The following is a 57671-nucleotide window of genomic DNA, read 5'->3' as shown; positions in this document are numbered from 1 at the left end:
GTAGTAAAGGGCGGTGCTTTTGCTGCCACGTGTACCATCTTCATCAGTATGTCGTTTTAAGCTATGGGTAAAACTGGCATAAAATAAGTCATTCGCTGAAAAAGGATTATCTAAAGATAAGGTTGCAGAACCTTGCCATTTACCTGTTGTTTTAGAACCTGAATCATCTAAGGAAAGATTTAAGCGAAAAGGAAATTGTTGTTGATAATGAATATTTAAATCGCTTTCTCCTAAAATGGCATCATCGCCGGTACTCGGTAAGATTTCAATATTGGCATCTGCAGTGGGGACGCGCTTTAAATTTTCTAAGGATTGTTCAATATCCCTCACATTCAATATTTTTCCTTTGGAAAAAGCTAATCCTGTCCAGCTATGTAAACGTGTAAAGCGAGGAACTGGGCTGCTGTCTGCAACGATAGTTCGGCCAACTATACCAGGAACGACTGTGAGAGAAAATACGCCTTGAGTAAGATCTTGCTCTTGTGCTAATACTCGGGTGGTGACATAGCCTTTTTCAATAATCTGATTTTGTACTTCTTTCATTAATACTCCCAATCCTTCGCCACCAAAGCAATGAGGTAACGTTAGATTGAGTTGTTTTATTGCGCGGGATAATGCCCATTGAAATTTGCTTTGTGTTGTGGTCTGTTGATCAGAATAATCAATTAATTGAATTTGGTGAATAGGGTAGCAAGGGGTTTCGTTTACAGGTAATAAGGAATGGCTAGCTGTGGGTTGCTCAAATCGTACATCAGCTTGGGGAATCAGTTGTTCTGCACGCTGTTCAATTTGTTGTTGGCTACGCTGTTGAGCTTGTGCATCTAATCGGTTGAGTTCAGGTTCTGCGGCAACGGCAATAGATATAGAGATAGCAAAAAATAAAATGCCTTTTACTGTTTTCATTATGTTAAATCCAAAAGAAAAAGAGAATTAAGAGAAATCATTTAATTAAAGAAGTGTAATGTAATTAAAGAAAAAAATAAAGAAAACAAAGGCGTTATTAGGGAAGAAATAATAAAAATGGGATTTCAGATCGTATAAATATGATTCCCCTGCTGAAAAGCAGGGGAGGGAGAATTAAGACGGATAAGAATAACGGGTTTTGGCATCTGCAATAGCCTCTGCCACTCTTAACGGAGACACGCCGCCTTTTGCACAACGTTTGGTGAGACAAGACTCAAGAGATAAAATCTCATAGACATCATCGCCAACCACCTCACTGAATTTACGGAATTCAGGGATAGTGAGATCTTCTAATGCTTTGCCATTTTGAATAGCATATACCACTGTTTCACCAACGATGTGGTGTGAGTCACGGAATGGCACACCTTTCGCCACTAAATAATCCGCTAATTCGGTCGCATTAGAATAGCCTTTTAATGCGGAATTACGTGTGCGTTCCACATTGACTTTGATGTCCTCTAATACTAGGGTTGCCATATCTAGGCAATCGTGCCAAGTGTCTAGCGCGTCAAAAATCCCTTCTTTATCTTCTTGCATATCTTTATTATAAGCCAACGGCAAGCCTTTCACTGTGACTAACATACCGTGTAATGCGCCCATTACCCGTCCGGCTTTACCTCGAATAAGTTCACAAGCATCGGGGTTTTTCTTTTGAGGCATCAGTGAAGAACCGGAGGTAACACGATCGGATAATTCAACAAAATTCGCTTCGCCACTGTTAAAAATAATCATATCTTCAGCAAAACGTGATAAATGCGCCATACTCAGTGAGGCGGCTGCAAGAAGTTCAATAATATGATCACGATCGGATACGCTATCTAAGCTGTTGCGTGTAGCAAAGGCAAAACCAAGATCTTTCGCAAGTTGTTCGCGATCAATGGCATAAGCGGTGCCTGCTAGCGCGCCACTGCCGAGAGGACAGGAGTTCATGCGTTGATAAGCGTCAGTTAATCGGCTGTAATCACGATCCAACATTTCCACATAAGCCATACACCAATGGGCAAAGCTAATCGGTTGAGCACGTTGTAAATGTGTATAACCTGGCATGACTGAGTTCTGATTGTTTTCAGCGGTTTCTACCAGTTTTAATTGTAGCTGACGAATAGACTTTTGTAATAAGGTAACCTGTTGTTTGCACCATAATTTAATGTCAACAGCCACTTGATCGTTGCGGCTACGTCCGGTGTGTAATTTTTTCCCTAAATTACCCACTTTATCAATTAATTTACTTTCTACCCAGCTATGAATATCTTCCGCATCGTCTTGTAAGATAACCTCTAGATGGTTAACCACCTCAGCTTTTAGTTCGTTTAAAGCTTGTTCTAGTTGTTGTTGTTCATCGTGGGTTAACACTCCCACGCTGACAAGTGCTTTTGACCAGCCAATAGAGCCGTCAATATCTTGTTCTGCTAGACGGTAGTCAAAGCGTAGGGAATCATTGAAATTTTTAAAACGCTGGTCTGCAGCTTGTGTGAAACGTCCACCCCAAAGTGCCATATTATTCTCTCTTCTATACTGATATATGATTAAGGATTAATTCTTGTTCCGATTATCTCACCTGAGAAAAGTGCGGTCAATTTTTCAGGATATTTCCAGTTGGTAATATCCACTCCGCGATGAAGGATTTTTGCCGCATCCAATGCCGCATTCACTTTAACAATCATGCCATCAGTTATGACATGTTCTTCAATTAATTGCTTGATTTGAGCAGCATTTAATTCTTCGAGACGTTGTTTATTGGCGTCTAAAACACCGTCCACATCAGATAACATGACTAAATCGGCTTCCAGTAACGTGGCGATAGCTGTTGCTGCTTGATCGGCATTAACATTCATTAATCGACCTTGGTTATCCACCGCAATAGAACTGATAATAGGTAGAAAACCGTTACTTAACAAGGTGTGTAATAATACTGGATTTTTGGCAACGACAGTGGCGACATGCCCCAAATCGGGATCGAATTGTGTGGCTTCAACGGTATTGCCATCAGCTAAACTTAATCCAACAGGATTGAGTTCAAATTTAGCGCCTTGTGCAACAAGTGTTTTATTGGCGATACCAGCGAGGGCGCCGACGATAATATCAATTTGATCTTTTGGCGTAACACGTAAACCATTTTTCTTTTTAACAGGGAGATTTAGGCGTTGCATTAAATCGTCTACCACACACCCTCCGCCATGTACAATTAAAAAAGGGCGGTCATTATTTTGTTGGAAATGGGCGAGAGCGGCAAATAAATTTTCCATCGCTTCCGGCGTATCTAACAATACGCCACCAAGTTTTATCACTAAAGGTCTCATTAAATTAATCCTACTGTTTCATCAAAGCCATAGCGAATATTCGCGCATTGTACTGCTTGTGCAGCAGCACCTTTAAGTAAATTATCTTCAGCGCCAATGATAATAATATGGCCATTTTTGGTGGCAAAGCCAATATCACAATAAGGCGTAAACTCTACCGCTTGAATACTTGGTAAGCCTTGTTCATATATGCGAATTAAAGGCTTGTTTGCATAGTATTGCTGATAGGCCGAGTGAATTTGTGTGTCGGTTACACCAGGTTTTAATTTTGCCGTAATTGTTGCGAGAATACCACGTTTAAAATTGCCTAAATGTGGGGTAAAAATGACTTCTGTGCCTAAGTGGGTCGCGATTTCGGGTTGATGACGGTGGTTAAATACACCATAGGCATTGAGACTTACTTCACAAAAACTGGATGTTAATGAGGCTTTACGACCCGCTCCACTTACCCCGCTTACTGCGTTGATAACCGGTAATTGACTAAGATCTAACAGGTGATTTTCAATTAAAGGTTTGAGGCTAAGTTGTGAAACGGTAGGATAGCACCCCGCCACAGCGACCAAGTTTGTATGTTTAATCTTCTCAGCATTCCATTCAGCAAGGCCATATACTGCATTTTTTAATAATTCAGGATATTGGTGTTTAAAGCCATAAAACTCAGTATAAAATGCCGCATTATTGACGCGATATGCGCCCGATAAGTCGAATACTTTACAACCGGCTGCTAGAAAAATAGGGGCTAAGTCATGACTAACTTCATGGGCAGTAGCTAAAAAGACGGTATCAATCGACTGGGCAAGTGCGGTCAGTTTTTCCGTATTTTCTGGCAAAGGCAATAAAGGCAAATCTACAATTTGTTTTAATTTAGGATAAAGTGTAGAAATCGGTTTATTGGCATCTGCGCTATTAGTTGAAACATAAAGTGCCATCAAGTTAAAATGAGGATGACGGGTGAGAATTTGAGCAAGTTCAGCACCAGTGTAGCCGCTTGCTCCAACGATAATGGTGTTTTGCATAAAGTATAACCTATATTTTGATTATTTATGCTTGTATTTTGCATATATATTCAGTTAAATGCAATGATTATTTTTATAGATTAGCCAAGAAAACACATAAAGGAGATTTAATGAAGAAATTCCCGACTTTTTTAGACATGTATCGTGATTTAATCGCGCAGCCAACGATCAGTGATTTAAATGAAAAATTTGACCAATCTAACCGCACTTTGATTGAGATGATGGCAACGTGGTTACAGGATTTAGGCTTTAAAACAGATGTTTTACCAATCGAAGGCAGTCGAAATAAATATAATTTATTAGCAACATATGGCGAAGGAAATGGCGGCTTGTTACTAGCCGGACATACTGATACGGTTCCGTTTGATGAAGGCCGTTGGCAATTTGATCCGTTTAAGCTAACGGAAAAAGACGGTAAATTTTATGGCTTAGGTACGGCAGATATGAAAGGTTTTTTTGCCTTTGTGATTGATGCGTTACAACATATTGATCTCACTGGTTTACAGAAGCCGTTACGGATTTTGGCAACTGCTGATGAGGAAACGACAATGCTTGGGGCCAGAACCTTTGTGCAACATGCCCATATTCGTCCGGATTGTGCCATTATTGGAGAACCCACAAGCTTAAAACCAATTCGAGCCCACAAAGGCTATATTGGGCAGGCTGTTCGTGTAATCGGAAAAAGTGGGCATTCTAGTGATCCTGATAAAGGCATTAACGCGATTGAGCTTATGCATGAAGCGACTGGGTATTTAATGAAACTGCGTGATCAATTAAAAGAAAAATATTACCACGGAGATTTTGCCGTGCCTTATCCCACAATGAATTTAGGGGCGATTCAAGGAGGGGACGCACTCAACCGAATTTGTGCTTGTTGCGAATTGCATTTTGATATTCGTCCATTACCACACATGACATTAACTGATTTAGATGGGTTATTACAAGAGGCATTATCTCCAATGATTGAACGTTGGGGAGATCGTATTGAAATTCGTTCCTTGTATGAACCTATACCAGGCTATGAATGTTCACATTCAGCACAAGTTGTCTCTTTAGTTGAAAAGCTAGTTGGTGAAAAATGCGAAGTGGTTAATTACTGCACAGAAGCACCGTTTATCCAACAGCTGTGCCCGACTTTAGTGTTAGGTCCTGGCTCTATTGAACAGGCACATCAGCCAGATGAATATTTGTCAGCGGCGTTTGTTCAACCGACAAGAGAATTGTTTAAAACATTGATTCAACGTTTATGCAAATAAAAATAAAACAAGTATAAAAGCTATTAATTTTGAATTTTATCTAATTTATTTTTTGTTTTTATTGAATTAATTTTAACTAACTGCGCTTTTTTAAAAAAAATACAAAAAGTTTATTGCAACAAATATATGTTTATTGCATAGTGAAAACCAACGCGAAAGCGGTTCATTTTATAATAATTTTTTTATTGCAAACACATGAGGTAATTTTATGAGCAACTATACATCTTTAGACGATTTTTTAGCGAAAGTAGAGCAGCGTGATGGACATCAGCCAGAATTTCTACAAGCAGTACGTGAAGTATTTACTTCTATTTGGCCATTTATCCAAGCTAACCCAAAATATCAATCTCAAGCATTATTAGAACGTCTTGTTGAGCCTGAGCGTGCTTTTCAATTCCGTGTAGCATGGACAGACGACAAAGGCCAAGTCCAAGTTAACCGCGCATTCCGAGTACAGTATAATAGCGCAATTGGGCCGTTTAAAGGTGGTATGCGTTTTCACCCTTCTGTAAACTTATCGATCTTAAAATTCTTAGGGTTTGAACAAATCTTTAAAAATGCCTTAACCACCTTGCCTATGGGCGGCGGTAAAGGCGGTTCAGATTTCGATCCTAAAGGGAAATCTGATGGCGAAGTCATGCGTTTCTGCCAAGCTTTAATTGCAGAATTATATCGTCATATTGGTCCAGATACTGACGTTCCTGCGGGAGATATTGGTGTAGGTGGACGTGAAGTCGGCTATCTTGCGGGCTATATGAAAAAATTATCCAACCAAGCAGCCTGTGTATTTACTGGACGTGGTTTATCATTCGGTGGCTCATTAATTCGTCCAGAAGCTACAGGTTATGGTTTAGTGTATTTTGCACAAGCGATGCTTGCTGAAAAAGGTGATAGCTTTAAAGGTAAAACTGTCTCCGTATCAGGTTCAGGCAATGTGGCACAATATGCTATTGAAAAAGCGTTGGAGTTAGGCGCAAAAGTAGTGACTTGTTCTGACTCTTCAGGTTATGTGTATGATAAAGACGGATTTACGTCTGAGAAATTAGCTGCCTTGATGGAAATCAAAGAAGTGAAACGTGGTCGCGTGAAAGATTATGCGGAACAATTTGGTTTGGAGTATGTGGAAGGTAAACGCCCTTGGGAAGTGAAAGTGGATATTGCGTTACCTTGTGCAACTCAAAACGAGTTAGAGTTATCTGATGCAGAAAAATTAATTGCTAATGGTGTACAACTGGTTGCAGAAGGGGCAAATATGCCTACCACAATTGAAGCAACAGATGCTTTCTTGGCGGCTGATGTATTATTCGGACCAGGTAAAGCGGCAAATGCTGGAGGGGTAGCAACTTCAGGTCTTGAAATGGCACAAGGTTCACAGCGTTTATATTGGAGCCGCGAAGAAGTGGATGCGAAATTACAAGGTATCATGTTAGACATTCACGCGAATTGTAAAAAATACGGTTCAGGAGAAGGCAAAAATATTAATTATGTGATCGGAGCAAACGTTGCAGGCTTTGTGAAAGTGGCTGATGCAATGTTAGCGCAGGGAGTGTATTAATTTTTAATATAAGCACTCATTAAAATCAGACCGCTCTTTTTGAGTAAATAAGATGATCTGTTCCTAAAAGTTGGAAAATAATCAACAGATTAAGGAACAGATCATTTGCGTGCACCTATTACTCCATTCTTTTTTAGAAAAAGTAATACTGAAATCAGTCATTCTATTACCTCTCTTCCAATATATTTTAGATAGCTTATCTTTGATAATCTATAGCTATTTTGGCCTTATACTTCCTGATCTTACGTAGATTTAGTTTTTTGTTAAAAATTTGTTACTTTGTTTTTAATTAAGTGTTTGTTTCTTTGTTGGAATCATGTATGCTATATTGCAATATAATGAGCTGAAAGGGAATAAATGAGATATGAAATTATTTATTATTCTTCAAGATGTTGTTATTTTTAGATCTAACTGGGCTAATCTAATTGATAAAGAAAATTATTTTTTACTAATTAGAAGTAATAAATTATTACATGTTAAAGAGCAGCTTAATTACTTCAATAAAGTGATTACTTTAACAGAGTATAATCTTAAGAATATATCGAATGAATTAGACGTTATTCTAAACTCTAGTGATTATAAGTGGTCTGACGTTAAAGTATTATGTAATGATGAGTACTGCTTACCTCTTGCGGCTAAATTAAGAGAAAAGTTTAATATAGTAGGGGATAATTCTAATATTATTGCTAAATTTACCAATAAGCTAGTTATGAAAAATTTACTGCATAATAGGGTTAAAAAGCCTAAATATATTGAGTATAACAAAAATGATATTGCTATAGATGAAATAGAAAAAATACTTAACTATCCTATTATTGCAAAGCCAACTAATTTAGCTGCTTGTGATGGAGTAGTGAAAATACATTGTAAAAATGAATTAGAAAGCTGGTTGAATAATAATAAGAATACCAGTGACTATGAATTAGATGAATATATAGAAGGCGTATTATTTCATATAGATTCAGTCATTTTTAATAATGAGATACTAAATGTTTTTGTAGGAGAATACTCTAGCCCTGTTGCGGAATTTATTACAGGAAAAGCCGTTGGGACTAGGATTGTTAATGAAAAAGATAAAAATTATATTAAGCTGATAGAATATAATAGAAATTTACTAGAAATAATGCAAGATTTACCAAATTGTGTTACTCATTTAGAAGTTTTTATTAATAAAAAAGAAGAAATTGTTTTCCTTGAAATTGCCGCAAGAGCAGCAGGCGGAATGATTCCTCAAATGTATCAATTAGCTTATGGAATAAATATTGAAGAAATTCATTTTCAACTACAAATGGGAAAAAAAGTGAATATTCCAATAAATTTAGATAGATATGTAGGGTGGTTATGGTATCCACAAATAGAGGGAATGTATTTAGATAAAAATACGGATTTAAAAATTAAGAGTCAACATATCCTCTATTGGGACATAGATGAAAGAGTAAAACAGAAAAAAGCCGTTTCTATCCGAGATAGGTTAGGAGGGATCATCATACATAATAAAAATTATGAGCAGTTAATAGATGATTATAACTGGCTATGTAATCACTATTTCCCATACAAAAAATCGTTATGATCAATTTAATTCGTTTTTGGATTCCTAATGCTGTAAGTATTGTTTTTCTCAGTTTAGAACTGCCAATCATATCTTTTTTAATGATATCAGCTCCGGTTAATCAAGTGGCTAATTATACAATTGCTGTCGCTTGTTTGATGTTTGCTAATTCATTAATATATCCAATATGTCCCTTTGTTATACAAAATAATCGTCATCCAAAATCATTTTTTATATCAGCTAGTATTGTGTTATTAGTGTTCTCTATTTTTAATATGCTTATATATTTTTATATTGAAGAACAAGAAACTAGATTGATATGTTACATGTTTTCTTTATCTTTATTGCTTATAGGTGCTAAAAGATATTTACAGGCTTGCCATATTCTTTCTGATTCTATTAAAGTTATTTCTAGATCATCTATATATAGAGTTATTCTATCTGTATCATTTTGTTTCTTGTTATTAAATATTGAGTTTTTTGAACGAAAAGATATATCTGTTATTTTTTCTATATTATTAGGTGGTTGTGTAGAAGTGAGTATCCTTTTTAAAGAGTTTATGAAAATAAATAATAAGAATTCTTATAAAGAGATATCAGTGAATTACTCGATAAAGTCTTATATGACACTGATTTTTGTTTCTGCTTCTTATTTGTCTACAAATTTTATACTTATGCATATACTTGTGGATGATTTATCAATGATGAAATATTGGGCAATAATTTTTACTATAATTACTGTTTCAATTTATCCATTGTTAGATAGTGATAGTATTATAATGAAATTTTTAAAGAATAAAGATAGATATATTGTTGAATTTGGTATTGTGGCTTCTACTATTTGCGCAATATTTTTTATATTATTTATTTTTATTTTATTTAATGTGTCAAATGAGGAATATATTAAAAATTTCATCTTATCTCCTATGACAATAATATGCTGTATATTAACGCCATATCTGTGGTGTGCTAGGAGTTATTTTAGAATAAAGTATATTTTGTTAGAGAAGAATACGATTGTGATTCTATTTATCTTACTTTCCTTTGTAGGGTGTTATTTAGCCTCTTATTTCTTACAAATTAAATCCCCCATAATTCTATTTAATTTTGTTATTATATTGGAAATGTTAGGGTATTTAGTGAAAAGTAACTTAATTAAAAACTCATGATGTTAGACTATCTATTTAGTCACTGTTTTTGAGTCGAGGTAGAGATAATGCTTCACTAAATTTACATTATTTTCTATTAAGTTAGATCTCCTCACATTGATTAACTAACCTACCCAAAGAGAATGCGGCATAGACGTGTTGTCGGATTAAAACGACGTTTTCACTGTGACATTTATTACGATCAGATTAAGGCTTAGGAGGTCGCAACACCCAATGGAAGCTCATTTACCGGCTAGACCGTTGAGATAAGGATCAAAGTGCGGTCTTTTTTATTTGAAAATGATTTACCCACTATATTACTTTTGCTAGAATAGTGAAATTGAAATTAATTCTCAATTAGAAAGCTGGAATCAGTTATATTCATGCTTTCACGTTTTTACTCGTAGTATGTTAAGGAACCATAATGAGCCTGTTTGATTTTTTACAACAATATATTGATTACATCATTCTTGGACTACTTTGCTTCATGAGTTTCATTATGTTATGGGCAGTGGTTGAGCGTTTTATCTTTTTAGGCAAAGTGAATGTAAGCCAATATAGTAATATTCATGATTTGGATATTGATTTAAATCGTAATTTAACCGTGATTTCTACTGTAGGCGCGAACGCACCTTATGTGGGATTATTGGGAACAGTTATTGGGATTTTACTGACTTTTTATGAGTTGGGGAATTCTGGAGGCGATATTGATGCTGCTTCGATTATGGTGCATTTATCTTTAGCATTAAAAGCCACTGCGGTGGGGATTTTAGTCGCTATTCCGTCTATGATTTTTTATAACGCTTTGGGACGTAAGGTTGAGGTAAACCGTTTAAAATGGAAAGCCCTCAATGAAAATAAACATGGGGAGTAGTTGTCCATGAAAAAATTTGATGAAATTAATATTATCCCCTTTATTGATATTATGTTGGTACTGCTTGCGATTGTCTTGATCACAGCCTCATTCATTTCTCAGGGGAAAATTCAAGTGAGTGTGCCGAAAGCGAGTTCAACAGTGGCGTTTAAATCTGATGATTTGGCAAAATTATTGACTGTTACGGAAAATGGCGAGCTGTATTTTAATGATAAGCCTATCGCTAAAGAAGCGTTGGCACAAGAGATTAGTCAATGGCCAAAAGATCAAAAAGTCACTTTAAAAGTTGATGCTAAAGCGCCTTTTCAGGAATTTGTGTCGATTACGGATTTAATGGCAAAAAATGATATTAAAAATGTTGCTATTGTTACGTTAAAGGATAAAGGCGAATAATATGCAAAAGAAGCATTCATTGGTTGGATTTTTCACTTCTTTGTTTATTCATTTGGCAGTGGTGGCCTTATTAATGATTTCTATTGTACCTAAAGTCGATAGCGCAAATGGTGTACAAGCGGATGTGATTGATACCAATATTTCTATGGAAATGATGATGGCGACAGTGATAGAAGAGCCTGCCCCTGAACCAGAGCCGATTAAAGAGCCAGAGCCAGAACCTGTAGTGAAGAAAGAGGAAGTGCCGGATCCGACGGTGAAGCCTGAACCACCGAAACCGGAAAAACCAAAAGAACCGGAGAAAAAAGAAAAACCAAAAGAGAAGCCAAAAGAGAAACCAAAGGAAAAGGCCAAACCCAAAGAAAAGCCTAAAAATACGCCACGCAATACGCAGCGAGATTTACCAAAAGCAGATAGAGAAGTGGTTTCAAATGCCGCTGTAAATTCTAGAGCGACGAGTACGGGGCCGGCGACAACAAAAAATCCGAATTTAGTTGGAAATGGGCGCAGTACAGATGAAATTAATGCCTATCGGAACGCGTTACGTCGTGAAATTGAGCGTCATAAGCGTTATTCTCAGCGAGCGAAGATGATGAGAAAACAAGGCGTGGTCACTATTGCCTTTACGTTAGGAGAAAATGGTGCCATTATCAATCCATCTATAGCGAAATCATCAGGAAGTGAAGATTTAGATAATTCGGCATTACATGCTGTAAAAAGCGCTAGGTCTATAGGGCCTCGTCCTGTAGGAATGGCTGCAAATATGAGTGTGCCAATTAGTTTTAAACTGCAATAATTGCTGAAAATACACCGCACTTTTGGTCTTTTTATAGTCAGAAAAGTGCGGTATTTTTTTACAAAAAATTCACAAATTTGGTTTGTAAGACATTTTTTGTTATAATGCCCCGTCTTTGTATAAAGCTTAGGTATTTCTTATTTAGGTTTTATTCTTTAGCAAGAACTTTTGTTCTAATGCAATTTGAAGCCAAATCCGTTTTGGCTCGTCTAAAATCCCCATTCTACTGGGTGTCTAATTTAATTTTAGCTCGGCTAAAGTTTGTTCAGATTAATGATTAGTATGGAGAAATATTTTGACTTTCTTAAAGAAACTTAGTGCGACAAGCACATTTAAGGCGCCAATTTTTGTGCCTAGCATTATTTTTATTTTGCTAGTGACCATTTATTGCTCCCTTTATCCCACACAAGCACAGACGGCATTAAATGTGGCTAAACAAGTGATTTTTGATCATTTCAGTTGGCTATATGTCCTTGCAGCTTCTGTCTTTATTCTCTTCCTGGTTTTATTATGTGCGGGGCAATTAGGGAATATCCGTTTAGGTGGGGATAATGAAGAGCCTGAATATCCTTTTCTTTCTTGGGTAGCGATGTTATTTGCTGCAGGTATGGGGATTGGTTTAATGTATTTTGGGGTTGCTGAACCTATGTTACATTATGCCAAACCATTGCATGATAATCTCACTGAAGTTGAACGTATTCAAGAATCGATGTTGACCTCGTTTTATCATTGGGGAGTGCATGCTTGGGCGATTTATGGGGTAATTGGTTTAACCTTAGCTTATTTTGGTTTTCGCTATAAATTGCCATTGACCATACGTTCTGGATTTTATCCAATTTTAAAGAATCGTATTGCGGGTTTTTGGGGGCACGTTATTGATATTGTTGCCTTATGTAGCACTATTTTTGGTGTGGCAACGACTTTAGGTTACGGTGCTTTACAGCTTGATGCAGGACTCAATAGTTTAGGTTGGGTAAGCGAACGTAGTTTTTCAACCTTATCAGTTTTAATTGTTGTAGTGATGTGTATTGCTGCCATTTCTGCGATATCTGGAGTAGGGAAAGGGGTTCGTCGTCTGAGTGAAATTAATCTCTTTTTAGCCTTAGCACTGATGATTTTTGTCATCGTTGTTGGCCCGACTTTATTATTATTTAGTGGATTTACGGAAAATCTTGGTCACTATTTAAGTAACTTGATTGATATTAGTTTCCGTACATTTGCCCATGAGCCGGAACATCATAGCTGGTTTAATGGCTGGACCGTTGTTTATTGGGCTTGGTGGGTGTCTTGGGCGCCGTTTGTAGGTTTATTTATCGCAAAAATTTCTCGTGGTCGTACTATTCGTGAGTTTATTTTAGGGGTTTTATTTATTCCAACATTGTTTAATGCGATTTGGATGACAACCTTTGGTAATAGTGCGATTTGGTTGGATCAAGAGTCTGGCGGAGTATTAACTGCGTTAAGTAGTAATACAGAAGCATTATTATTTGGTTTCTTTGATTTATTACCATTAAGTAGCTTATCTTCTACGATTGCTATTGTGATTATTGCGCTATTTTTCATTACCTCAGCGGACTCTGGTATTTTTGTGATTAACAGTATCGCATCTCAAGGGAATGAAAATGCACCGAAGTGGCAAAGTGTCTTTTGGGCGGTATTGCTAATGGTATTGGCCATTTCGTTGTTACGTTCTGATGGTATTTCTGCTTTACAAACGATGACATTATTGATTGCTTTACCATTTGTGGTGATCATGTTGATTCTTTGTTTTGGATTATGGCAAGGATTAATGGTTGATAATCAATATTTTGGCAAGAAGTTTACGCAAGGAAGTGCTAACTGGACGGGTAAGCATTGGAAAGAACGTTTAGATAAAATTATTACTCAGCCTAAGCGTGCAGATATTAAAACCTTCTTCTTTGAAACGGCTAAACCAGCTTTTGATGAATTGGTGTTAGAGTTTGAAAAGCATGGTTTAACAGCCAATGTAGAATTAACGAATACGGGTAAAACGCCGAGCATTGAGTTTATTGTTAGCAAAGAGAATGTACGTAATTTCTTGTATGGTATTCGTTGTCAACCACGTGAATTATCAAATTTAGTGGTAGAAGATGACAGCTTGCCAAATATTGAAGACAATAAAATTTATGAGCCGATTACTTACTTCCTTGATGGCCGTGAAGGTTATGATGTGCAATATATGATGAAAGAAGAGCTGATTGCTGATGTATTAAAACAATATGAACGTTATATGAATTTAGCAATGGATCATTCTCATGCATTGATGACTAATGATTTAGGTGAATCGATGTAAGTGTGGCTTTGTGTTAGCACGTAATATAAGTAAGAGGTAGCGTATTGCTGCCTCTTATTTTTTATGTGATATATCGTGTAAAGAGAGAGACAAGGTCTCTGACGATAATCTTTGCTTATTGTTATGGTTGTGCAGATATAAAAAAACCTCACTAGGTAGTGAGGTTTGATACATGAAATGGTTGCTTATTTCTTTTCGCTCAACTGTTGTTTCACTGAAACTAATAATTGACTTGCTTCATCTAAACCTTTGATAGCTTCTTGTTGTAATTTACCAAATGCTTCTGCTTGTTCTGGCGTTGGTTGATTTGTTGAGTAATGGGCAGTTTGAGTCATTAATTCAACAAATTTGGTAATTGATGATACAAATTTGTTTTGTAAGTTTTTCCCTTCAGTTGTTTTTAATTTCAACGCAGCAACACCATCTTTAATTTTGGTATATTCTGTGCCGATTTGGGTAAATGTGCTTGCTAAATCAGCCGGGTTGGTGATTTGGCCTGAAGCCAGTTGAGCTTGTAAATTTTGGATATTTTTTAAGCTTTCGCCTTGTTCTGTGATTTGCTCAATTGCAGTAACATCAGCTTGAAGATCTGCTTTAGGATCTGAACAAGCTACAATTGCAAAAGCTGCAAAAATAAAAGTAAAAATTTGATAAAAACGTTTCATAATAAATCCTTAAATTAAATGTTAAAAAAACGAGAGCAGTTTACTCTCTTTTGTTAAGTTGGTAAAGCCGAACTCTACTAATTTAATCAGCACTATAGTACAGCTTACCGATCTCAATTTTTTGGCGGCCATTGGCTTCTCGCCATTTATTTGTATCGCGCAATGAATAGACACAGCCACAATATTCTTGCTGATAAAAACGTTCACGCTTACTGATTTCGATCATGCGCTGTGAGCCACCGCCTTTTCGCCAATTGTAATCCCAATAGACGACATCATCATATTTTTCAGCGGCGCGATGTCCGCAGCCGTTAATTTGATTCATGTCTTTCCAGCGAGAAATACCTAAGCAACTCGTGAATACAGGAAAGCCGTTTTCATGGGCATATTGTGCTGCTTTTTCAAAACGCATATCAAAACACATGGTACAACGAATGCCGCGTTCTGGCTCGTCCTCCATGCCTTTGGCACGATCAAACCAGTTTTGGCGATCGTAGTCAGCATCAATAAACGGAATGCCCCATTTTTCGGCAAAACGAATATTTTCTTCCTTACGAATAAGATACTCTTTAAGTGGGTGGATATTCGGATTATAGAAATAAATGGTAAATTCAATGCCTGAAGCATGAATCGCTTCCATGACTTCACCGGAACAAGGCGCACAACAAGAATGCAATAATAATTTATTGTGTCCGTTCGGTAGAGTCAGTTTTTCACGTACAAAAGGCGCATTTGGATCTTTCTTTTGTTTACGTGTTTTTTGTGGGCGATCAAAAAGTTGTTGATTTTCGACCGCGCTTTGCTGGTGAGTTTGACGTAGTTCAGTCACAGTCATATTAATATTGTCTATCCACAGATAAATAAGCTAAGGAAATCAGCGCCTGTTTGTAAGGGCTGTCGTCTAAAATAGTGATGGTATCAACGGCTTTTTGTGCTTCTTCGCGAGCGCGTTGCATGGCATATTCTAATGAACCGTGCTGTTGCATAATGGCGAGAACCTCATTGAGTTTATCTCGTTGTCCGGCATGCTCAATAACATTACGGATTAAGGCAGTTTGCTCAGCTGAGCCTTGTTTCATGGCATGTAATAAAGGTAAAGTTGGTTTGCCTTCTTCTAGGTCATCACCCACATTTTTTCCCATCGTTTTTGCATTGGCGCTATAGTCTAAAATATCATCGACTAATTGAAATGCAGTGCCTAAATAACGACCATAGTCCTGTAGTGCTTTTTCTTGTGCAGGTGTTGCTTTAGCTAAAATAGCAGCACACTGTGTGGCTGCTTCAAATAAGCGAGCGGTTTTGCCATAAATCACCTGCATATAGCTTTCTTCTGTTGTATTGGGATCATTACAGTTCATGAGTTGCAATACTTCGCCTTCGGCAATCACATTGGTCGCATCTGACATGATTTGTAAAATACGTAGAGAATTGAGCTGTGTCATTAATTGAAAAGCACGGGTGTAAATGAAATCACCGACTAATACACTTGCAGCGTTGCCAAACTGGGCATTCGCAGTGGGATTGCCGCGACGCATATCTGATTCATCAACAACATCATCATGCAATAATGTTGCGGTATGGATAAATTCGATAAATGCAGCGCAAGTGATATGGCCTTTTTCTTGATAGTGGAGGGCGTTAGCCGCAAGGACCGCAATCATTGGTCGAATGCGTTTTCCTCCACCTTGAATAATGTAATACCCAAGTTGATTAATTAGCGCAACATCTGAATGAAGTTGGGCTAAAATAGCCTGGTCAACCGCTTGCATATCAACTTGAATAAGTTGCTGAATGGCATTTAAGTCCATTAAATCATGTTGTGTTGTCATTGGTATTATCGCGTTAATTTTATAAAAAAAAATATGAAAGTGCGGTAGATTTTACCTGATTTTCTCGGTTTTCTGAACAATTTATCAATTTTTTTATTTTATTGTGAAATCTCGCTTGCTATCGAGCGATTTTTTCCGTAGAATTTGCGACCTATTTATATGATTTTGATGTGCTCAGGGGATAACCTAAATTAGCACAAGTTAGCGGAGTATTTATGTACGCAGTTTTCCAAAGTGGCGGTAAACAACACCGTGTGAGCGAAGGTCAAGTGATTCGCTTAGAAAAACTTGAGGTTTCAACAGGTGAAACTGTTGAATTCGACTCAGTGTTGATGGTCGTTAATGGTGAAGATGTTAAAATTGGTGCACCAGTTGTAGCTGGTAGCAAAGTAGTGGCTGAAGTTGTTTCACACGGTCGTGGCGAGAAAGTTAAAATCGTTAAGTTCCGTCGTCGTAAACACAGCCGTAAACAACAAGGTCATCGTCAGTGGTTCACGGAAGTGAAAATCACTGGGATTACAGCATAATTCAGAGGAGATCTAAAAGATGGCAACTAAAAAAGCTGGTGGTTCAACTCGTAACGGTCGCGATTCTGAAGCTAAACGCCTTGGTGTTAAGCGTTTTGGTGGTGAGTCTGTATTAGCAGGTAGCATCATTGTTCGTCAACGTGGTACTAAATTCCACGCTGGTACAAATGTTGGTATGGGACGCGATCATACTTTATTTGCAACAGCAGACGGTAAAGTTAAATTTGAAGTAAAAGGCGAAAAAAATCGCAAATATGTCAGCATCGTTGCTGAATAATTTCAAATTGTTATGAATTGAAAACCTCACACATTTGCTGTGAGGTTTTTTGTTTTTATGCAAAGGGCGGTCGAAATTTTATTATTTTTTCGTTACAATGCAATTCCTGCCACTCGATTAATATAAGAATATGAAACAGCAGCCTTGGATCGGATTTCTCCTCGCTTCTACTGCCACAGCTATGTGGGGGGCGTTGCCTATTGCTTTACAGCAAGTATTGCAAGGTATGGATGCACAAACTATCGTATGGTTTCGATTTTTTGTTGCTGGCGTGGGATTGTTGTTAATTTTAAGTGCAATGGGAGCGTTACCCAAATTAGTCGGATTACATCGTCGGTTCTGGTGGTTATTACTGGTGGCGGTGATTGGTTTGGCAATGAATTTTTGGTTATATAATGTGGCTTTGCAGTATATTCCACCCACTACAAGTCAAGTTCTAAGCCCTTTGTCTTCTTTTATCATGTTATTTGTGGGTGTGCTGTTATTTAAGGAAAAAATTGGGTTGCACCAAAAAATCAGTGTGGTGATCTTATTCATAGGCTTAGTTTTTTTCTTTAATAATCGCGTGACCGATTTCGTGCAATTTAGTCACTACGGACAAGGGGTGATCATTGCTATTTTAGCGAGTATTATCTGGATTGCGTACGGAATTTCGCAAAAAATGCTACTGATTAAATTGAGTTCTCAGCAAATTTTATTGTTGATTTACATCGGGTGTAGCGTGGCATTTTTTCCTCTTGCACAAGTCGGGCAGGTGATGGAATTAACCGCGTTCCAATTAGGGTGTTTAATTTTTTGCTGTGCTAATACATTGATTGCTTACGGCTGCTATGCGGAGGCGTTAAATCGTTGGGAAGTGTCGAAAGTCAGTGCTATGATGACACAAATTCCCATCTTTACCATTATTTTTTCAGAAATATTGACCGCACTTTGGCCAAGATATTTTATAGATCCTTCGCTTAATGCCTTAAGTTATGTTGGCGCAGTTTTAGTGGTGTGTGGCGCATTATTATCTGTTATTGGCCATAAAATTTTCCCACAATGGAGAAAATAGTGATGAAACAGCAACCTTTTGTCGGTTTTCTATTAGCATTAATTACCGCTATGGCATGGGGATCATTGCCCGTCGCACTTAAGCAGGTGTTAGTGAGTATGAATGCTCAAACTGTTGTATTTTATCGTTTTTTGACTGCAGCCATTGTGTTATTAATTTTATTAGGGTTGAGTGGAAAGTTACCCAAATTGCGCCAATTTAATTTGTATTACGGACGTTTGGCGATAATAGGCGTGCTTGGATTAGCCGGTAATTTCTTCTTTTTCAGTTCCTCTTTAAAGTATATAGAACCAGCAGTTACACAAATTTTTATTCATTTATCTTCATTTATTATGCTGATTTGTGGTGTGGTATTCTTTAAAGAAAAGCTCGGATTACACCAAAAATTAGGTTTAATGGTGTTGATTATCGGTTTAGGATTGTTTTTTAATGAGCGCTTAGCTTTTTTAGTTGAACTGAATCAATATGCATTGGGTGTGTTGCTCAGCATAATTGCTGCAACGGTTTGGGTCGCTTATGGTATCGCGCAGAAACTTATGTTGCGTCAATTTAATAGTCAGCAAATTTTAATGATGATCTATATGGGCTGCGCGTTAGTATTTGCACCAACAGCAAGCTTGTCACAAGTGGCTGCCCTAAATCATTTGGGCGTAATTTGTTTTATTTATTGCTGTGCAAATACGTTGATTGGGTATGGTGCATATGCAGAAGCATTAAATCGTTGGGATGTATCGAAAGTGAGTGTGGTGGTGACGTTAGTGCCATTATTCACGATTTTATTCTCCCATATATTGCACTTTTTTTATCCAATCTATTTTGCTAACCCAGAGCTAAATATGATTAGTTATATTGGCGCATTTATTGTAGTATTAGGCGCAATGTTGTCGGCGATTGGACATAAGTTATTTAAGAAAAATAGTAATATTTGACCGCACTTTGACGGGAGATGAGAAGGTAAAAAATGAAATTTATTGATGAAGCGTTAATTCGTGTTGAAGCGGGAGATGGTGGAAATGGCTGTGTGAGTTTTCGCCGAGAAAAATATATTCCTAAAGGTGGTCCTGATGGTGGTGATGGCGGCGATGGTGGCGATGTCTATTTAATTGCTGATGAAAATTTAAATACATTGATTGACTATCGTTTCGAAAAACGTTTTGCTGCGGAGCGTGGAGAAAATGGGCGGAGTTCTGATTGTACAGGTAAACGAGGCAAAGATATTACTTTGCGCGTGCCAGTTGGAACACGCGCCATTGATAATGATACCAAAGAGGTGTTGGGAGATTTAACTAAGCATGGTACAAAGATGTTAGTTGCAAAAGGTGGCTATCATGGCTTAGGGAATACCCGTTTTAAGTCATCAGTGAATCGCGCACCACGTCAGAAAACAAATGGTACACCGGGTGAAAAACGCGATTTACAACTTGAGTTGTTACTTTTGGCGGATGTAGGAATGCTTGGTTTGCCAAACGCAGGAAAATCAACTTTTATTCGTGCGGTATCAGCGGCTAAACCTAAAGTAGCTGATTATCCTTTTACCACATTAGTGCCGAGTTTAGGCGTTGCAAGAGTTGATGCGAATCGCAGTTTTGTGGTGGCAGATATTCCGGGACTCATTGAAGGTGCATCAGAAGGTGCGGGTTTAGGTATTCGTTTTTTAAAACACTTAGAACGTTGTCGAGTATTAATTCATCTTGTTGATATTGCGCCAATTGATGAGTCAGATCCTGCAGATAATATTGGTATTATTGAATCCGAACTCTTCCAATATAGTGAAACTTTGGCGGATAAACCGCGTTGGTTAGTCTTTAATAAAATCGACACCATGAGTCATGAAGAGGCCGAACGTTTGGCCAAAGAAATTACCGAGCGCTTAGGTTGGAATGAAGATTACTATCTTATTTCTGCGGCGACAGGGAAGAATGTGTCGGCTATTACTCGTGACATTATGGACTTTATCGAAGCTAACCCGCGTGAGGCTGAAGCAGAAAATGCTGAAGCAGAAGAGGTGAAATTTAAATGGGATGATTATCACCAAGAGCAATTAGCGGAACATCAGTTTGCTGATGATGACGATGATGATTGGGATGACTGGTCAGAAGAAGACGAAGAGGGTGTAGAGATTATTTATAAACCTTAATGAGGGAGTCTTTTGAAGAGCGCCTAGCTGAATTTTATTACAATCCTTGTGATACTTGTCGGTCACAAGGATTTTTCTTTATGATAAGAAAATAAGTGATTTATTTAGTTTGAGAACATTTTTAAAAAACGGTGGTAAAGTGAGTAATTTTAGTTTAATACTATTGAATTAGACTACTTTTCGTTTATAATTTTTTTAAGCCTTCTTTAATCATCTGTTAAACATAAACAATTAAAATGAGAGCTGAGTTACAAATTTCCCCGAAAATTATTCATTGGATTGCAGACTTGGAGCAAATTACTCCTCAAGTTTTGGCAGATGAACTCGCTCCTAAAAAAGCAGATGATTTTTTAAATGGTATTTTAACTAAAACGACTGCGACTAAACTTGCTAAAAGAGCGAATATTCCTTTTGGTTACCTTTTTTTACAAACCCCACCAAAGATACAGAAACCGGATATACCTGATTTACGTCAGGTAGTAGGAGCTGAGCCTCTTAGTAAAGATTTCTTTGATGTACTGCAAGATATAAGATATAAACAAGATTGGTTTAAAGATTACCTGATAGAACAAGGTCATGAAGCATTGTCATTTGTTGGTAAATTTCAACTTCATGAAAAACGAACGCCTAATGATGTTGCTAGGGATATTTTAAAAACACTGGGGATAAATAATTTACTAGAACAAATCAAAAAATTAAGAAGAGATGATTATTTCAAGTTTCTGACAAAAGAATTTGAACGAATTGGTATTCTTGTTTTTAAAAGTGGAGTTGTTAAGCATAATAATAGTAGAACGCTTAGCGTTAATGAATTTCGTGGTTTTGCATTAGTCGATCCTATAGCTCCTGTTATATTTATCAATGGTTCTGATTACCAAGCAGCTCAATTATTTACGCTTATTCATGAAGTAGCCCATATTTGGATTGGGGTGTCAGGTGTTTCTTCTTGGAACCAAGAGCAAAATGTAGAATCTTTTTGTAATAAGGTTGCTGCTGAATTTTTAATGCCTACTGTTGAATTTTGCCGATATTGGCAAGCCGATAATAGAGAACAAAGTATAGAAGTATTAGTTACGCTATTTAAGGTTAGTCGATTTGCGATTATTATTAAAGCTGTTACTTTGGGGTTATTAGCTCAAAGTGAAATAGCTAAAGAGAGAGAGAAATTAAGAAATTTGGAAAAATCCAATAGTAGTGGAGGCGGTGATTTTCATAATACTGTAAAAGTAAGACAAAGTCCTAGATTTAGTGATACGGTAATTAATCAAGCAATTAGTCAACATATTCCTCTTAGAGAAGCTGGAAAATTATTGAATATCAGAGCTGATACTTTAATGGCTATCTATCGTAAGCGACAGGGGAAAGTTTGATGAAACGTTATTTAATTGATGCCAATATTTTCATTACAGCCAAAAATACTTTTTACCAGTTTGGATTTGCTCAATGCTTTTGGGATTTACTTCTTGAGCTTCATAAAAAAGGGATAGTGTATAGTATCAAAGCGGTGAAAGATGAACTTTTAGCTCAGTCAGATGAATTGAAAGAATGGGTAAAAAATGTACCTGATAGTTTTTTTGAAGATCATTTTGAATCTGTGGATAGCTATGCAAAATTAATGATATATGGACAAGATTTAGTTAATACTAAAAAAGTTATGCAAAAAGCGTTTGATGACTTTGCTGAAGAAAAAAATGCAGATGCTTGGATTATCGCTCATGCTATGGAGCATGGCTATACTCTTGTTACACAAGAAAAGTTTAATCCTGATGCGAAAAAAAGAATTATGATTCCTAATGTTGCTATAGCTCATCATGTTGAAACTATTACGTTATTTGAGTTTATGGAGAAATGCGCAGGGCATAATTTTTCTATCAAATAAATAGGCATAGCATTGGGGTATTAGATGATATTTTTGTACTCCTTTATATCGTGTCTAATCTTCCTTTCCTCCTCTATATAATAAAATATTCCATGAATAAATTATCTAAATTCACTTCAAAAGTCGTAATGATAACAAGAAATATAAGTCAGTATTGCAGGTGACCTAGATTTTACATCACACTAAAATAGTGTTAGGCAAATTCGCAAGCATTTTCCCATTACACCTTGTTAGTTAGAGGGGATTTGTCGTGAATAATATAACTAACAAGGTGGCTGAAGGATTTCAAATGAATCCGGATTATTTGCGAGAAGTGTAATCTCCCATGCAGACCCACTTATAAGTTGTGAGGGCTTCAAGTCCCATTGGGCCGCGCGCGTGAAGTTTTTGTGTGCTAACCGCAACTTCTGCACCAAGACCGAATTGCCCACCATCAGTAAAACGAGTACTCGCATTAACATAGACGGCAGCAGAATCTACCTGTGTAATGAATTGTTGTGCTAGTTTTACGGACTCAGTTAAGATACCATCTGAATGTTGGCTACCATATTCTCGGATATGCGCGACGGCTTGTGTAAGATCTTTTACAATCACAACATTTAAATCATAAGTTAGCCATTCGTTGCGTAATTCCTGTTCCTGTATTGGTGTTACGTCAGCATTACAGGCTTGTAGCAGTGAAAGAGCGGTCGGATCTGCATGAAATTTTACTTGTTTTTGGGCTAACGCTTTTGCAAGTTTTGGTAAGAATTCCGCCGCGATACTTTCTTGCACTAATAACGTTTCGAGGGTGTTGCAAGTACTTGGACGCTGGGTTTTCGCATTTTCAATCAGTGGTAACGCTTTTTCTTGGTCCGCAGATTGTTCCACAAATAAATGGCAGATACCAATTCCGCCAACGATAACCGGAATGGTAGAATGTTGTTTGCAAAGCTCATGTAATCCAGCACCACCACGAGGAATGATCATATCCACATAACGGTCTAATTTTAGTAATTCCATGACCAATGCTCGGTCTGGATCCGTAATGGCTTGTACGGCATATTTTGGTAAATTAGCTTGTTCTAAAGCGTGTTGTACGACTTCAATTAAAATTTTATTGGAGTATTGCGTTTCTTTTCCTCCACGCAAAATAGCGGCATTCCCTGTTTTTAAACACAAGCTCGCGACATCAATTGTCACGTTTGGACGAGATTCATAAATCGTGCCGATTACGCCTAATGGTACTCGCACGCGTTCAATTTTCAGACCACTATCTAATTTTCCACCATCAATAATTTGCCCCACTGGGTCAGCAAGGGAAATCACATGGCGCACATCATTCGCAATGCTCTTTAAGCGTTCAGGGGTAAGCAAAAGGCGATCAATAATTGCTTCGGATAAGCCATTTTGACGGGCTAGCGCAATATCTTTGGCATTTTCGGCCAAGATAATTGTGCTTTGTGCTTCTAATTGTTCTGCGATGATTTGGAGAGCGTAGTTTTTTTCCGCTGAGGAGAGCTGTGATAAAACGAATGCTGCTTCTCTCGCTTGTTTCCCCATTGTGATTAAATCAGTCATATTGTTTCCTACTTTTTTAGTCGTGGCAGTTTGTCATCAATATTTTCTTTTGGCTCAATTTGTTCTTGATAATCAAAAACGGGCAAGCCTAATTCAAATCGAATAGCGAGTAAACGTAAAATAAAACCGCTGACTAATGTAATGAGGACAACGATGTTATGTTCGACGTTTAGTTCATGTAGACCAATATAAATGCAGGTGGCGAGTAATGCAATACTTGCATAGAGTTCTTTTTGAAATACTAGCGGGATACGATTGCATAATAAATCACGTAATACCCCGCCAAATGCACCGGTGATAATGGCTGCTACTGTGGCGATTGTAAAACCATAGCCCATATCTAAGGCGACTTGGGCACCGATAATTGAAAAGACAATAAGGCCGAGTGCATCTAATGCTAAGAAAATAGTGCGAAAATAACGACTAAAATTACGAATTAAAGGGGCTATAAAAACGGTAGAAACAGCTGCGCCAGCGACAATTAAGATATATTCAGGGTGTGCAACCCAGCCTAAAGGATAATGTCCAAGTAACATATCACGTACTGAACCACCACCAATGGCAGTCATCGCTGCAATAATAATCACACCAAAAATATCCATTTTTTCACGCCCAGCGGCAAGGGCGCCAGTCATGGCTTCAGCAGTAATGCCAATAATGTAGAGGATTGTTAATAACATACGGAGAACGATAAGTTGTATTTGATATGCTCATTGTAGTGATTAATGGGGAAAAATACCATGATTTCTACCGCACTTATCTGTATTTTTATGGACTTTTATAGTGAAAAATGATGTAGCTCACAATTTTAGAAAAAAGTGATATTTTTTCCAAAAACTGTGAACCTGATTACAGAAATGGGAAAATATTTTTCATAGAATATCATATAGGTAGTATTAAATTTGATGTTTTTTGGGGTCAGCAATGAAAAAACTAATCAATCGTATTGAAACAGTATTGCAAGAACAACTACAAGGATTTATTAAAGGCAATCCACAACTAGTGTTAAATGAAGCACCATTGTTTATACGACGTCGTGATGTGCCGATAGAGGGAAAAGTGGCATTAGTTTCTGGTGGAGGAAGTGGGCATGAGCCTATGCATATAGGCTTTGTTGGTCAAGGTATGCTTGATGGTGCGTGTCCGGGCGCAATTTTTACTTCGCCTACACCGGATCAAATATTTGAATGTGCCTTATCCGTCGATAGTGGTGAGGGAGTATTGCTATTAATTAAAAATTATACCGGAGATGTCTTGAATTTTGAAACTGCGGTGGAGCTGTTACATGATAGTGGTGTAAAAGTAGGTACGGTATTGGTGGATGATGATGTGGCAGTGAAAGATAGTTTGTATACTGCTGGTCGTCGAGGGGTGGCTAACACGGTGTTGATGGAAAAGATTTTAGGGGCGGCCGCTGAACAAGGGTGGCGTTTGGAGGCTTTGTTAGATTTAGGCGCGCGGTTAAATAATCAAGGTCATTCAATTGGTATTGCATTAGAGGCTTGTACGGTACCTGCTGCTGGCGTGCCATCTTTTGTTTTGGCAGAGAATGAAATGGAGTTTGGTGTAGGGATTCATGGGGAGCCAGGCATTGAGCGCCGTTCTTTTTTAAGTCTTGATGAAACTGTTGAACAGATGTTTGAAACGTTGATAAAAAATGGACACTATGAACGAGCGATTCGTCATTGGGATAGAGAAAGTGCCACATGGGTGGAGGATATTGAAAGTAAAAATGCGTTACAGCCCGGTGATAAAGTTATTGTGTTAGTGAATAATTTAGGTGCTGTTCCGCTGTCTGAACTTTATGGTATTTATCATAGCCTTGAACGTTATTGTGCTGCGTTTGGTTTAATAATCGAACGAAATCTGATAGGTTCTTATTGTACATCATTAGATATGAAAGGTGTCTCGATTACATTGCTTAAATGTGATGATGAGATTTTGGCGTTATGGGATGCGCCTGTACAAACCACAGCATTACGTTGGGGAGTGTGAACATGGGATTAACAAAAGCACAAATCTTGCAATGGTTGTCAAATTGTGCGCAGTATTTTAATGAAAATAAGGAGTATTTAACCGAATTGGATCGTGAGATTGGCGATGCTGATCATGGGTTAAATATGCAGCGTGGTTTTGCGGGGGTCATGGCAAAATTGCCTACCGTTGCGGACAAGGATATTGGCAGTATTTTAAAAACAACAGGAATGACATTACTTTCTCAGGTTGGTGGCGCAAGTGGTCCCTTATTTGGTACTTTTTTCATTAAAGGCGCACAAAGTGTGGCTGGAAAAGAATCGCTCTCTTTTCGTGAGGTTTTTCAAATGTTGAAAGATGGCGTTGATGGTATTGTTACACGTGGGCGTGCAGAAATTGGGGATAAGACAATGTGTGATGTGTGGATCCCAACTATTGCGTCTTTGGAAATTGCGGGTTGTAGTGATACATCAGCTTCTTTGGCCCAAGCTTTAACGACTGCGGTACAAAGAGCAGAAGAATGTTTAGCCGGTACCATTCCGATGAAAGCGAAAAAAGGACGTGCTAGCTATTTAAATGAACGCAGTATAGGACATCAAGATCCAGGTGCGACATCAGCTGTTTATATATTGAGAGCATTATTAGATAGTGTGGAAAAATAGATGGTTAATATTGTCATTGTGTCTCATAGTAAAAGACTCGCACAAGGGTTAATGGAATTGGCCTCACAAATGAAAAGTGACGATTGTCAAATTGCATTAGCGGCGGGAATAGATGATCCGGATAATCCGATTGGCACTGATGCAGCAAAAATCATGGCGGCTATTGAGGAAGTATATAGTCCAGATGGCGTAGTGGTAATGGTTGATTTGGGAAGTGCAATTTTAAGTGCGGAAACCGCGTTAGAATTATTAGATCCTGCTATTAGTGAGCGAGTTAGGATTAGTCGAGCGCCATTAGTTGAAGGCACTATTGGGGCTGTCGTTGCGGCCTCAGGAGGGGATAGTCTTGAAGGCGTGCTTGCGGAAGCTGATTTAGCTTATTCCCTAAAAGGTTAAAGTTACCATTTAATAAAAGAGAGGGACAAATTTTTATTTGTCCCTATGATGAGTAAAAGTTATTAAACCTTAATATAAAATAACTTGTATTATGGTAGATCGTCGATGTCTTCGTCTGTATTCTTTTGTACAATCATATGTTCACGTTTTAAGCCTACATCATAAGCAAAAGCAATGGCAACAAAGATTGAAGAGTAAGTACCAAATCCAATACCAATCAATAGCGCAAGAGAAAAGCTATGAATACTTGGACCACCGAATACAAGTAAGGCAACGACGACAAAAATCGTCGTGATGGATGTCATTAAGGTACGAGATAATGTTTGTGTTAATGAAATATTAATAATATCAAATACTTCAATACGGCGAATCTTACGCAGGTTTTCCCGTACGCGGTCAAATACCACGATACTGTCATTTAATGAGTAGCCTACTACAGATAATATTGCAGCCACAAAGGTTAAATCCACCTCAATTTGCAGAAACGCAAAGAAACCTAAGGTGACGATCACATCATGGGCGAGGGACACAATAGCCCCTAAGGCTAGACGCCATTCAAAACGTGAGCCTATATAGATTAATAACATTCCCAGTGTTGCCAATGTCGCATAAATGGCTGACTGTGTCAGTTCTTCTCCCACATTTGGTCCGACGAAATCAATGCTGTTTACGGTTGTTTCAGGATCGAGTGTCGTCATCATATTTTTAATTGTTGTACCAATATTCGGATCATTGATAGACGCGGGTAAACGTATCATGATATCTCGAACGCTACCTGATGTTTGTACGGTAGCGCTTGTAATGTTGTTATTATTTAAGGTCGCACGTATTTCATCAAGATTAGCCGGCTGAGAGAAAGTTAAATCAATAACAGTTCCCCCCGTAAAATCTAATCCCCAGTTAAACCCTTTAGTCACAACAAAAAAGATTGATATAACAACAAATACCAGGGATACCAAATAACCCCATATGCGGTATTTCATAAAATTCATTAAGCCATAGCGAAGTTTAATCCCTTGGATTTCTTTGATTGGCTCATTGTTCTCAGTTAATAAACTCACAATCTTGTCCTTACGCTAAATGGATAATTTGGTTAAACGTTTGCCACCGTAAAGGAAGTTTACGATTGCTCGTGTGCCAGTAATAGCGGTAAACATAGAGATAGCAACACCTAAAGAAAGTGTGATAGCAAAACCTTTTACTGGGCCTGAACCAACAGAATATAAAATAATCGCAGTTAAAATGGTGGTTAAATTAGAGTCAAAGATACTGGTAAATGCACCGTTATAACCTTCGTTGATCGCTTGTTGGATAGGGCGACCATTACGAATTTCTTCTTTAATGCGCTCAAATATGAGTACGTTTGCATCAATAGACATTCCCACAGATAAAACAATCCCTGCAATACCTGGCATTGTTAAGGTTGCGCCAGGTAACATGGACATCAATCCAATGAGGAGTACCATATTAGCTACTAAGGCAATATCAGCAATTAAGCCAAATTTACGGTAATAAAGCCCAACAAAGATGACGGTGATCAGTAGCCCCCATAGGCCGGCTTGAATACCTTGTTCAACGTTTTGTGCACCTAAAGATGGTCCAACGGTACGTTCTTCAACAATTTGAATTGGAGCAATTAATGCGCCAGAACGTAGTAATACTGCGAGATTTTGCGCTTCAGCAGAACTATCAATACCCGTAATACGGAAACTATTACCTAGACGGGCTTGGATAGTTGCAACGTTAATCACTTCTTCATGTTTTTCAAGAATTGATTTTCCATTTTCGTCTTTTCTGCCACTGTCTTTATATTCGCTATATAAAGTTGCCATTGGCTTACCAATTGCGGATTTAGTGGCATTGGACATCAATGTTCCACCATCGCTATCAAGAGAGATGTTAACCTGTGGGCGTCCATATTCATCATTGCTAGAATTCGCATCTGTAATGTGTTCACCGCCTAAAATTGCGCGTTTAAACAATACAACAGGCGATCCATCACGCGTATATTTGACTTCAGAGTCAGCAGAGACTAGGCCACGAGCAGCAGCATCAACATTGGCATTTTGATTCACCATACGAAATTCAAGGGTGGCCGTTGCACCTAAAATTTCTTTTGCGCGCGCGGTGTCTTGTACACCAGGCAATTCTACAACGATACGTTCAGCGCCTTGACGTTGAATAACAGGTTCTGCCACACCGAGTTCTTCAACACGTTTACGTAAAATGGAAATGTTTTGTTCTACCGCATTATCGCGAGCGGTTGCCAACGCATTTTCTGAAAGAGAAAGTTGCAGGCTATTGTCTGGCAATATACGTATATCCAAATTACTGTGTTGACGACGTAAAAAACGTTGTACATCTTGGGCTTGGGTTGGATTAGCTAAGGTAACAATTGTGCTAAAATTCTCACCGCTACGGATTCCCGTATACTGATATTTTTCTTGGCGTAATTCTGTGCGAAGATTGTCTTGTAATTGCTCTTGTTGTTTGGTTAACGCAGTGTTCATATCAATTTCCATCAAGAAACGTACACCACCACGTAGATCCAATCCCCATTTCATTGGGTTAGCACCAATTGATCTTAACCAATTTGGCGTAGCTGGCGCCAAGTTTAAAGCGACTGAATGATTATTTCCTAATTTTTCAGCAATTTTATCTTTGGCTAAAAGTTGAATATCGGTATTCGGGAAGCGCGCTAAAATAGAGCCTTCCTCGAGTGTTATGGATTTCACCGAAAGTTGATTTTCAGTCAAGACTTGTTGGACTTGACTTAAGGTCGTTTCGTCGGCCGATTGCCCACGAGTTCCGGAAATTTGTACGGCAGGATCTTCACCGTAAAGATTTGGAAGCGCATATAAAGCACCAATGGCGACCACAAAGATCACCATTAGATTCTTCCATAAAGGGTAACGATTTAACATAGATTTCCCTTGCGGAAAGGAGGTTTAAATTAAAGAGATTTAATTGAGCCTTTTGGTAATACAGCCACAATAAAATCTTTTCTAATTGTGATTTCAGTTGTTTCGTTTAATGCAATCACAACAGAATCGCTGTCAGCGGATACTTTTGTGATTTTGCCGATTAAACCGCCAGAGGTTAAGACTTCTTCGCCTTTACCAAGTGACGCCATCAGTTCACGATGTTGTTTATTGCGTTTTGCTTGTGGACGATAAATCATAAAATAGAAAATAAGCGCAAAGATGACCAAAATAAAGATCATTTGCATGCCGCCGCCTTGTTGTTCCATATTTTTTCCTTTTAATTATCTAAAGTTTAATCAATAAATTGAACGAAAAAATTCGCTGCATAAAAATACCATAAAATTCCCTTAATGTGAAAATGATCTTGCAAAGAGCGGTCAATATTTGCAATGTTTTTATTCTATTTGCAAATAGTCAACCTTAACCTTGTCGGATCAACTTGAATAGAGCAGTGTAGTGTTTTGCATAAAAGTACAAAATCTTCCACCGCACTTTCTGTATTTAAATTGACTTCAAGCACATCACCTTTATTTAATCCCAATATTGCTTTTTTCGTCATCAATAGAGGGATAGGGCAACGGTATTGCTGCGTATCTAATTGATAGCGCATTAAAAATTAAACCTGACGACGATTTGCCATAATTTTCCCCATTGTATTGAGTTCAGGTTCAGATAAGTATTTTTTCCCCAGCTCAAACAACGGTTCCTCAATAGCAATATGTACATCATAGCCAGCCACAAATTTATCAATAAGCTCTTGAGAAATACTGTCTTGTTCATTATTTAACAAAGCTTGCAACTGTACCGATAAATTCGCCCAATTTTCATGCAAAATAACATGCTGTTTTTCTAACTCATCAATATCTGCTTGGGCTTGTGGATATTGCTTCACCACAGCTGGAAAGAAATCTTTTTCCTCATCATCGTGGTGTAACGGGGCGGAAATGGTGAAATAATTTAAGATTTGTTGCACATCATTTTTCACCGCCTGATTTACCCCATTTTTGGCCAAATAATCAGGTAAAATCTGTAATTGTCGGCAAAAACGCTTAACTTTGCTGTGACAAGCATAAAGCATCTCAATAGGTTCTGCCCAGCTGGCAAATTGTTGTGGTTCTAAAATTTGCATAATTACCCCTCAAATGGATGATAACTGTCAATAGGTGGCACAGGTTTGCCGATTTTGGCATAAAATTCCTGTACAAAGCTCTCAAAACGCTCTTGTTCAATAGCCGCACGGATTTGTTCCATCAAACGTTGATAGTAGCGCAGGTTATGAATGGTATTTAACCTAGCACCTAAAATTTCACCACATTTATCTAAATGATATAAATAGGATTTGGTGTAATGTTTGCAGGTATAACAATCACATTCAGGATCCAGCGGCGTAGTATCATCACGATATTTTGCATTACGGATTTTCACAATTCCGTTACTGACGAATAAATGCCCGTTACGCGCGTTACGAGTTGGCATGACACAATCAAACATATCAATACCACGACGAACACCCTCAACTAAATCTTCTGGCTTACCTACCCCCATTAAATAGCGCGGTTTATCCATCGGGATCTTCGGGGTCACATATTCTAAAATACGGTGCATATCTTCTTTCGGCTCACCTACGGCTAGCCCTCCTACCGCATAACCGTCAAAACCGATTTCTACCAAGCCTTCAACCGAGATTTTGCGTAATTCCTCATAAGTGCCGCCTTGAATAATGCCAAATAACGCATTTTTATTGCCAAGTTCGTCAAATCGTTGGCGCGAACGTTTTGCCCAACGTAATGACATTTCCATTGAGTTTTTGGCATAGTCAAAGGTGGCAGGATAAGGCGTACACTCATCGAAAATCATCACAACATCAGAACCGAGATCGTATTGAATTTCCATTGATTTTTCAGGGGAAAGAAAAATTTTCTCACCATTAATCGGGTTTTGGAATTTCACCCCTTCTTCCGTGATTTTACGTAACTTCCCTAAGCTGAACACCTGGAACCCGCCGCTATCGGTTAAAATCGGACGGTGCCATTGCATAAAATCATGTAAATCACCGTGTTTACGCATGACTTCTTGTCCTGGACGTAGCCAAAGATGAAAAGTATTACCAAGTAAAATTTCAGCACCGGTCGCCCGCACTTCTTCCGGTGTCATACCCTTTACCGTACCATAAGTGCCTACAGGCATAAACGCAGGGGTTTCAACGGTGAACGTCCCTTGCGGCCGCTCAAAGATTAAACGACCACGACGAGCGCGACCGTTGGTTTTATGGAGTTCGTATTTCATTTAATCCTCTATCTACGAAGAAACAGTTCGGAGATTATCGGGCTCACCCGAATTAAAAAACGCATTGTAGCATAAATCTATTCGGGTGTTAGAGAGAATTATAGAGTAGGGACCGGGGAGGTTATCCCTACTATATGGGGCTATAAACCCGGCGCTTTCCACAATGAAGTGGTTAGCCCGTTATCCACTAATTGCAGTTGTTTGCGATAAACATCAAGCCATTTGGCTTTATGGATTTGATAGCGCTTATGATTTTCTGCATTAGGTTCATAAGTGCGGTCAAATTTTATTAATTTTTTGCTGGCCTCGACTAATGAAGGATAAATCCCAACTCCTACCCCCGCAGCAATAGCACAGCCTAGCGCGGTTGCTTCTTTGACGACAGGAATTTTTACGGTTAACCCCGTCACATCAGCAAGGATCTGGCTCCATAATTTTCCTTTTGAACCCCCACCAGCGAATACGATAGTATCCAGTTTGAGGTTGGCAAATTTTTCCACTTGTTCAAGATTACACGCAGAGACGATGGCGGCGTTTTCCTGTAGTGCGCGGAATAACGTGGCTTTGTTGCATTTTTGTGGGTCTATAGAAAGGTTTATAAAAGAGGGCGCGGCATGATACCAAGATTTAAAGTGCATGGCATCGGAGAAAATTGGGATAATATCGTTTGAACCGACAGGCACTTTTTCAGCCATTTGTTCTAGTAATGAATAGGTATCAACGCCTAATCGTTCTGCCAGTATTTTTTCTTCTTCACAAAAGGCATCTCTAAACCAGCGCATAGTTAACCCCGTGAAAAAGCTGATAGACTCTGCTTGCACAAGATTGGCAATAACGTGCGGGTTGATTCTGACATTCATATGGGGATCGGTAACAGGCTGTGGTAGGTTGACGACTTGTTGCCAAAATGTGCCTCCGATGACAGCTCCTTGAGAAGGCGCAACAATGCCTAAGCCGAGACAGCCAAGTTGCACATCTCCGCCGCCGACAACAACAGGAGTGCCGGTTTTTAAGCCCGTATATTGTGCGACATCTTTCGTGACAGCACCTAAAATGGTCCCCGTTTCTTTTACTGGTGGGAGAATGCACGAATTTAAACCGGCCATATCCAGTAATTCTGGTTGCCATTGCCGAGTGGTTAAATTGAGCATGCCTGTTGTGCCGGCATTAGAGGGGTCAACGGCTAATTCACCGCTTAACATAAAACCGAGCCAATCACTGATCATTGTTATCGCGCTGGTTTTGTGATAAATGTCACTACGATGATGTGCCAGCCACAATAATCTTGGTACGGCGCTGAGGGCTAAAGTTTGGCCGGAAATCTGATAGAGTTTTTCTTCAAAGCTATGATCATAAAGTGCTTTTAATTCATTAACTTCCCGAGTGGCGCGAGCATCTACATTGCCACAAGCCCAGATGGGGGTTTTATGTTCATCATATAGCACGATACCTTCCCGCATGGAGCAGGTCGAAACTGCGGCAATGTGTTCAGATTGAATTTGAGCATTGGACAGTGATTGTCGAATACAATCGCAGGTAAGCTGCCAATTCGTATCTAGATCGAACTCCATCGAGCCGGGAATATCGGGATCAGATAAATGTGTCCACTCCTTTTGTGCTGTCGCAATTTGATTTCCTTCTGTATCAAAAATAACCGCTCTGATACTTCCGGTTCCTGCATCTAATGCCATTAAATAGCTTGTGTTACTCATTATTTCCTCCTTAAAGGAAGAAAACAACAGCTTTACACCAATTGCGCCAACATCATCCGTGCTGTTTTTTCTTCCGTTACCAATGAATTAATGTATTTACCGTGCAGCGCACTTAAAATGGCTTCTACTTTGTCTTCTCCACCAGCAACCCCAATCACATGAGGAATTTTGATCAAATCGTCCAGTTGTACACTGATTAATTCCTCATGCAGAGTCATATTTGGTTGAATGGTCCCGTCTTTTTGCATGAAATAACCTAAAATATCGCCTACTGCGCCTTGTTGACGAATGATTTGTTGTTTTTCTTCAGTGATATAGCCTGTGCGAAGTAAAGTTGCTTGTCCTCGCTGTTGTGTCGCGCCAATCCCGACAATGGCGACATCTGCACTACAGGCAGTCAACATAATATCTCGCACACTTGCTTCTTTTTTGAAAAGATTGGCGGCTTCTGCTGAAGAGGCTTTAAGAGGGGCTGGAATAATGCTTATTGAGCAAGAGCCGTCAAGCTGCCCGATTCCTTTCATATAAGGACCCACTCCACCAGACAAGGTAATTAGCTTAATTTCATTACGCGTAATAAAGTCATTGCTGTTTTTTATTGTCTGCATAATGGTTTCACCGAAACCAATTGCGAGTAATTGACGAGGTTTAAGCAGTGACATTAACATTTGCGCAGCACCCACACCAAGACGTGTATTAACCTCATGTTTCTCTAAAGTGGGTAGTACACGAATATGTTTCAAATGAAAGCGCTGCTGTAATGCTTGTTCAAGTTCTAAGCAACCTTTAAAGCGAGAATTTATCTGTACTTTAATAATGCCCACTTGTCTGCCTTTTTCTAATAAGCGGGAAACTTTCAATCTTGGAATGCCAAGTTTTTCACCGATTTCACCTTGAGTGAGGTTGTCGTGATAGTAAAACCAGGCAATACGCGCTAAAAGTTCCTCTTCACTTAAACAAGAGGCGGATATTTCGGTAGTGTCAATGCTAACTTCGTTCATAGTTTTTCTCTAATGGCTATATGAAAACATTATTCATATGTTTTTATAAAATATCAATTGTTCGTTTTGGTATTTTTAAAATTTGTGATTTCGATCACTTTTTAATAAAAATTCGGTCATATTTTAGCATAAATTTCATGAAAAATATGATTTTTGCGATATTGATCACAGATCTTTTTGTTTCTTCAATATAGGATTTTGAAAAAATGATTAACTAAATATTCATTTGTTCAATTATTTGAGGGGGAAAGAATGGAATTTCAGCCGACAGATAGAAAATGCCTATTAGCCGTTCGAAATATCAGTAAATCTTTTTCGGGTGTTGAGGTATTAAAAGAGATTGATTTCACTTTATATGAAAGTGAGGTTCATGCCTTGTTAGGTGGAAATGGTGCGGGAAAATCTACGTTGATGAAAATTATCGCGGGGATCCAATCTCAAGATCAAGGTACATTGGCAATTAATGGACAAATTCAACACCATCTTTCTCCGAGCAAAGCGCATCAATTGGGGATCTATCTTGTTCCACAGGAGCCTTTGTTATTTCCTAACTTAACTGTAAAGGAAAATATTTTATTTGGTTTAAGAGGGGAAAGAAATTCTGAACAAAAACTGACCGCTCTTTTACAGGAACTCAATTCCCATTTGAATTTAGATATTCAAGCCGGTTCTTTAGATGTTGCGGATCAGCAATTAGTTGAAATTATGCGTGGCTTAATGCGTAATGCTTCCATTTTGATCTTAGATGAACCAACCGCTTCTTTAACACCAGCAGAAACCGATAATCTTTTTAAAAAAATTCATTCGTTATTGGAAAAAGGTGTCGGGATTGTCTTTATTTCCCATAAATTGCCTGAGGTTTGGCAAATCTCCCATCGTATAAGTGTGATGCGTGATGGCTATATTGCATTAAGTGGTAAGACAGCGGAGTTGGAGAAAAATGAAGTCATTGCGGCAATTACACCAAAATCCAAAGGAGTGGATTTAACCCATTCTCAGAAGCTTTGGCTTGAATTACCCGGACACCCAAGAATTAAATCAAAAGATACCCCAATTTTAACAGTCGAGAATTTAACAGGAGAAGGGTTTAAGCATATCAATTTTTCTATTTATCCCGGTGAGATTTTAGGTTTGGCCGGCGTAGTGGGGGCAGGGCGTACGGAATTAGCGGAAACATTATATGGCTTACGTCGAGAAAAGTGCGGTCGAATTTTCTTTAATAATCGGGAGGTGAATGCTTTATCAGTCAAGCAACGTCTACAAGAAGGGATTGTGTATTTACCGGAAGATCGGCAGGCCTCTGGTTTGTATTTAGATGCATCTCTCACTTGGAATACCTGCGGATTAACCTATCACAATATGGGATTTTGGCTCAATGAGGCAAAAGAAAGTGCCATTTTGGAACGCTACCGACGCGCAATAGGTATTAAATTCAGCAATGAACAACAAGCGGTACGGACGTTATCAGGCGGTAATCAACAGAAAGTATTAATCGCTAAATGTTTGGAAGCAAATCCTGCGCTGTTGATTGTGGATGAGCCGACTCGTGGTGTTGATGTCGGGGCTCGGGCCGATATTTATCAATTAATTAAAAGTATAGCTAAACAAAATGTCGCAGTATTGTTGATTTCTTCTGACTTAGAAGAAATTGAGCAGATATCTCATCGAGTATTGGTGATGCATGATGGGGAAATGGGAGAGTCGCTTATTGGCAGTGCAATTAACAGCAACAATATTATGCAGATGGCGTTTAGAGGCCAGCATGACTAAGGAGAGGGGAGATGTGGAAATTTATTCAAACTAACCGTGAATTGACCATTTTATTTGCCATTGCATTGTTATTTTTGTTGCTTAGTTTTGGAGATAGTGCTGGTTTGGGGTGGCAAACCTTAACAATGATCTTCAATTCAGCACAGATTGTGATGTTACTGGCGATTGGCGCAACTTTTGTGATTTTAACACGTAATATTGATGTTTCCGTCGGTTCGATTATGGGCTTATGTGCAGTGGTAGCGGGTAGCTTGTTAAATCTTGGTTTTTCTTTGTTTTCAGCTTTTTTAATCACACTATGTTGCGGTCTGTTAGCAGGTTTGTTTAATGGGGTGTTAGTAACCATTTTGCGAATCCCCGCCATTGTTGCGACTTTGGGAACGCTGGGTTTGTATAAGGGGTTGATGTTATTAATTACCGGTGGGAAATGGATTGAAGGCTTACCACAAAATTTGAAAACTTTATCAGAACCGATGTTGTTCACAATTTCACCCATCGGGTATTTAGTCATTGTATTAATTATCGTGACTTATTTTGCATTAACCAAATTAAAAATTGGGCGAAATTTTTATGCAGTAGGCGATAACTTACAGGGCGCTTTACAGTTAGGTGTACGCATTAATTTAGTACGGATTTCGGCTTTTGCGATTAACGGTATGATGGCAGCCTTAGCAGGAATTGTGTTTAGTTCACAAATCGGTTTTGTACCGAATTCGACAGGTAATGGTTTAGAAATGAAAGCGATTGCCGCCTGTGTACTGGGAGGCATTAGTTTACTTGGTGGGGCTGGAAATGTAATCGGCGCGATTTTGGGAGCGTATTTTTTAATTCAGATCGACAGTATTTTAGTGCTATTAAAGGTCCCCGCCTATTGGAACAATTTTGTTGCAGGCATGGTGCTGTTGATGGTCTTGGTTTTTGACGGTCGGATTCGGCTCATGATTGCCAAAAATTTAAAATTACAGCGCTATGTTCGTTTTTTAAAAGATGAGCATTTAGCAAAATAATGGGAGGCAGTGATGTTTAACATGAAAAGATACGGTTGGGAAATCACATTATTTTGTTTGGTGATCGTTGAAATTCTCGGGTTTGGTTTATTCAATCCCAGAATGCTAGATCTTAATGTATTACTTTACAGTACGAGTGATTTTATTTATATCGGCATGTTGGCACTGCCGTTAACTCTGATTATCGTCAGCGGCGGCATTGATATTTCTTTCGGCTCGACGGTGGGGCTATGTGCCATTGCGTTGGGCGTATTGTATAAATTGGGAATATCACTGATCTTGGCGATTCCTATTGTATTTTTGCTTGGTATAGCTTGTGGTTTGATGAATGCCGGATTGATTATTTACACCAAAGTGAATCCCTTAGTGATTACATTGGGAACGATGTATTTATACGGCGGTGGAGCGTTGCTATTATCGGGATTTGCCGGTGCAACAGGTTATGAGGGGATAGGCGGTTTTCCTGAAGCTTTACTGGATTTTGCGAATCAAAGCTTGTTAGGGATTCCAACTCCCATCATTTATTTCTTAATGATGACCGCACTTTTTTGGCTATTAATGCATAAAACTATTGTTGGACGTAGTATTTTTTTGATCGGGCAAAGTGAGCGTACTTCTCGTTATAGCGCAGTACCCGTGAATCGAACATTATTGATTATTTATGCGTTAATTGGTTTGGTCGCAGCGTTTGTAGCGATTTTATTAGTGTCTTATTTTGGATCGGCGCGTTCTGATTTGGGTAGCTCATTACTTATGCCTGTTCTTACTGCGGTGGTATTAGGTGGGGCAAATATTTATGGCGGTTCAGGATCTATTATCGGCACTGCGATTGCTGCAATCTTGATCGGATATTTGCAGCAGGGATTACAGATGGTGGGGATTTCGAATGAGATTTCGAGCGCATTGTCAGGTGCATTGCTCATCATTGTCTTAATTGGTAAATCAATTAGCCTATATTATTCCGCTATTGTTCAATGGATTATGCGTAAAAAGGTCAGAATAGTTTCACGATGAACATACTTGTATTTCTTGGTGTGTTTTAACTCAAACCAACTGGGAGGAATTAACCATGAAAAATTTTATCAAAGTGACCGCACTTGCAACAGCAATAGGTTTATCGGCTATTGTTTCGGCTCAGGCAGCAGATCGTATTGCTTTTATACCTAAGTTGGTAGGTGTGGGCTTCTTTACCAGTGGCGGACAAGGCGCTATTGAAATGGGGAAAACCTTAGGTGTTGATGTGACTTATGACGGTCCAACGGAGCCGAGTGTTTCCAATCAGGTTCAATTAATTAATAACTTTGTCAATCAGGGATATAACGCCATTATTGTTTCTGCTGTTTCACCGGAAGGGTTATGTTCTACTTTGCAACGAGCTATGAAGCGAGGCGTCAAAATTTTAACATGGGACTCTGATACTAAGCCAGAATGTCGTAGCTACTATATTAATCAGGGAACACCTCATCAGCTTGGGGCTATGTTGGTGGATATGGCGGCAAATCAAATCACCAAGCCGAAAGCCAAAGTGGCATTTTTCTATTCTAGTCCAACGGTGACGGATCAAAATCAATGGGTGAATGAGGCAAAAGCGAAAATTGCTAAAGAATATCCAGAATGGGAAATTGTTACCACTCAATTTGGATATAACGATGCAATTAAATCATTGCAAACAGCGGAGGGGATCTTAAAGGCCTATCCTGATCTTGATGCCATTATTGCTCCTGATGCCAATGCATTGCCTGCGGCAGCACAAGCCGCTGAAAATTTAAAAGTGAGCGATGTTGTTATTGTCGGGTTTAGTACACCGAATGTTATGCGCCCTTATGTGAAACGTGGCACAGTAAAACAATTTGGCTTATGGGACGTTGTACAGCAAGGCAAAATTTCGGTTTCTGTTGCGAATGATTTATTAAAAGGCAAAGCGTTAAATATCGGCGATACACTCGAAGTACAAGGCGTTGGTACAGTAGAAGTTCACCCTAATGCTGTTCAAGGTTATGAGTATGAAGCGAAAGATAACGGCATTATTTTATTGCCTGAACGCGTTGTGTTCACAAAAGAGAATATTGACGACTACAATTTTTAATGGAATTAGAGGAGTTAAAATATGGCAGATTTAGATGATATCCGTGATGGTAAAGACTTTGGATTAGGTAAGCCTCAAATCAATCGCGCGTTTTATTTAAAAGGCTCGGGGGCGTTAGATTGGGGCATGCAATCTCGTTTAGCGGATATTTTTAATCCGAAAACGGGTAAAACAATTATGTTGGCATTTGATCATGGTTATTTTCAAGGGCCGACAACGGGTTTGGAGCGTATAGATTTACATATTGCACCGTTATTTGAATATACCGATGTATTAATGTGTACGCGTGGTATTTTGCGCAGTGTTGTACCGCCAGACACAGGCAAGCCCGTAGTATTGCGTGCTTCAGGGGCGAATTCAATTTTAACAGAGTTATCAAATGAGGCTGTGGCGGTATCAGTTGAAGATGCAATACGATTAAATGTTTCTGCGATGGCCGCCCAAGTATATATTGGTTCGGACTACGAACATCAGTCTATTAAGAATATTATTCAACTGGTGGATCAAGGCACACGTTATGGTATGCCGACAATGGCAGTAACAGGGGTTGGTAAAGATATGGCTCGGGATCAACGTTATTTTTCTCTTGCTACTCGCATTGCCGCTGAAATGGGAGCGCATATTATTAAAACCTATTATGTCGATCAAGGTTTTGAGCGAATCACCGCCGGCTGCCCTGTGCCAATTGTGATCGCTGGCGGTAAAAAACTACCGGAGCAAGATGCATTAAGTATGTGTTATAAGGCGATTGATCAGGGAGCATTGGGGGTGGATATGGGGCGTAATATTTTCCAATCTGAAGCACCTATCGCGATGTTAAAAGCCGTGCATGCGGTCGTTCACGGTGGAGAAACAGCAGAGCAGGCTTATCAGCTTTATTTACATGAAAAAAATGCTTAATTGATTATTGGCGGCAAATGATATATTTGCCGCTGTTTTAAATGGAGGAATACACGATGTTTGCAATGTTAGTTGAAATTAATATTAAAGAGGGGAAAGAGAAAGAGTTCATGGAAGTATTTACCCGTAACCATCTTGGTACGCGCCAAGAACCAGGCAATTTACGTTTTGATGTATTACAAGACCCGGATATCAAAACGCGTTTTTATGCCTATGAGGTCTATCGTGATGAAGCCGCTTTAGAAGCACATCGTCAAACGCCTCATTATCATCAATGTGTGAAAGAACTCGAATCTTTAATGACTGGCACTAGAAGTAAAAAAATTTTTAATTGGTTATTACCGGACAAAATATAGTATGAAAAAATCAAAAAGTGCGGTTAATTTTTACTTTAAACTTGTCACTGTGAAGTCTAGGTTGGGAGGAGGGACAAGGCATGCCTTATTTATAAACATGTCTTATCCCTATGAGAATGGATAATTGAGATTAATTGGTTTTCAAACGATTCCAATATTTTTCATAAATATCAATCGCATTCCCTACATCAGCTTGCATTATACCTTTTTTAATTTCCGCTTCTGATGGAAATAAGATAGGGTTGTTTGCTTCTTCTGGAGTAAGTAGGTCTTTTAAGCCTTCATTTGGCATGGAAAAACCCATAGTTTCAATAACGACTTTGGCATTTTCTGGTCTTAACAGAAAATCGATAAATTTATGAGCGGCTTCACGATTTCTTGCGCCTTTTGGAATCGCATAATTATCCATCCAAAGAATTGCGCCTTCTTTTGGGTAGATAAATTGAATATTTTTATTTTCTGCGTGAGCGCGGTCAGCAGATCCATTCCAGATCATACCAATGGAGACTTCCCCTTGTAGATAAGGCATTTCAGGTGTATCTGAGTTAAAAGCGATAACATTCGGGAGTAATTTTGTTAGGCGTTCATAAGCTGATTTTATGTCTTCTTCATTGGTCGTATTTGGCGATTTTCCATTTAATAACAACGCAATATGAAATACTTCGCGAGCATCAGCCATTAATAATACTTTACGTTTAAATTCTGGTTTCCATAAATCTGCCCAGCTTGTAATTGTGCTAGGATCAATATCGGCAGCATTGACACCAATACCGGTTAAGCCATAAATATAAGGCAAGGAATATTGGTTATCAGGATCGTAATCTTGGTTCAATAAACTAGGAGTAATATATTTAAGATTGCTGAGTTTGTTATGATCAATTTTTTCCAGCATGCCTTCTTTGGCCATTTTCCCAATATAATAACTAGATGGGAAAACTAAATCATAACCGCCACCTGTAAGCTTTAATTTAGAATACATTTCTTCATTACTTTCAAAGGTGGAGTAAATAACATCAATGTTATATTCTTTGGTAAATTTGGAGAGTAATTCTGTTGGGATATAGCCTGTCCAGTTATAAACATATAATTTTTCAGCCGCTAAGGACATCGTGCTGAAAAATGTTAAGACAATTGTAATGAATGATTTGAATGAAAATGCTTTTTTCATTTTTTCCTCCTGTAATATAAAGTGAAATTAAAAATGCAAAAAGGATTATAACAGAATTGAAAAAAATTGACTTATTTTATTAGGGGAGTAGGATTAGTTCGGTGATAAATCATGGGTTATGTTATGCTAGATTTTGCTTTTCAAAAACACCTCAAAACTTATTATTCAGACACGATGAATTGCCATTTGCAACAAGCTCAATTAAGCCAAATGGAAACTGCAGATGTCTGTATTATTGGCGCGGGATTTACTGGATTATCTACCGCACTTGAACTGGCTGAAAAAGGGAAAAGTGTGGTTGTGCTTGAAGGCGCGTGTGTTGGTTTTGGCGCCTCCGGACGTAATGGTGGTCAGGCGATTAATGGTTTTGAAGATGGAATTGATGAATATCTCCAAGAGCTTGGTCTTAAAGCGACACAGCAATTATGGAATATGTCATTGGAAGCCATTGATATTATTGATGAACGTATTGAAAAGTATGCAATTCAATGTGATTGGAAGCGAGGATATCTTACTGCCGCATTAAATGAAAGACGTATGGAAGACTTGATTTATGCGAAGCAGACAAGTAGCACTATTTTCGGTTATTCTCATATGCAACTTTGGGATAAAGCGCAGCTTAAACGACATTTAGGATCGGATTTATATGTCGGGGGATTATATGACGGAAATTCAGGACATTTGCATCCGTTGAATTATTGTCTAGGTCTTGCTCAAGCTTGTCTCGCATTAGGGGTAAAAATCTATGAAAATTCTCCTGTGATTGATGTTGAATTGATATCCGATACAAAAATAAAAATTAAAACCGCAAAATCAGCGGTTAATGCCGCCCATTTAGTGTTGGCGACTAATGCTTATGTGGATAAATTGTCGAAAAAAATCCATTTTGGCATAGCCAAAAAAATCCTTCCCGTTGAAAGTTTTATTATTGCCACAGAGCCACTTCCACAAGCCCTTGCTGACAGCGTGATTAATAATGGTATGTCGGTATGTGATAATAATATTTTTTTGGATTATTACCGTCTGAGCGCGGATAATCGTTTATTATTTGGTAGTGATTCCAGTTCAAATAAAAATATGGTCGATGTTATGCGACAAAACATGTTGCATGTGTTTCCACAACTTGAATCAGTAAGAATTGATTATGGTTGGGGTGGGCCTGTAGATATGACTCTGAATGCTAAACCGCATTTTGGACAATTACATAATAATGTCTATTTTGCTCAAGGCTATTCTGGACACGGTGTGGCCTTAAGTGGATTAGCAGGGCGGATTATTAGTGAGGCAATTTGTGGTGATGCTACCAGGTTACAGATTTTTGAACGTTTGAAAGTACCAAGCTTATATGGCGGAAAATTAGTGAAAAAACTCGCCTTAGCAGTAGGTAAACCTTATTATCGAATGTTGGATCGCTTTTTTTAATATTGGGAATAGGTTGTTCGTGAAGAGTTTGTGTTTTAGTGGGCAGTCATTCATATGCTGCCCGTTTTTTATATTGCTATGTTTGTATCAACCTACGCTCGTTGAGTAGAGTGATTTTTAGTAATAAACATGGAGTCCCCATAACTGAAAAAACGATAGCGATTTTCTACCGCACTTTGATAGGCATGCATAGTGTGTTCATAACCAGCAAAGGCCGAAACTAGCATAATCAGCGTGCTTTCAGGTAAATGGAAGTTAGTGATTAAACCATCAATGATACGAAATTGTTTACCGGGATAAATAAAAATAGAGGTATCCGAGAAAAATGGATCAAGTAAATTGCCGGTTTGTCGCTCTTCAGACGCTAATGCTGCGCTCTCAATAGAACGTACTGAAGTTGTCCCGACGGCGATTACTCGTTTACCGTTGGCTTTGGTCGAGAGGATCGCCTCTACAACGTCTTGTGGGACTTCGGCGTATTCGGCATGCATATGGTGATCTTCAATTTTTTCTACTCGTACCGGTTGGAATGTACCGGCACCGACGTGTAGGGTGACAAATGCGAAATTAACGCCTTTAGCTTTTAGTTTAGCTAACAATGCATCATCAAAATGCAGGCCTGCCGTCGGTGCAGCGACTGCGCCGGGTACTTTGTTATATACGGTTTGATAGCGCTCTTGATCTGCCTCTTCGTCAGGACGATCAATGTATGGCGGTAAAGGCATATGGCCGATTTGTTGTAACAGTTCAAAAAGTGCGGTATGTTTTTGCAAAATTTTTATTTCAAATAATGCTCCTTGTCGCGCAATCATTTGCGCTTTTATCCCGTTTCCTTCGCCTAATTTATCTTCACCTAAAATCAATTCTGCACCAGCTTTTGGCGCTTTTGACGCACGAACATGGGCAAGAATACAATCGTCAGTGAGTACCCGTTCAATTAATACTTCAATCTTACCACCAGTGGCTTTACGCCCGAATAATCGAGCAGGGATAACACGGGTATTATTAAATACTAACAAATCTCCATCGTGAATTAAGTCTAAAATATCGGGAAAATGACCGTGTTTTATTGCGCCTGTGTCTCCATTTAACTGCAACAAACGGCTTGCAGTACGCTTTTCAGTTGGGTAACGGGCAATGAGTTCATCGGGTAAATCAAAATGGAAATCGGATACTAACATCATTTTTTAATTTATATTTAATCGAAAATAATGGGCTAGTCTATCAAATAATAGGGGGAAAATCGCTTATTTTCTTTATCTTATTAGGCTTTTTCGCTAGAATTTGTGCCATTATCATTTACTCAGATTAGAGGCAAAGTTGAAACAGGCAAAATTTTATTTAGTCGAACAGGCAGAAAAACAAGGTGAATTATCTGCAGTAGAAGCCCTCGCTTGTGATTTAGCTGCGAATGCTTGGCGCATTGGCAAGAGAGTGTTAATTGCTTGTGAAACCGAACAACAAGCTTTTAATTTGGATGAGGCGTTATGGGCGCGCGATCCAGAACAGTTTGTCCCTCATAACTTGTCTGGTGAAATTACGCAATATGCGACACCGATTGAAATCTCATGGCGGGGTAAACGCAATGCTCAACGACGTGATATTTTAATTAATTTACAGCAAGATGTGCCTGATTTTGTCAATAGCTTTAATCAAGCCATTGATTTTGTACCCTCTTTAGAGAATGAAAAAGCCCAAGCTCGCGAACGTTATAAATATTATCGACAAATGGGGTTTGAAATGATTACAGAAAAGGCGTAATAACATACTTGCATTACGCCCGTTGTTTATTGTGTATTAAGAAACGCGTTCGTTTTCTTGTATGTTATCTGACAAATCTAAACGCATCATTGTACCTGTTGGGGCATTGACTGTTTGAGCTAAATTTGTCCGTAATGATTCAACAAAGGAACCGGTATAGACTTTAGTGCCTTGATGGGATAGGTTTGATTGAACATCGACAGCAACATTCCCTCCCAGTTTACGCCATAAACGGCAAAAGAAGTAATCTTCAGATAAATAGCGTTTTGAATCCGGATCAACCATACAGTCAAAGAAACGATAGCACACTTTATTAGGGTTATAATCACTATCAGACACATAAGCTAAATCAGGATAAGCATTAATCATTTGATCAAACACATGACGCTTAATGGCCATAAATCCAGTCGGAGCCTCATCTAGATCCACAAAACCATCTTGATCTACGGTAAGGTTAATGGCGCCAGTTTCATCAGTGGTATGCGTATTTACTGTATATTTTGTGTAGTGTTTTTCAAATTCAGCTTGAGTCATATTGGCTGGGATGCCTTCTTGAGGCCAGTTCTCTTTTTTTAATGGATAAACACCCGCAGCAACATCACGATCAGCCAATAACAAACGGAAAAATGCGTTGGCTGAAAAACCAATATCTGAATCGATCCAAAAAAGGTGAGTATAGTCTTTATTACTCAGAAAATCAGAAACCGCATTGTTACGCGCCCGTGTAATTAAGCTTTCACCGCGTTGCAATAAGACTTGTATCGGCATGCCGATTTGTGCAGCTTGATGAACAACATTCATCAGGGAAAGGGTGTAGTTATGAAAATATTTTCCATCATGACTAGGGGTCACAATCAAGGGATACATATTTTTGAGTTCAGACATAGGGAGCATAAGGTTTTCCTTTAACTTAATAGTACTTTGCTCGCGATTATACCAAAATAATTAGGGTGATAGCATTTTTTTGTCAAAATTCACTTTAAATCTCAATTGCTTGTCTTTTTGCATTCAAAGGGGATTTTCGGTAGAATTAGGGGGAGATTTTGGTTTCTAAATTTGCTCACTTTTTGTAGCGGAGAATAGGGTTAGAGAAGCTTCATCGTAGCAAATTTAAAGAGAAATAAACATGACTAACGAACAAATTGCGGAACACCAACGCCAACTGCATATTCAATTTAAAGCGTGGATGGACGATAAGAAAACCCGTGAAGTACTGACGTTCCAACGCCCGAATGGGGATATTGTGCGACATTATCCTGATGGACACGAAGAAGTGATTGAATATGGCAACGCAAAATAATTTAGCGATTTTCTATTGTGGGACAAATGGGGCGGGCAAAACCACCTTGCGTGGATTTAATAAAGACATCGTGCAAATTGTAATTGACTCCGATCATATCGCCATGCAAATTAACCCCGAAAACCCACGCTTGGTCGATAGCCAAGCAGGTAGAAAAGCAATTGGATTATTTAAGTTTGCACTTGAACATCAAGTTTCTTTTTCAATGGAGTCTACTTTATCGGGTAATTCTATTTTGCAACGAATAAAGAAAGCCAAAGAAAATGGCTTTTTTGTGCGATTAAATTATGTGGGGTTAAATAGTGTTTCAATCAATATCGAGCGAGTAAAAGCAAGAGTTGCAAGCGGTGGACATTTTATTGATGAAGCCACAATTCGCAATCGTTATGATATTAGTTTGCAAAATTTAATTAAAATCTTACCGCTTTGTGATGAAGTCTTTATTTATGATAATTCAGGTGAAGCCCCAAGTCTGGTTTTTCATTTGAGTGAAAACGAATTAACCCAATGGGTTGATAAATTGCCGAAGTGGTGTGAAGAATTGAATAATTCATTGGAAATACCTAGCACGGCAGAGCCGTACTAGGTTAAGCATAATTCAGCCCCGTTGGGGCTGGCAGTTAGAAAGTATAAAGAGCTACAGCGTAGCTCACTCAGCCGAAGGCTGATCGTAACCACGTACGGCTTGCCGTGCGTGGTCTAAAAACAATTTATCTTTAATTTAAAGAGAATACCAATGACAACAAACCTCCAAATGGCAGACCGCTTTGAGGCATCTGCAGTAGAACAAGCCCTGTATAAACACTGGGAAGAGTGCGGTTACTTTAAACCGTCTGAAAATGAAAATGTACCAAGTTACTGTATCGCCATTCCACCGCCGAATGTAACGGGATCGCTCCATATGGGGCACGCATTCCAACAAACGTTGATGGATACGCTTATCCGTTTTAACCGTATGGAAGGCAATAATACCTTATGGCAGGCAGGAACGGATCATGCGGGGATTGCGACCCAAATGGTGGTAGAACGTAAAATTGCGGCGGAAGAAGGCAAAACTCGCCACGATTACGGACGTGAAGCCTTTATTGAAAAAATCTGGGATTGGAAAGCCTATTCGGGCGGTACAATCAGCCAGCAAATGCGTCGTCTGGGTAACTCAATTGACTGGGATCGTGAGCGTTTTACGATGGATGAAGGCTTATCCGATGCGGTAAAAGAGGTGTTTGTTCGCCTGCACGAGCAAGGCTTGATTTATCGTGGTAAACGCTTAGTAAACTGGGATCCAAAACTTCACACGGCGATTTCCGATCTTGAGGTGGAAAACAAAGAGAGCAAAGGCTCACTGTGGCATTTCCGCTATCCACTTGCTAATGGAGCTAAAACCGCTGACGGCTTGGATTATTTAGTGGTCGCAACCACGCGTCCAGAAACGATGTTAGGTGATACAGCGGTGGCGGTTCACCCAGAAGATGAACGCTATCAATCTCTGATTGGCAAAACAGTGATGTTACCGCTGGCAAACCGTGAAATTCCGATTATTGCCGATGATTATGTCGATCGTGAGTTCGGTACAGGTGTGGTGAAAATTACCCCTGCTCACGATTTTAACGACTACGAAGTGGGCAAACGTCATTCACTGCCGATGGTCAATGTGATGACCTTAAATGCCGATATTCGTGATGTGGCTGAAATTATTGGTTCAGACGGTAAAGTTTTAGATAATTACACCGCTTCTATTCCTGCCGATTATCAAGGTTTAGAGCGTTTTGCGGCGCGTAAAAAAATCGTGGCTGATTTTGAGGCATTAGGTTTATTAGAAGAAATCAAACCGCACGATTTGAAAGTGCCTTATGGCGACCGTGGCGGTGTACCGATTGAGCCAATGCTGACCGACCAATGGTATGTAAGCGTGAAACCGCTTGCCGAAGTAGCGACTAAAGCGGTGGAAGACGGCGAAATCCAATTTGTGCCGAAACAGTACGAAAACCTCTATTTCTCTTGGATGCGTGATATTCAAGACTGGTGTATCTCTCGCCAATTATGGTGGGGACACCGTATTCCTGCGTGGTATGACGAACAAGGCAACGTTTATGTTGGACGTTCGGAAGAAGAAGTGCGGTCAAAAAATGGCTTAAATGCCACCATCGCATTACGCCAAGATGAAGATGTGTTAGATACTTGGTTCTCCTCTGCCTTGTGGACATTCTCCACACTCGGTTGGCCAAATAACACCAAAGACTTACAGATGTTCCACCCAACCGATGTGTTGATCACTGGGTTTGATATTATTTTCTTCTGGGTCGCTCGTATGATTATGTTTACGATGCACTTTATCAAAGATGAAAATGGCAAACCGCAAGTGCCGTTTAAAACTGTGTATGTAACAGGCTTGATCCGTGATGAGCAAGGGCAAAAAATGTCAAAATCGAAAGGGAATGTGCTTGACCCAATCGATATGATTGATGGGATTTCCCTTGAGGCATTACTGGAAAAACGCACAGGCAATATGATGCAGCCACAGCTTGCGGAAAAAATTGCGAAAGCAACCCGTAAAGAGTTCGAGAAGGGTATCGCCGCACACGGTACAGATGCTCTACGTTTCACCCTTGCAGCATTGGCAAGCAACGGTCGTGATATTAACTGGGATATGAAACGCTTAGAGGGCTACCGCAATTTCTGTAACAAGTTATGGAATGCAAGCCGCTTTGTGCTAACTAATGACAAACTCGATTTAAACGAAGGCGAAGTGGAATTCTCCTTAGCAGATCGCTGGATTAGCTCTGCCTTTAACCGCACCGTGAACGAGTTCCGTGATGCGTTAAAACAATACCGCTTCGACTTAGCCGCGAATGCGATTTACGAGTTTACTTGGAACCAATTCTGCGACTGGTATTTGGAATTGACCAAACCTGTTTTCGCAAATGGGACAGATGCCCAAAAACGTGGTGCAAGCCGAACCTTAGTGCAGGTACTGGAACAGTTACTCCGCCTTGCTCACCCAATTATGCCATTTATCACTGAAGAAATTTGGCAGAAAGTGAAAGGTTTTGTAGGCGTTGAGGGCGAAACCATTATGCTCCAACCGTTCCCGAAAACAGATGAACAAGCGGTTGATTTAAAAGCAGAAAATGCAATCAACTGGTTAAAAGAGATCATTGTTGCGGTACGAAATATCCGTGCAGAAAGCAATATCGCACCAAGTAAAGGCTTAGATCTCTGCTTACGCAACTTGTCAGATAGCGAAAGCAATATCTTAACGGAAAATGACCGCTTGTTAAAAGCGATGGCGAAGCTAGACAACATCCAAGTCTTAAAATCAGGCGAAGAATCTCCGCTTTCTGTGGCAAAATTAGTTGGCAATGTCGAGGTGCTCGTCCCAATGGCTGGCTTTATCAACAAAGAAGCTGAACTGGCACGTTTGACCAAAGAGATTGAAAAAATGCAGGGTGAAATCCAACGCATTGAAAACAAACTCGGCAACGAAGCCTTTGTCGCAAAAGCTCCTGAGGCGGTTATCGCCAAAGAGCGAGAAAAAATGCAAGGCTACCAAGACGGCTTAGAAAAATTGAGAAATCAATTTAGAGCGATTGAAGCGTTGTAGAAGAGAAAAGTGCGGTCGGTTTTGGCCGCATTTTTTTAGATAGTTGATGTAGTCGACAAAATAGCGCTAATAACGTCTAAAAATAATAATTAGCAACAATCTCTGTTATGATCCACTTAATCATTCTTTATTAATAATCTGAAAATATGTTATCCAAAGTTCAGTAAGTTTATTTTCCAAATCAACTTTTAATGAGAGATTAGTCGGATCATCTAGCAACCCTAATAATTCCTGTTCAATGGGATTCACTTGGTTTAATTCTCTTTCGATCTCATAGAAAGCAGTTTTAAGATGAGATATTGTAATGCCTTTCTTATCTTTTTCAGCTTGAATCAATTCTTGTTGCAAATTATGTATTTTTAATCTTAATGCATTCAGGGAGTCTTGTGCATTCTTTAATTTATCTATGTTTTTGGTGTGATGTAATTTATCTTTAATAGATAGCATTACATTTGACTGAATCTCTGTAACGTCTAACTGATCAATATAAGATAAAGAATATAAAGGTGATATAAGAGCATTGTTCAGAGCGTGTTGTACTTGATTTTTTAAATTATGCATAATAAAAAAACAAGATATACTTCCAATAAAAGCACCTAATATAAAAGAAATAATCTTTTTATAACTGAATATCTTGGAATTATTACTACTTACATGACTAATACTATCAACCATCGCACCATTAGATGTGCTCTTGCCTGAAGTATTAAAAGCAGGTAATTCAATTTCTGGTCTGTCAGGTTCAGTTTTTTTAATATTTGATACATTAACTCGTTCAACTTTAATTATTTCAGTTGGTTTTTGCTCACTATTATCTACCAGTAAATCATTATTGCTTCTGCTATATTTAAGAGAAAGGATAATTTTTTCTTGTACTATTTCCCGCAAGTTTGCTAGATTACAATGCACCTCAGTATGAGATATGATCATTTTCAAAATAATATTAATTGAGTTTGCAAGTCGATATAAGTCCTTAATATCGACAAGTTTAACGTCAATCATCTTAATATCGTCACTTATTTGTCGATTGAGCCAATTTAATATATTAATACGAGCGGATATTTTCTGTGGCCATATATCTGTCCAAAAAGCAACTAGTACTATTGAGATTTTCTCGATTGAATCTATAAGGTTGTTAATATTATTTGTTAATTTAAGATCTGCAACAGTGGAATAAGAGAATGTTTGTAGATCTATACCATTTTTTTCAGAAATTTGTTCGGATAGCTCTTTTACTTGTTTCCAATCAACGGATCTATCCGGTCGATTTAGATTATTTATTTGTTCTTTGATAATTAAAAACGAATCTAAATTAGACGGTTCTTTTCCTAAAGATACAAGCATTACTATTTCCTTATCTTAAGTCATTCTAGAGCGACTTTCCTGAAGATATATCACTTTTATGCCCTAATGATAAATCTATTTACATAGCAGTTACGCCAAATAAGTTAAGCTATTTAATTTTATCTACAACAACATACTATTCTTAATATAATGTATCAGGTAGTTTAAATTGACTAAATATATCCCATGAAAATGGATTATCGGACTCATCAATATAAATGCGGTAAGTTGCATAACCACCATTCAAATCATAGCGAACATCAAATGACCCATTTTTAGCATTACTGACTTTACCTGCTCTTAACAACTTAATTTGTGCCCAAGGACCACTAAAACTTAAACTCCGTGGCGATGAGTCTTTATCTGTTGAAACTAAGGTAAGTTTACTTTCCACACTTGCATTCATTGAGTTTGGCCATACAATATTGGTTTGCTTTTTAACGCCATGAGAGTAATCAATAATTTGCCCATCTAGATTTAATATTCCACGTCTTTTATTAGAGGACATACTTAAAGGTTCAATTGCAAATTGAACACCAATACCGTTACCGGAACTGAAAAATGTTTCTCGAATTTTAGTGGCCAGTTCCAATTGAAATAAAATATCCTCTCTAATTAACGGAGTATTATTATCAGAGATTTGGTTTAAGTCGCTTTCAATAAATGGTTTTAAATTTGTTTGATAAAAACTATCTAATATACCATTTGGTGCAAAGAAACGAGAAAATTCGCTTAACGGCACTTCTTGAGTTGCATTTTTAACGAAAGGGTATCGGTCTTGTAAATAACTCTTATATTGTTTAACAACTTTGTCGTTCCACTCAACTTCCAAAGATACGATAGCTGATTTTAATACCGAATGCCACGTATATTCCGCAAGTTGATCCAACCATCTTGATATTGGCTGTGGCATTGTTTTAGCTAATTGTTGTAACTCCAAAATAGGATCTGTGGAATGCTGATCAATTCTTAATTGCACTGCTTTTAATGCAGCTTTACCTTGATTAGGTGCATTTTCAATAGAAAGTAAATAACGATGGAGAGAGGATAATTTTTGATAAATATTTTGCAACATGCTTCCCTTATCGTCCGCATCTTTCAAAACAGATTTCTCATCGGAAAAACTATGATCAATTTGAATCATTAAACGATAATCAAGAGAAGAAATCGCATCTTGCAGCTCCTTTCCTTCTTTGTTTGGTAAAGCCGGTGTTCTCGTATTATCACTTAATACTACCAATGCTCTCTTAAAGGTTTGTTCTCCGCCTGTGATTTTTTCAAGCGCATTAATAGATTCCGTTAAAGTTTCAAATTCACGAATATCTAAATTATTAATAGCGGAACGCCAAGTTGAAATATAATCGTTTACATATTGTTCAGAGATACGTTCACTAATTTTGGCACGATCTGTGTCACTATATTCCAAATTTTCTTTTAAGTTTAATACCCAGCTATCCATAACGGTTAAATCAATAAGACGAGAATCTTGCTTAATAAAATAATTAAGTAATCCGCTCTCCGTAAAGAAACGAGGGATTCTTAATAATTCATCATTATTTGCAATAAATACAGATTCGAAACCGGAACCAATCTCATCTTTATAATTTAATGGCGCACTCAACACTGAATTTGCTTTAATTTTTAAATTTTGATAAACACGATTATAAATAGATAAATGGCTTAATTCTTTTTGAGCTTCTTTAACAGAAAGATCATATGGTTGATATGCTTCGATAAGTTGTTCATCGCCGGCTAACCGCCCTGCATACCAATTTGTATGCAATAATGCATAATCTAAGTGGCTCATTAAATTACTTTGAAGTTGCTTTTGACCTTTAAAAACATCACTCCAATATTTTTTCATAAAATCGCTGACAAAAGCATTATCACGGCCTGTTTTATCATCAAGCATGCGCATTACACGCAAAATTTCCAATTTTTCTTCACTTTCTTCCGGCGCTTCATTTAATTTTTTCAATAGCCCATTCATTATTGATGGAATAAAACGTAATTGTAGCAATCGTAAATATGTGTTTTCTACGTAAGGGCCTATATTATTTCCCTGATATAATCCCATATCTTTAAGTAAATAAGAAACATCATGATAATTACCATAAGATAATGTTGCCTCACGAATCGGATTTAATAAGGGGAGTTGTTTATCGCCATATTGATCAATTTCATCTGATATTTTTATGTCTTTAAACGTTTTTACTTGTTCTAGCACATTAATACCGGCCTGATAATTTGAGTGATAAAAATAATGCCAAATACCCAATAATGACAACGCAGCAATGCCGCCAAAAATAGAGAAAACTTTCATTTTATGTTGGTAATGTTTTCTCCATAAACGGCTTTCTTTTGCTAAATTGGGAAATGCAAACAGCTCATTTTTAAATAAGTTATAACAAAAATATGTTTGAACATTTTTCACTGACCAAATTGGATAGGTTTGAACTCCTAGATGATATTTTTCTGAGGCTGATTGAACAAAGACATCATCCATTTTTCCTACCTGTGTAGCAGAAGTCAGATAAACACCTTTTAAGAAGTGGAAGGATTTACCGCCATTAGAAATTAAATTTTCAAAAAAAGGCTCTAAAATATCACTTGTGGTTGCAATTTGCCGAATATAGCTAAATATTTGGCTACGTTTGTTTTCTGCGGTTTGAAAAAGTAAATCTGGCATCAAGTTATTCATCTGTTTGAGCCAGTCTTGCCAAAATGTAGATAACTCGCTTTTCCAATTTTCTCCTTTTTTAGTAAAGGTCACGCCTAGAATTTCTTCACGTTGTTCTTTAGTTAATGCGCTATAAACAGCTTCGAAACCATATAAGGTATCAAGTTTTGTCATCACAATATAAACTGGCAATTCAGCCTGTGAGATTTCCAATATATCTTGCAAGCGATTGTGCAATAGCGCAATATATTCTTCTCTCTGTTGTTTGTTTGCGATTAATAATTGATGAATATCAATGGTAATAATGACACCATTTAAAGGTTGTCTATTGCGTTGTTCTCTAACCCATAATAATAAGTTAGCCCATAATTTTACGTATAATCGAGGCTTGTTCTCAATATTATCAATTTGTTCAAGTAATTGATTTTCAGGACAGATAATTACGGCATTTTCATTATTCAAAACTGTAAAATTAATGTGATGCTCAAGATTTTCTGACGTATATAATTCACTAAAATTTCCTCCCTCTTTTAATAAGGTATGTTTACCACTGTCTGTAGTGCCTAACATAATATACCAAGGCAAGTTATATTCATATTTAGGGTGATCAACATATCGCTTAAAACGGTTTACCCAATGATCAAGGTAGCGACGTTGTGCATCAATTTCTTCTTGAATCGGGTTATGCTGCTTTTTCTTATCTTCTTGTTGACGGGCTTCTAATGTTTTTAAACGGTGGATCATTTTCCAGCCAATAAAGCTAATCGCAATAATGATTAGTACTGTAGTTGTCAACCAGCGGCTAGTCAAACTATGAAAAGGTTGATAACCGAATAATTCGAAAGTTTCACCTTTCCACCAAACAAAAATTAATAAAATAAACCACAGTAAAATTAAAGCGGAAATTCCAGAATTTTTAATTTTAGATAAAATTGGTTTAAATGTAGTAAATACGAGAGGTAATTTCATTCTATGTAGACCCTTGAATTTATTTATTAATTTCTAATTTGTTTTTTAATAATGTATAAAGAGAATGTTCCCATTCTTTGATGGGTATCTGCTCTATTGCTTTATAGACTGAAAAATAATGCTGCTTTGCAAGATTTATTAAACCTTGCTTCTCAAACAACTTCGCTAACGCTATTTGATCATAAAAATGATTTCTTAAATCCGTATGATCAGCCTCATTCATTTTGGCGATTGCCGCTTCAAAAGATAATTCATTAAATTCTTCTGCATAATGATCACGATGATTGTGCAAATTTGAGGCATTAGCATCAAAATTAAGCCATTTTAACACTCTTTCGGAGCAAAAAGGGCTACCATCGCTAAAGCACAATATTTTTAATGGCGGCAAGCGAAGCAGGAAATCATTTAAGTTAGAGCGAATAGTTTCTGCCGCCTGATGATATCCTAATCTTTTGGCAATTAATGCAGATAAATAATGGCCGTCAAACCAATATGGAGCGAGCGTAATGCTATATTCAACTTCCCTCCAAAGATCTATAGTCGGATTTTCTACAGCACTTTCATATTCCGCGATGCGATCGGCTGCAGGTGGTGCTAATGGCGTTTTACCTTCCTCAGCCATAGGGACTGCAGTAATCGCATTCCACATAGCATAACGACGTAACTGATAACCAATTGGAGATCCTATATCTTTTTCTAAGAGATGTTCTACTACTTTAAATAAAGTATTTTTCCAGGCTCGTTCATTACTAGAATCAACATCAATAGGTTCAGCTACCGGAATATTAATGAGAGTTTCTACTTTTTGGTGACTTGCAAGATCAGCGGCAACATTTTCAGTATTAGAGGAATTTTTAGATGGAATATCTACTACATTTTCTACAGGTAAAGTATAAAGGCGGTGTAGTTCAATGATTTCAGATTCTAATTTACTACCTTTCCAATAGATTGATAAATTGGTCAGAAGAGTATTGGCTGTCTCTTTCTCTAAGCGTGAAGCTATTTGTGAAAATGTTCTTGAATGATTAGAAAAACGTTTAAGAATTTGCATGCCGATACGATATTTCTTCATATCTGATGCTGGGGCTGCTTTATTCCAATACAGCTCAACATAATCCCATAACAACTGAAAACCAAGTAATAATTCAAGAACTTTCCCGGAATGTTGCAATGTTCTTAATAAATGGGCAAGAATACGTAAGTCTTTGCTTTCTAAAGATAATAGCTCTAATGCAGCTTTCTGGAGTTCCGGAATATTCAACTGCTCGTGTTCTAAGGAGCCGACTTTAACCATTTCACCGTCAAGATATTCCCACTTGCTATTATTCTCTGAAATGTCAGCATTTAAATCCGAATCAATCGAAGCTTTGATATATTTCCGCCAAGGATGCTGTGTTAAATAATCCATCTATTACTCTGCCAATGTTTGAGTTAATGTATAAATGTTAGCTTAGAGACTATTGCTATACTTGCGTAGATAATTGAATGATTAAGTCATCATTATGATCAATAATTAAATTATTATCAAGCGGATTTATTATTTAAACATTGCCTAAAAAAACACACTTGCTAAAATAATAATTCATTTTCCCTGGATGGATTTCACACTATGGCAACAGCAGATTTTTCCCCATTATCCACATTACTTAAACACCCCACCGGGCAGCATTTCACTCTCGTAGTAGGCAACCTGCCGGCAACGACGTTTCAAGTCACCGATTTCCAGTTAACGGAGGGCTATAACCGCCTATTTGAGCTGGATATTCACGCAGCCAGTTTAGAAAGTGCGGTGGATTTTGGTGAAATATTAGATAACCAAGCCACATTCTGCTTATGGCAAGACGGCGTATTACAACGGAAAATCACTGCAATCGTAGCCGCAGTAGAAATGGGAAATACCGGGTTTCATCGCACCTTCTACCGTTTTAGCCTACGTCCGGCGTTATGGCGCTTAACCCTCACCCGCAACAGCCGAATCTTCCAACAAATGTCCGTGAGTGCCATCTTAGACAGCTTACTGCAAGCACATCATATCAGCGACTATGAATTTGCCATAGAAGAAACGCGTCCGGTGCGAGAGTTTTGCGTGCAATATCGGGAAAGTGATTACGAGTTCTTTTGTCGTTTAGCGGCGGAAGAAGGTTGGTTCTTTTTTACTGAACAACCGGTTGAATCGGCCCAAAACACCTTAGTTCTCTGT

53 protein-coding genes (1 of these 53 running past the window's edge) are annotated in these 57671 nt (G+C 38.3%); 30 read left to right on the top strand and 23 right to left on the bottom strand.

What is annotated here, in order from left to right; all coding sequences use genetic code 11:
• The 4 genes from CVP05_RS06195 to argC form a co-directional block, all read right to left on the bottom strand.
• Positions 1-903: the 5' portion of a ShlB/FhaC/HecB family hemolysin secretion/activation protein gene (locus CVP05_RS06195; RefSeq protein WP_100288709.1), read on the bottom strand. It extends 837 nt beyond the left edge of the window; only the first 903 of its 1740 coding nucleotides appear in the window; it begins with the start codon at positions 901-903; the stop codon falls past the left edge of the window.
• Between the two features lie 174 nt (positions 904-1077).
• Positions 1078-2460 carry an argininosuccinate lyase gene (gene argH, locus CVP05_RS06190; protein ID WP_100288708.1) on the bottom strand — a complete coding sequence of 461 codons (1383 nt, stop codon included), beginning with the start codon at positions 2458-2460 and terminating at the stop codon, positions 1078-1080.
• Positions 2461-2489: 29 nt separating this feature from the next.
• Positions 2490-3263, bottom strand: a complete 774-nt coding sequence (argB, locus tag CVP05_RS06185) for an acetylglutamate kinase (RefSeq protein WP_100288707.1) — start codon at positions 3261-3263, stop codon at positions 2490-2492.
• Positions 3263-4279, bottom strand: coding sequence for an N-acetyl-gamma-glutamyl-phosphate reductase (gene argC / locus CVP05_RS06180; RefSeq protein ID WP_100288706.1), 1017 nt, complete (start codon positions 4277-4279; stop codon positions 3263-3265). The genes argB and argC overlap by 1 nt, the downstream gene beginning before the upstream one ends.
• A 110-nt stretch (positions 4280-4389) precedes the next feature.
• Between argC and argE the strand changes: the two genes are divergently transcribed.
• From argE to CVP05_RS06140, 8 genes are all read left to right on the top strand, one after another.
• Positions 4390-5535 (top strand): acetylornithine deacetylase, encoded by a 1146-nt coding sequence (argE, locus tag CVP05_RS06175; protein WP_100288705.1) that lies wholly within the window; start codon positions 4390-4392, stop codon positions 5533-5535.
• A gap of 208 nt (positions 5536-5743) precedes the next feature.
• Positions 5744-7090: an NADP-specific glutamate dehydrogenase gene (gene gdhA / locus CVP05_RS06170; RefSeq protein WP_100288704.1), complete on the top strand. Its 1347-nt coding sequence runs from the start codon at positions 5744-5746 to the stop codon at positions 7088-7090.
• A gap of 364 nt (positions 7091-7454) precedes the next feature.
• On the top strand, positions 7455-8660 hold the full coding sequence (locus CVP05_RS06165; protein WP_100288703.1) for an ATP-grasp domain-containing protein: 1206 nt from the start codon (positions 7455-7457) through the stop codon (positions 8658-8660).
• Positions 8657-9808, top strand: a complete 1152-nt coding sequence (locus CVP05_RS06160; protein ID WP_100288702.1) for a hypothetical protein — start codon at positions 8657-8659, stop codon at positions 9806-9808. Before CVP05_RS06165 ends, CVP05_RS06160 begins: the two co-directional genes overlap by 4 nt.
• Before the next feature lie 400 nt (positions 9809-10208).
• Positions 10209-10661 (top strand): TonB-system energizer ExbB, encoded by a 453-nt coding sequence (gene exbB, locus CVP05_RS06155; protein WP_100288701.1) that lies wholly within the window; start codon positions 10209-10211, stop codon positions 10659-10661.
• 6 nt (positions 10662-10667) lie between these two features.
• Positions 10668-11054 carry a TonB system transport protein ExbD gene (gene exbD / locus CVP05_RS06150; RefSeq protein WP_100288700.1) on the top strand — a complete coding sequence of 129 codons (387 nt, stop codon included), beginning with the start codon at positions 10668-10670 and terminating at the stop codon, positions 11052-11054.
• 1 nt (position 11055) lies between these two features.
• Entirely contained in the window at positions 11056-11850 is a 795-nt protein-coding gene (locus tag CVP05_RS06145) for an energy transducer TonB (RefSeq protein WP_100288699.1), read from the top strand.
• A 295-nt stretch (positions 11851-12145) separates the two neighbouring features.
• Complete coding sequence (locus tag CVP05_RS06140) at positions 12146-14164, top strand: BCCT family transporter (RefSeq protein ID WP_100288698.1); 2019 nt, start codon at positions 12146-12148, stop codon at positions 14162-14164.
• A 185-nt stretch (positions 14165-14349) separates the two neighbouring features.
• Here the strand turns inward: CVP05_RS06140 and CVP05_RS06135 are convergent, their stop codons facing one another.
• From CVP05_RS06135 to ispB, 3 genes are all read right to left on the bottom strand, one after another.
• The gene (locus CVP05_RS06135) at positions 14350-14829 is read right to left on the bottom strand and encodes a hypothetical protein (protein WP_100288697.1); all 480 of its coding nucleotides are present in this window, start codon (positions 14827-14829) and stop codon (positions 14350-14352) included.
• Between the two features lie 82 nt (positions 14830-14911).
• Positions 14912-15664 (bottom strand): epoxyqueuosine reductase QueH, encoded by a 753-nt coding sequence (locus CVP05_RS06130; RefSeq protein ID WP_100288696.1) that lies wholly within the window; start codon positions 15662-15664, stop codon positions 14912-14914.
• 1 nt (position 15665) lies between these two features.
• A complete protein-coding gene (gene ispB, locus CVP05_RS06125) occupies positions 15666-16658 on the bottom strand; it encodes an octaprenyl diphosphate synthase (protein WP_423739124.1) in 993 nt (330 codons plus the stop codon).
• Between the two features lie 215 nt (positions 16659-16873).
• Between ispB and rplU the strand changes: the two genes are divergently transcribed.
• The 7 genes from rplU to CVP05_RS06090 all read left to right on the top strand — a co-directional run bounded on the left by rplU (position 16874) and on the right by CVP05_RS06090 (position 22532).
• Positions 16874-17185 carry a 50S ribosomal protein L21 gene (gene rplU, locus CVP05_RS06120; protein WP_100288695.1) on the top strand — a complete coding sequence of 104 codons (312 nt, stop codon included), beginning with the start codon at positions 16874-16876 and terminating at the stop codon, positions 17183-17185.
• A 19-nt stretch (positions 17186-17204) separates the two neighbouring features.
• Positions 17205-17462 carry a 50S ribosomal protein L27 gene (gene rpmA / locus CVP05_RS06115; protein WP_100288694.1) on the top strand — a complete coding sequence of 86 codons (258 nt, stop codon included), beginning with the start codon at positions 17205-17207 and terminating at the stop codon, positions 17460-17462.
• 130 nt (positions 17463-17592) lie between these two features.
• A complete protein-coding gene (locus tag CVP05_RS06110; protein WP_100288693.1) occupies positions 17593-18516 on the top strand; it encodes a DMT family transporter in 924 nt (307 codons plus the stop codon).
• Between the two features lie 2 nt (positions 18517-18518).
• Positions 18519-19445 (top strand): DMT family transporter, encoded by a 927-nt coding sequence (locus CVP05_RS06105; RefSeq protein ID WP_100288692.1) that lies wholly within the window; start codon positions 18519-18521, stop codon positions 19443-19445.
• 32 nt (positions 19446-19477) lie between these two features.
• Positions 19478-20653 carry an Obg family GTPase CgtA gene (gene cgtA, locus CVP05_RS06100; protein ID WP_100288691.1) on the top strand — a complete coding sequence of 392 codons (1176 nt, stop codon included), beginning with the start codon at positions 19478-19480 and terminating at the stop codon, positions 20651-20653.
• A gap of 236 nt (positions 20654-20889) precedes the next feature.
• A complete protein-coding gene (locus CVP05_RS06095) occupies positions 20890-22023 on the top strand; it encodes an ImmA/IrrE family metallo-endopeptidase (protein WP_100288690.1) in 1134 nt (377 codons plus the stop codon).
• On the top strand, positions 22023-22532 hold the full coding sequence (locus CVP05_RS06090) for a DUF4411 family protein (protein ID WP_100288689.1): 510 nt from the start codon (positions 22023-22025) through the stop codon (positions 22530-22532). Before CVP05_RS06095 ends, CVP05_RS06090 begins: the two co-directional genes overlap by 1 nt.
• Positions 22533-22832: 300 nt before the next feature.
• Here the strand turns inward: CVP05_RS06090 and proA are convergent, their stop codons facing one another.
• Together proA and CVP05_RS06080 are read right to left on the bottom strand one after the other, a co-directional pair.
• The gene (gene proA, locus CVP05_RS06085) at positions 22833-24092 is read right to left on the bottom strand and encodes a glutamate-5-semialdehyde dehydrogenase (protein WP_100288688.1); all 1260 of its coding nucleotides are present in this window, start codon (positions 24090-24092) and stop codon (positions 22833-22835) included.
• A gap of 8 nt (positions 24093-24100) precedes the next feature.
• Entirely contained in the window at positions 24101-24772 is a 672-nt protein-coding gene (locus tag CVP05_RS06080) for a trimeric intracellular cation channel family protein (protein ID WP_100288687.1), read from the bottom strand.
• Positions 24773-25016: 244 nt separating this feature from the next.
• On the opposite strand from CVP05_RS06080, the gene dhaK reads away from it, so the two are divergent.
• The 3 genes from dhaK to dhaM are packed head-to-tail and all read left to right on the top strand — an operon-like array spanning position 25017 to position 27124.
• Positions 25017-26087, top strand: a complete 1071-nt coding sequence (gene dhaK / locus CVP05_RS06075; protein ID WP_100288686.1) for a dihydroxyacetone kinase subunit DhaK — start codon at positions 25017-25019, stop codon at positions 26085-26087.
• A 2-nt stretch (positions 26088-26089) separates the two neighbouring features.
• Entirely contained in the window at positions 26090-26728 is a 639-nt protein-coding gene (gene dhaL / locus CVP05_RS06070; protein ID WP_100288685.1) for a dihydroxyacetone kinase subunit DhaL, read from the top strand.
• The gene (gene dhaM, locus CVP05_RS06065; protein ID WP_100288684.1) at positions 26729-27124 is read left to right on the top strand and encodes a dihydroxyacetone kinase phosphoryl donor subunit DhaM; all 396 of its coding nucleotides are present in this window, start codon (positions 26729-26731) and stop codon (positions 27122-27124) included.
• Positions 27125-27213: 89 nt separating this feature from the next.
• On the opposite strand, the gene secF is transcribed toward dhaM, so the two are convergent.
• From secF to lsrR, 8 genes are all read right to left on the bottom strand, one after another.
• Positions 27214-28185 (bottom strand): protein translocase subunit SecF, encoded by a 972-nt coding sequence (gene secF, locus CVP05_RS06060; protein ID WP_100288683.1) that lies wholly within the window; start codon positions 28183-28185, stop codon positions 27214-27216.
• 15 nt (positions 28186-28200) lie between these two features.
• Positions 28201-30048 (bottom strand): protein translocase subunit SecD, encoded by a 1848-nt coding sequence (secD, locus tag CVP05_RS06055; protein WP_100288682.1) that lies wholly within the window; start codon positions 30046-30048, stop codon positions 28201-28203.
• A 29-nt stretch (positions 30049-30077) separates the two neighbouring features.
• Positions 30078-30374 carry a preprotein translocase subunit YajC gene (gene yajC / locus CVP05_RS06050; protein ID WP_100288681.1) on the bottom strand — a complete coding sequence of 99 codons (297 nt, stop codon included), beginning with the start codon at positions 30372-30374 and terminating at the stop codon, positions 30078-30080.
• 134 nt (positions 30375-30508) lie between these two features.
• The gene (locus tag CVP05_RS06045) at positions 30509-30718 is read right to left on the bottom strand and encodes a sulfurtransferase TusA family protein (protein ID WP_100288680.1); all 210 of its coding nucleotides are present in this window, start codon (positions 30716-30718) and stop codon (positions 30509-30511) included.
• Positions 30719-30724: 6 nt separating this feature from the next.
• Positions 30725-31237: a hemerythrin domain-containing protein gene (locus tag CVP05_RS06040; protein WP_100288679.1), complete on the bottom strand. Its 513-nt coding sequence runs from the start codon at positions 31235-31237 to the stop codon at positions 30725-30727.
• A gap of 2 nt (positions 31238-31239) precedes the next feature.
• Entirely contained in the window at positions 31240-32394 is a 1155-nt protein-coding gene (gene tgt, locus CVP05_RS06035) for a tRNA guanosine(34) transglycosylase Tgt (RefSeq protein WP_100288678.1), read from the bottom strand.
• Positions 32395-32534: 140 nt separating this feature from the next.
• On the bottom strand, positions 32535-34106 hold the full coding sequence (gene lsrK / locus CVP05_RS06030; protein WP_100288677.1) for an autoinducer-2 kinase: 1572 nt from the start codon (positions 34104-34106) through the stop codon (positions 32535-32537).
• A 32-nt stretch (positions 34107-34138) separates the two neighbouring features.
• Positions 34139-35107, bottom strand: a complete 969-nt coding sequence (lsrR, locus tag CVP05_RS06025; protein WP_100288676.1) for a transcriptional regulator LsrR — start codon at positions 35105-35107, stop codon at positions 34139-34141.
• A gap of 252 nt (positions 35108-35359) precedes the next feature.
• Here lsrR and lsrA point away from each other — a divergent pair, with 252 nt between their 5' ends.
• Genes lsrA through lsrG form a run of 6 tightly spaced genes read left to right on the top strand, consistent with a single transcriptional unit; the run spans position 35360 to position 41226 of the window.
• Positions 35360-36877, top strand: a complete 1518-nt coding sequence (gene lsrA / locus CVP05_RS06020; RefSeq protein WP_100288675.1) for an autoinducer 2 ABC transporter ATP-binding protein LsrA — start codon at positions 35360-35362, stop codon at positions 36875-36877.
• A gap of 11 nt (positions 36878-36888) precedes the next feature.
• Positions 36889-37884 (top strand): autoinducer 2 ABC transporter permease LsrC, encoded by a 996-nt coding sequence (gene lsrC / locus CVP05_RS06015; protein ID WP_100288674.1) that lies wholly within the window; start codon positions 36889-36891, stop codon positions 37882-37884.
• 12 nt (positions 37885-37896) lie between these two features.
• Entirely contained in the window at positions 37897-38898 is a 1002-nt protein-coding gene (gene lsrD, locus CVP05_RS06010; protein WP_100288673.1) for an autoinducer 2 ABC transporter permease LsrD, read from the top strand.
• Between the two features lie 55 nt (positions 38899-38953).
• Entirely contained in the window at positions 38954-39970 is a 1017-nt protein-coding gene (gene lsrB, locus CVP05_RS06005; RefSeq protein WP_100288672.1) for an autoinducer 2 ABC transporter substrate-binding protein LsrB, read from the top strand.
• Between the two features lie 21 nt (positions 39971-39991).
• Positions 39992-40870: a 3-hydroxy-5-phosphonooxypentane-2,4-dione thiolase gene (lsrF, locus tag CVP05_RS06000; RefSeq protein ID WP_100288671.1), complete on the top strand. Its 879-nt coding sequence runs from the start codon at positions 39992-39994 to the stop codon at positions 40868-40870.
• 56 nt (positions 40871-40926) lie between these two features.
• A complete protein-coding gene (lsrG, locus tag CVP05_RS05995; protein ID WP_100288670.1) occupies positions 40927-41226 on the top strand; it encodes a (4S)-4-hydroxy-5-phosphonooxypentane-2,3-dione isomerase in 300 nt (99 codons plus the stop codon).
• Positions 41227-41356: 130 nt separating this feature from the next.
• On the opposite strand, the gene CVP05_RS05990 is transcribed toward lsrG, so the two are convergent.
• Positions 41357-42394: an extracellular solute-binding protein gene (locus CVP05_RS05990; RefSeq protein WP_100288669.1), complete on the bottom strand. Its 1038-nt coding sequence runs from the start codon at positions 42392-42394 to the stop codon at positions 41357-41359.
• 123 nt (positions 42395-42517) lie between these two features.
• On the opposite strand from CVP05_RS05990, the gene CVP05_RS05985 reads away from it, so the two are divergent.
• Positions 42518-43816: an NAD(P)/FAD-dependent oxidoreductase gene (locus tag CVP05_RS05985; RefSeq protein WP_100288710.1), complete on the top strand. Its 1299-nt coding sequence runs from the start codon at positions 42518-42520 to the stop codon at positions 43814-43816.
• 92 nt (positions 43817-43908) lie between these two features.
• Here CVP05_RS05985 and queA read toward each other — a convergent pair whose 3' ends face one another.
• Positions 43909-44997, bottom strand: coding sequence for a tRNA preQ1(34) S-adenosylmethionine ribosyltransferase-isomerase QueA (gene queA / locus CVP05_RS05980; RefSeq protein WP_100288668.1), 1089 nt, complete (start codon positions 44995-44997; stop codon positions 43909-43911).
• Positions 44998-45136: 139 nt separating this feature from the next.
• Between queA and CVP05_RS05975 the strand changes: the two genes are divergently transcribed.
• Complete coding sequence (locus CVP05_RS05975) at positions 45137-45577, top strand: DNA polymerase III subunit chi (RefSeq protein WP_100288667.1); 441 nt, start codon at positions 45137-45139, stop codon at positions 45575-45577.
• A 36-nt stretch (positions 45578-45613) separates the two neighbouring features.
• Here the strand turns inward: CVP05_RS05975 and CVP05_RS05970 are convergent, their stop codons facing one another.
• On the bottom strand, positions 45614-46471 hold the full coding sequence (locus tag CVP05_RS05970; RefSeq protein ID WP_100288666.1) for a hypothetical protein: 858 nt from the start codon (positions 46469-46471) through the stop codon (positions 45614-45616).
• 232 nt (positions 46472-46703) lie between these two features.
• On the opposite strand from CVP05_RS05970, the gene CVP05_RS12620 reads away from it, so the two are divergent.
• From CVP05_RS12620 to CVP05_RS05960, 3 genes are all read left to right on the top strand, one after another.
• A complete protein-coding gene (locus CVP05_RS12620) occupies positions 46704-46877 on the top strand; it encodes a hypothetical protein (RefSeq protein WP_165773128.1) in 174 nt (57 codons plus the stop codon).
• Complete coding sequence (locus CVP05_RS05965) at positions 46861-47463, top strand: ATPase (protein WP_100288665.1); 603 nt, start codon at positions 46861-46863, stop codon at positions 47461-47463. The genes CVP05_RS12620 and CVP05_RS05965 overlap by 17 nt, the downstream gene beginning before the upstream one ends.
• A gap of 150 nt (positions 47464-47613) precedes the next feature.
• Entirely contained in the window at positions 47614-50478 is a 2865-nt protein-coding gene (locus CVP05_RS05960) for a valine--tRNA ligase (protein WP_100288664.1), read from the top strand.
• A 120-nt stretch (positions 50479-50598) separates the two neighbouring features.
• Here the strand turns inward: CVP05_RS05960 and CVP05_RS05955 are convergent, their stop codons facing one another.
• From CVP05_RS05955 to tssA, 3 genes are all read right to left on the bottom strand, one after another.
• Complete coding sequence (locus CVP05_RS05955; protein ID WP_100288663.1) at positions 50599-51822, bottom strand: type VI secretion system ImpA family N-terminal domain-containing protein; 1224 nt, start codon at positions 51820-51822, stop codon at positions 50599-50601.
• A gap of 142 nt (positions 51823-51964) precedes the next feature.
• Positions 51965-55471 (bottom strand): type VI secretion system membrane subunit TssM, encoded by a 3507-nt coding sequence (gene tssM, locus CVP05_RS05950; protein ID WP_100288662.1) that lies wholly within the window; start codon positions 55469-55471, stop codon positions 51965-51967.
• A gap of 19 nt (positions 55472-55490) precedes the next feature.
• Positions 55491-56879 carry a type VI secretion system protein TssA gene (tssA, locus tag CVP05_RS05945; protein WP_100288661.1) on the bottom strand — a complete coding sequence of 463 codons (1389 nt, stop codon included), beginning with the start codon at positions 56877-56879 and terminating at the stop codon, positions 55491-55493.
• Positions 56880-57080: 201 nt separating this feature from the next.
• On the opposite strand from tssA, the gene vgrG reads away from it, so the two are divergent.
• Positions 57081-57671, top strand: a 591-nt coding sequence (gene vgrG / locus CVP05_RS05940) for a type VI secretion system tip protein VgrG (RefSeq protein WP_133118708.1), incomplete at its 3' end; no start/stop codon positions are given.

Source organism: Conservatibacter flavescens (assembly GCF_002795425.1).
GTDB classification, from domain to species: Bacteria; Pseudomonadota; Gammaproteobacteria; order Enterobacterales; family Pasteurellaceae; genus Conservatibacter; species Conservatibacter flavescens.
Note: the sequence above shows the minus strand (reverse complement) of the source record. Positions and strands in the feature narration are given on the sequence as shown.

Coding starts and splice junctions, on each gene's coding strand:
- exbD (WP_100288700.1), top strand. CDS start 10,668: ATGAAAAAATTTGATGAAATTAATATTATCCCCTTTATTGATATTATG.
- argB (WP_100288707.1), bottom strand. CDS start 3,263: ATGAGACCTTTAGTGATAAAACTTGGTGGCGTATTGTTAGATACGCCG.
- tssA (WP_100288661.1), bottom strand. CDS start 56,879: ATGGATTATTTAACACAGCATCCTTGGCGGAAATATATCAAAGCTTCG.
- CVP05_RS05960 (WP_100288664.1), top strand. CDS start 47,614: ATGACAACAAACCTCCAAATGGCAGACCGCTTTGAGGCATCTGCAGTA.
- rpmA (WP_100288694.1), top strand. CDS start 17,205: ATGGCAACTAAAAAAGCTGGTGGTTCAACTCGTAACGGTCGCGATTCT.
- lsrA (WP_100288675.1), top strand. CDS start 35,360: ATGGAATTTCAGCCGACAGATAGAAAATGCCTATTAGCCGTTCGAAAT.
- ispB (WP_423739124.1), bottom strand. CDS start 16,658: ATGACAACACAACATGATTTAATGGACTTAAATGCCATTCAGCAACTT.
- argE (WP_100288705.1), top strand. CDS start 4,390: ATGAAGAAATTCCCGACTTTTTTAGACATGTATCGTGATTTAATCGCG.
- CVP05_RS06090 (WP_100288689.1), top strand. CDS start 22,023: ATGAAACGTTATTTAATTGATGCCAATATTTTCATTACAGCCAAAAAT.
- lsrF (WP_100288671.1), top strand. CDS start 39,992: ATGGCAGATTTAGATGATATCCGTGATGGTAAAGACTTTGGATTAGGT.
- CVP05_RS06135 (WP_100288697.1), bottom strand. CDS start 14,829: ATGAAACGTTTTTATCAAATTTTTACTTTTATTTTTGCAGCTTTTGCA.
- CVP05_RS06095 (WP_100288690.1), top strand. CDS start 20,890: ATGAGAGCTGAGTTACAAATTTCCCCGAAAATTATTCATTGGATTGCA.
- dhaL (WP_100288685.1), top strand. CDS start 26,090: ATGGGATTAACAAAAGCACAAATCTTGCAATGGTTGTCAAATTGTGCG.
- lsrC (WP_100288674.1), top strand. CDS start 36,889: ATGTGGAAATTTATTCAAACTAACCGTGAATTGACCATTTTATTTGCC.
- secD (WP_100288682.1), bottom strand. CDS start 30,048: ATGTTAAATCGTTACCCTTTATGGAAGAATCTAATGGTGATCTTTGTG.
- rplU (WP_100288695.1), top strand. CDS start 16,874: ATGTACGCAGTTTTCCAAAGTGGCGGTAAACAACACCGTGTGAGCGAA.
- CVP05_RS05985 (WP_100288710.1), top strand. CDS start 42,518: ATGCTAGATTTTGCTTTTCAAAAACACCTCAAAACTTATTATTCAGAC.
- CVP05_RS06110 (WP_100288693.1), top strand. CDS start 17,593: ATGAAACAGCAGCCTTGGATCGGATTTCTCCTCGCTTCTACTGCCACA.
- lsrK (WP_100288677.1), bottom strand. CDS start 34,106: ATGAGTAACACAAGCTATTTAATGGCATTAGATGCAGGAACCGGAAGT.
- CVP05_RS06160 (WP_100288702.1), top strand. CDS start 8,657: ATGATCAATTTAATTCGTTTTTGGATTCCTAATGCTGTAAGTATTGTT.
- CVP05_RS05955 (WP_100288663.1), bottom strand. CDS start 51,822: ATGCTTGTATCTTTAGGAAAAGAACCGTCTAATTTAGATTCGTTTTTA.
- lsrG (WP_100288670.1), top strand. CDS start 40,927: ATGTTTGCAATGTTAGTTGAAATTAATATTAAAGAGGGGAAAGAGAAA.
- dhaM (WP_100288684.1), top strand. CDS start 26,729: ATGGTTAATATTGTCATTGTGTCTCATAGTAAAAGACTCGCACAAGGG.
- CVP05_RS05965 (WP_100288665.1), top strand. CDS start 46,861: ATGGCAACGCAAAATAATTTAGCGATTTTCTATTGTGGGACAAATGGG.
- dhaK (WP_100288686.1), top strand. CDS start 25,017: ATGAAAAAACTAATCAATCGTATTGAAACAGTATTGCAAGAACAACTA.
- CVP05_RS06080 (WP_100288687.1), bottom strand. CDS start 24,772: ATGTTATTAACAATCCTCTACATTATTGGCATTACTGCTGAAGCCATG.
- argH (WP_100288708.1), bottom strand. CDS start 2,460: ATGGCACTTTGGGGTGGACGTTTCACACAAGCTGCAGACCAGCGTTTT.
- tgt (WP_100288678.1), bottom strand. CDS start 32,394: ATGAAATACGAACTCCATAAAACCAACGGTCGCGCTCGTCGTGGTCGT.
- lsrB (WP_100288672.1), top strand. CDS start 38,954: ATGAAAAATTTTATCAAAGTGACCGCACTTGCAACAGCAATAGGTTTA.
- CVP05_RS05990 (WP_100288669.1), bottom strand. CDS start 42,394: ATGAAAAAAGCATTTTCATTCAAATCATTCATTACAATTGTCTTAACA.
- proA (WP_100288688.1), bottom strand. CDS start 24,092: ATGACTGATTTAATCACAATGGGGAAACAAGCGAGAGAAGCAGCATTC.
- CVP05_RS06145 (WP_100288699.1), top strand. CDS start 11,056: ATGCAAAAGAAGCATTCATTGGTTGGATTTTTCACTTCTTTGTTTATT.
- CVP05_RS12620 (WP_165773128.1), top strand. CDS start 46,704: ATGACTAACGAACAAATTGCGGAACACCAACGCCAACTGCATATTCAA.
- gdhA (WP_100288704.1), top strand. CDS start 5,744: ATGAGCAACTATACATCTTTAGACGATTTTTTAGCGAAAGTAGAGCAG.
- CVP05_RS06130 (WP_100288696.1), bottom strand. CDS start 15,664: ATGACTGTGACTGAACTACGTCAAACTCACCAGCAAAGCGCGGTCGAA.
- CVP05_RS06045 (WP_100288680.1), bottom strand. CDS start 30,718: ATGCGCTATCAATTAGATACGCAGCAATACCGTTGCCCTATCCCTCTA.
- CVP05_RS06040 (WP_100288679.1), bottom strand. CDS start 31,237: ATGCAAATTTTAGAACCACAACAATTTGCCAGCTGGGCAGAACCTATT.
- lsrR (WP_100288676.1), bottom strand. CDS start 35,107: ATGAACGAAGTTAGCATTGACACTACCGAAATATCCGCCTCTTGTTTA.
- CVP05_RS05970 (WP_100288666.1), bottom strand. CDS start 46,471: ATGCTCCCTATGTCTGAACTCAAAAATATGTATCCCTTGATTGTGACC.
- CVP05_RS06165 (WP_100288703.1), top strand. CDS start 7,455: ATGAAATTATTTATTATTCTTCAAGATGTTGTTATTTTTAGATCTAAC.
- argC (WP_100288706.1), bottom strand. CDS start 4,279: ATGCAAAACACCATTATCGTTGGAGCAAGCGGCTACACTGGTGCTGAA.
- yajC (WP_100288681.1), bottom strand. CDS start 30,374: ATGGAACAACAAGGCGGCGGCATGCAAATGATCTTTATTTTGGTCATC.
- queA (WP_100288668.1), bottom strand. CDS start 44,997: ATGTTAGTATCCGATTTCCATTTTGATTTACCCGATGAACTCATTGCC.
- lsrD (WP_100288673.1), top strand. CDS start 37,897: ATGTTTAACATGAAAAGATACGGTTGGGAAATCACATTATTTTGTTTG.
- CVP05_RS06105 (WP_100288692.1), top strand. CDS start 18,519: ATGAAACAGCAACCTTTTGTCGGTTTTCTATTAGCATTAATTACCGCT.
- tssM (WP_100288662.1), bottom strand. CDS start 55,471: ATGAAATTACCTCTCGTATTTACTACATTTAAACCAATTTTATCTAAA.
- cgtA (WP_100288691.1), top strand. CDS start 19,478: ATGAAATTTATTGATGAAGCGTTAATTCGTGTTGAAGCGGGAGATGGT.